This is a genomic window from Rufibacter ruber, from assembly GCF_001647275.1.
GTDB lineage: Bacteria > Bacteroidota > Bacteroidia > Cytophagales > Hymenobacteraceae > Nibribacter > Nibribacter ruber_C.
This window is the reverse complement of the sequence record NZ_LRMM01000008.1, coordinates 57,672-115,342: the sequence shown is the minus strand read 5'-3', so window position 1 is coordinate 115,342 and position 57,671 is coordinate 57,672. Positions and strand designations below refer to the sequence as shown.

Sequence of the window (57,671 nt, the reverse complement as noted above, 5' to 3'; positions counted from 1 at the left end):
TAGTCTGAAGGCAGGAAGTTCTGTACCCGAGTATTGTCCAAAATGGGCTCAAAATTAGAAGTGCCGGGACCGGTCCAGCGACCTAATCTTCTGGCTTCATAATTAAGAATTGCAAAATTTTGGGCAATGCGACTGTTGTAGATGTAGTTACCTGCCACTCCCTGTAGGTCAATGCCTAGCTCAAATCCTTTATAGTTGAAGTTAAGCGAAGCCCCATAGGTAAAATCTGGGGTGGGGGAACCAATGAAGGTACGGTCTTTTGCTTGATTAAAGACTCCGTCATTATCAACATCTTTATAGCGGATATCGCCTGGCTTGGCCGTGGCAGCTTGCAGAGAATTGGCTACTTCATCTGCAGTTTGGAAGATACCATCATGCACAAGACCGTAGAATGAGCCAATAGGGTTGCCTACAGAGGTCCTGGAATTGCCGTCAAAAAGTTCAAAGCCATTATTTTCCCCAATTGCAAGTACTTCATTATGGATAGTTGTGAAATTAGCACTGATGCTGTAGCCAAAATCGCCTTTTTTCTCGCTCCAAATACCTGTGAATTCAAAGCCTCTGTTTAAAACGGTACCTGCATTAACGTAAGTGGTGCCAACGCCCACCGTAGCCTGCCTTGGGACAAGAGTTAGAATGTCTCTAGTTTTACGGTTGTAGTAGTCAATCTCTAGGTTTAACTTATTATTGAGAGTGAAAATTTCCACACCGGCATCAAATCCTTCAATTTTCTCCCATCTAATACCAGGGTTTGGAACATATTCAGGCTGAGCGGCTGGGAAAATTCTGTCACCAAAAACCGCCGAGATACCCGTATTCAATCTAGGGTAGATTACATAATTGCCTACCTGCTGATTTCCCTGCTGTCCCCAAGACGCTTTCAGCTTCAAAAAGTTTACAATGCTTTGGTTCTGCATGAAGCTCTCCTCACTAATTACCCAACCTGCCCCAATAGAAGGGAAGAGGTCATATTGGTTCACCGGCCCAAATCTTGAAGTCCCGTCTCTGCGCAAAGAAGCATTCAGTAAATATCTGCCGGCAAAAGAATAATTGATCCGGGCAAACGTGGCCGCTAAAGCACTCTCTTCTGCTCGTCCTCCATTACGTTGCGTTTCTCGGTCATTGCTGATGCCTAAGTACCAGAAATCTGGGTTGTTAGGAATGTTGGCGGTAATGCCTTGCACAGAGCCATTGAGAAAGTCACTGCCGCTGTATTGCAAAGTGGCCCCTAATAACAATGTGACGTCATGCTTCTCATTGAAAGTGCGGCTATACGTAAGTAAATGATCTTGCTGCCAAGCAGTGTAGGTATCCTTAGATTGACTAACAGAGGTTACTTCATTTCTCTGCGCACGCTGGTCAAGGCTAGGGTCTGGGTTTGGCACCCCAATCACATAAAGTGGTGAATAACTTCTGCTCTGGTTGAAGCCCAAGTCTGTATAAAAGGTAGAACGGAGCGTGAAATTTTTCAGGAATTTCACCTCTCCGAAAGCAGAGGCCACCAGACGGTACCCGTTGCTAATGTTAGTGCCCTTGTTTATTTCCATAAAAGCTAGTGGATTACCCACCTGTGTTCTCTGGAACAGAGGCCCTGAATTATAGACTCCAGATGAATGAGTAGGTGTATAGACAGGGGCTGCCCATAATGCGCCGGTGATGCTGCCCGTTGCCGGGGTGCGGTCCCAACGGAATAAGTTAATGTCAGCACCTACCTTTATATTTTTATTAATAGTGAATTCATCCCGCAAGTGGGCAGTATATCTTTTATAAGAGTCATACTTCACTAGCCCCTCCTGGTTAAAGTAACTCAAACTTAAACTAGCCGAATTCCTCTCTGTAGCCGATGTGATGCTGACGCTATTGTTATTGATGAAGGCATTTTCTCTTAAAATGAGGTCTTGCCAATCTGTGTCTGCTGTATACCCATTGAAATCAAAATCAAAAGGAGATTGCCCTAGATTGTTTAGCTGTTCATTATATAACTGTCTAAACTGAGGCCCATTAGCAACCTCAATTTTATTACCTACCCGCTGCACACCAGCGTAAGAATTTACATTGATGTTTGTTTCACCTGTACGTGCTCTTTTAGTGGTCACAATAACCACCCCGTTGGCACCCTGTAGTCCGAAGATGGCTAGTGAAGAGGCATCTTTCAGGATCTCCATTGACGCAATATCATTAGGATTGATGAAATCAATGTTGTTGGTAATAATCCCATCTACCACAAAAATGGGAGAAACTCCATTGATGGACCCTACACCTCTAATTCTAATGCTAGGAGCTGAACCCGGAGATCCGTTGTTAGTAATCAAAACCCCTGCAGCTTTCCCTTGTAGAGCATTAAGCGGGTTAGGAACAGGAACGTCTTCAAACTCTTCGGCTTTCAGTGACACAATAGAACCCGTGACATCTCTTTTCTGCTGGGTGCCATAGCCTATCACTACCACTTGGTCCAGCTCACTAGAGGCACTTTGCAGTGCCACATTGATAGAGGTTCTGCCGTTCACTGCCACCTCCTGGGAAACATAGCCAATGTAAGTTATGACCAATGTAGCGTTGCTGGCCACATTAGAAAGTGAATATTCTCCGTTAAGGTCAGTCTGGGCGCCAAGGGTGGTTCCTTTTACTTGAACACTAGCACCAATGAGCGGATCATTGTTAGCTCCGGAGGTAATTTTCCCTCTTACGGTAAGAAGCCCCTGGGCATAGAGTGCCGGTAGCAGGAGCAAAGTGAAAAATAGTACTAGTAGTAGTCTCTTCATGGTAGAATAGAGTTTGAGCTTAAGTGATTCAGTTGTTAGAAATCGTTCTCAAATCTGCTTACTTCTTTGCTGATTTAATAAAAAATCACCTATACAATGCTACATCAAATGTTAAAATGTTAAAATTTGAGTAATGATTAACTGTTTTTGCTGCTTTAACACCTATTTAGGGAGGTCCATTTTTGAAAATGGAAACAGAGGGAATGTAGATGAAAGGCTGGTGTGTGTGGTAATGTTGAGGTGGTTTCTCTTAGATTGAAAGGAAATGTGAGGTGTTCATCTGCAAGATGTAAGGGGGATATACTCAAAAACTGCTCTTTTGAGTTGGCATGAGGCAATGTAGAGGGAGAATTACTATTGTAAAAAAGGAAGGTCTTCTTATTCCTGGAACTTCTTGTTCCTGCACAACACCTCTAGTGTTATGGCTTGCCTGCCTTTAGCGGCTGCCTATTCAGCCTGTCTTAGGAATGTTCAAAATTGTCAGGGAAAGGGTGGCATACCGGCTCCTGCTTTTCATGAGAAGTGGGAGGTGGAATGAGAGGAAGTAGCTATTTAGGACGGTCAAGATAAAACGACTGGTGGGTCCCCCTCATTTCCTGTTTTAGGGCTGTTTTTCTTAAAACAGCCCTAAAACAGGAAATGAGGGGGACAGGTTAGACCTCCATGAGAAACTCTACCAGATTCTTCTCATGATCCAGATTCAGTTTTTTCCGGAGGCGGTACCGGCTTATTTCAACACTGCGTACTGTAATGTTTAGCAACGAAGCTATTTCTTTGCTGTTCATGTTCAGGCGCAGGTAGGCGCAAAGCTTTAGGTCTTTAGGCGTAAGGTCAGGATGAAGGGTCTTAAGCTTTTTAAAGTAGTTTTCATGTGCCTCGTTAAAACTGGTTTCAAATAGGTTCCAGTCATAATCGCGGTCCATGCCTTCATCAATAACCCGCTGTAGTTTCTTTAACTGGTCTGCCGACAGCTTTTTGCCAGTAGCATCTTTTAGCTGGAGAATTTCTTCGCGTATGCCCTCCAGGAGTTCATTTTTAGAGACAATGCTCAGTGCAGAGTTAGCCAGTTCCCTGCTTTTAGATGCCAATTCGTTTTCAAGCTGCTCGTTTCTGAGCTTAACCAGCTTTTGCTCATTGATCAAAGCCTCCCGTTTCAGAACTTCCTCTTTCTCCTGCTCCATCTTCACCCGTATGCGTTCTTTATCTCTCTGCAGCTTCTGTAGATACAGGTGTCTGGACACATACAGCAGCAGGATTCCCAAAACCACATACCCTATATAGGCCCAATACGTGGCATACCACGGCGGCCCCACTGTAAAAGCAAATTGCGTAATAGGGGAAATGGCTTCATTTTCAATCTTTGCCCTCACCTTAAACCTATATTCGCCCTGGGCCAGGTTCAGGAACTCTTTTTGAGTGGTGGAAGACCAGTCTGACCACTCGCGCGAGTAGCCTTCTAAAAAGTACTGAAACTTGGGCTGGATCTGGCTATAGTACGGCAGGGAGAAGGCAATGCTTATACTGTTCTGCTTAAAAGGGATCTCAATTTTCTGAGATGCCAGCTCTGTAAGAACATGGGGGTCTTCTAACGTGTGCTGAACCCGCCTGATTAACACCGGCGGAATGGTTTTTCTGGCAGCAGGCCGTGCTGCCGCATTGTAAACAACAAAGCCTTCATCAATACTGATGAGGTAGATAGAGTTACTGATCCGGCTAATGTTTTCATAATGCTGCACCATTCGCCCGCTCAGCATGTTGAAGGGAGTGGCGTTTACCTGTAAGGTACCCGCTTGGGGCATACTTACCAAAGCCACGCGGCCTTGACTAATGAACCAGTAGTTGCTGCCGGCCGCTTTTATAATCCTGTTAGCCTTGGCAAATGAGCCAAGCTTTTTGTTCAGCTCAGTGTATTTTGAAAAAGAATCACTGATGGCGTCATACACATAAAAACCGTTGTCAGAGGTAAAGACAAGCCTGCCATCTAGCCTAAACGTGTTGATGTGGTAATCTTTGGGGAGGCCTTGCCGCTGGTCATACCGTTTTATTTTCTCTACATTCTGGAGATCTGGGCTTAAGGTGAGTTTAAATAGTCCTTTATAGGCGTGACTTACCCAGAGCTGCCCATTGTTGTCTTGTTCTACATACCTGGAGGGTTCTCCAAACCCCTCAATTTTATGAGAAAGGGCCCAGGAACCGTCTTGGGTTTTTCTGTAGAGCACTAACCCCGTATAAGTGCCCTGAATGAGCATGTCTTGCCGGGAAGAGAGCTTTTTAAGGGTCCAGCCTCCTTTGAAATCAGAAATTTTCCTGAACTGGGTACCCTGCACCAGAAAAGTACCTTCATTGTGGCCACAGAATAACTGGTCATCTACCAAAGCTAACTCCCACACCTGGCCTTGTGACCCTTCTATTATTTTAAAATCAAGTGATTGGTAATTTTGTGGGGAATTAGAGGGCCAGTCACTATAGAAAAGGCCTTGATTTGTTCCCAGGTATATTTTGCCCGCATGGATAATGCTGGAATAGACGGTGCCAAATTTACCGGTTTTGTCAAAGTAGAAGTAAAACGGGGAATTGATCTCAATTCTGTCAATGCCATTGTCTAAACCAGCCCACAGGTTCTGTTCCTGGTCTGTGAATAAGCTTAGCACCGTGTTATTTTGCAGGCCACTGGACTTGTTGATTCTGTTGATCACAGTTCCTTCCCGGTCTACTATGATAATGCCATTTAAGATAGTGCCGAAGGCAAAATAGTCTTTCTGCAAAACCACTCCGTTATTAAGCTGGTTTGCCTTCAAGAAATCATTGGCGGCATTGGGCCAGGGGGTGATGGTAGCGTCAGTCAATAAGAAAACCCCATTTTTGGCAGTGCCAATCAGGAAGGAATTCTCAGAGAAGGGGAGAACAGACAAAACCCCGCTCATGCCTAGAAACTCACTCCCCTTCACCAGCACCAGTTTGTTCTGTTTCAGCTCATAAAGCCCTTTGGCAATGACTTCTACAAAGTACCTGCCCTTTGCCTTTAAGAGGAAAAGCAAGGTGTGCTCGCCCTTGATGACGGTAATCTTGCCTTGTGCGTAGATGTAGATGGCAGAAAAGGACTGAAAAATTACCCGGTCTGGCTCCACGTAGATCTTCCAGATCTCGTCTTTAAGCGGACTGGCTTTAGGTAGAAGATGGGTTAAAGTCTGATAGACAAACTTGCCTTGGTGATTGTAATGCCAATAGCCTAATTCCCCAAAGCCCCCGGCATAGATGCGGTTAGCTGCCGTGTCTGCCGCCACAGCCCGCACAATGACTTTGTTAGGCATGCGGTTAAGCTGCCAGTATTGGCCATCAAAAGCCAGCAGGCCATCTGAATTGCCAAAATACATGACATTGTTGTGGCCTTTGGTAATTGCCCAATTCTGATTTCCTGCCTGGTAGTTCAGCTTTGGGTAATTCTGTACAAATGGAAAATGAAAGTCGTTAGACGGCTGTGCCAGCGCCTGAGGCAGTGACCACCACCACATTCCCAGATTCAAGAGCAAAAACAGCGTGAACTTTTTTGTCATGCTTTGATAACAGATAGACAAAATTGATGATTCAAACAAATGATGGGGAGCACCTGACCCAGCCTCAGTAAAATTGGCTAACGCAAACTGAACAGGAAAACCGCTCTGGCACTTTTAGAAGTAGGCATGGCATAGAGAAAACAAAAAGCCTGACTATAACTCAATAGTCAGGCTTTTTGTTTTGTGGAGATGCAGGGAGTCGAACCCTGGTCCAGACAAGGAAACTTGAGCGCTTTCTACATGTTTAGTCCTGATTAGATTGTCAGGTGGCTTCAGGCCCAGAACTCGCCTAAGAAGACACCGTAGGTGCTTTAGCTTCGCACAGACTCCACACCTTAGCCTCTGCTAGAACGGCATTACGATGCCCTGTGACCAGCTCCCACCGTTCAGAGGGGCTGCAGGACAATGGCATTTACCTAATACCTAGATTAGGCAGCCATGGCGTAGTTAGACTCGCCAGATAATTGTTCGGTCAGTTTTGATTTACGGGAAATTCTGCCAACGCCCGACATGCTTACACCCAGCTTGCTCAAGCTGTCAATTCCGGTCATCCCCAATTGTGAAAGAACTTCTCTGGCCTTTTACGGCCAACAGCCTGCAAAAGTAACCAAATACTAGACAAAAACCAGCAGAATTATGTTCCCTGTTTTGGGGCTGTTTTTGCCAAAACAGCCCCAAAACAGGTTTACAGAAACGTCTTGAGTTCACTCAGGCAGGTAACCGTGTAGGTGGGCCGCATACGCGGCTTTTTGCGCTCGGGGTTAAAAAAAACCGCATCTATGCCCGCATTCATGGCCCCCAGGATATCAGCCTCCAGGCTGTCGCCAATCATAAGGCTTTCCTGCGCGGTGATACCGGCCCGCTCCAGCGCATGCTGAAAAATTCGTTTGTCTGGTTTGGTGCAGTTGATGCATTCTGCGGTAATGATCTCTGAAAAATACGCATCTAACCCAGACGACCTCATTTTAATGTACTGTACGTCTTTGAACCCGTTGGTGATGATGTGCAGAATGTATTTCTCCTTCAGGTACCCCAGCACCTCATGCGTGAAGGGGAAAACGGCGGTTTTAGTAGGGCAGAGGCTGGTAAAGGCTTCACTGAGTCCTTCAGGCACCTCGGCTTCAGGCACCCCTAAGCCGGTGAGGCACTTCACAAACCGCTTCTCCCGCAGTTCCTGCTGCGTGATCTTGCCTTTGTGGTAGAGATCCCAGAGCCGCTGGTTAATGAAGCTGTACTTGCGGTAGAAAGAGTCACGGCTGAAGCTGCCCAGCTGGCCTAGGTTGAAATGGTCATACAGGTGGTGGAGCGTCTCTTCTGAATTCTTTTCAAAGTCCCACAGGGTGTGGTCCAGGTCAAAAAACAGGTGACGGTAAGTCTTTGGTTTTCTCATAAAGCTAATGCTGCGCCTAAGAGGAACGGCTGGCGGGTGGGCAAAGTTCTTCCTTTTATGGTCTAGCTGATAAATCCCGTGAAATGCCGCTGCTGCAGCCGGTTCACAGCCAACTCCCTGTTAGAATACAAGGTCTTGTACACGTCCTGGTCTTTCAGCAACTGCGGGTCGCGCTCTAAATACCCAAACATCTGCCCCAGAAAGTCCATCATCTCATCTTTGATATAATAAAACGCCCACTGATCCTGTTTACGGAAGGAGACCATGCCGGCGTTCTTCAGGTAAATCAGGTGGCGTGAGGTTTTGGTCTGGGTAAAGTCCAGCACCAGTTCCAGATCAGCAATGCAAAGTTCCTTGTTTTTGAGCAGCAGGTTCAGAATTCTGATTCTGGAAGAGTCTCCCATGGCCCTGAATACTTGTTCACCAAAACCAACGTTAAAATTTTTGAGCCTCATGGTGCGGTTCCCGTAAATAAAAAAGTCCTCTAGCGGCACAAAGTACCATAAAAAGCCTATACTTGTAAACGAACTTACCCATGACAACGCTATATACCAAACCCTCTTTTCTGCTTTCACGCTTTAAACCCGCCTTTTTAGTTTTTGGCGTACTCCTCTTCTTGTTTCTGGGCGGTAGCTGGAACCCGGTGTGCGCCCAGGGCGGAAAAAAAGTGATTCAATTAACCGGGGTAGTCACGGCGGGTGACAGCCTTTTGGGTTTGCCCGGGGCCAGTGTGGTGATACCCAAAGCCGGGCGTGGCACCAACACCAATGAGTATGGCTTTTTCTCTATTCCGGTGCTGGCCGGCGATAGTGTGGTCTTCAGTTCCTTGGGGTACGCCAAGCAGTCTATCATTGTGCCGCAGTCTTTTGAGCGCGACAGTTATTCTGTCATCATAGAGATGCTGGAAGACCCCAACGTGTTGCCAGAGGTACGGGTGTTCCCGTATGCCACTTTCCGGGAGTTTACCCAGGCGGTGCTTGCCATGGAACTGCCTGACAAAGGCATTGATGAGCAGAATGCCATGAGTGCCCAGATTCTGGAGCAGATGTTCCGGAACACCCCCATGGATGGAAACTCCAATCACCGCAACTATATTAATCTGCAGAACCAGCAGATGCTGCGGCGCGGCGGGTACAACCCTGCGGCCAATAACCCGCTTTTGAACCCGTTTGCCTGGTATCAGGTGATTAAGTCAATCAAGAATGGGGATTTTAAGAAGAAGGATTAAATAGGAATTTCTTTAATAAAAAGCAGCAGGCCGTTCTTTTGTAGAACGGCCTGCTGCTTTTTTATGCGGTGCAAAGGTTTAAGTTACGGTTGGTGTTGTTGCAGTTGTAATGTTATACTGTTCACTAATCTATACAAGTTGCTGTAATGCCTCACGAACTTTCTTTTTGAATTGCTTCTGCTGGAATGTGTAATTTATATATTCCCTTGGCTGGTCTGGTTGACGAAGTGCTGCTGTTGTGGGAATACGTGGTTTGCTGTTCCCATGGCTCTGCCGTTTGCTCCGGGGCCTCACTGACTGCTTTGTTTCATTGCTGCTGTTGGAATGCGTGGTTTGCTGTTCCCCTGGCTGTGCCGTTTGCTCCGGTGCGCAATCTCTTTGCTGTTCCATCTTTTCCGGTAAGCGCTCACGGCCGCGGGGCCCCGTCCTGGCGATTCGCACTGCTGCTTCTCTAAACCTTCGGTTTTGCTGCTAAAGCAGCACCGAGAACCAGAGGCGCTCATCCCCACGACTGGTCTCTGTCCCTTTCCTGATCAGTCTTTCCTGTTTATTGCTGCCTCTGCAGGTAACTATTGTAGATCCGCTAGCCTGAGACGAGCCCGTGCTGCGCACATCAGTCGGGGGGCAGAAGTGGTGGATTGGCTATGGCAGACTGATAGTGGCTGCTGCAGCAGCTACAGCAACTGCAGCAGGTCCTGCTGGCGCGAGTCTCCAGACTCGTGTCTAATGATGATGGGTAGTCTCTGACTACCCTCGCTGCCGGGCAGCGACCATGCGCAGTGCTGGTTTACCCGTGCTGGATTGCCAGAGCGGGATTAAATGACTTCAGAACTCAAGACTCAGGACTCCTTTCGTTACCTCCCTTTTGAAGGGCAGGGCTGTTAAGTTCTCGGCTGTTCGGGATTTGCAATTCCGAACTAGCGTATCCTGCGGATTTGTAATCCGCGGCTTGTGCAGGTCTGGAGGGCTGAGACGGGGATTGCAAATCCCCGCATTACCTGCTTCCGGATTGCAAATCAGGAAGAGCAACTTCATTTTAGTAGAACTTAACGGCACTGCCCTTTGAAGGGGGCGAAGGAGGATGTTGACACCTGCTGAACACGCATGCCAGAGGTATACGGGCATAGGGCATAGGTCCCACTCATTGCTGAAATTCCCTTCCCTGGAGGGGTAGGGGTGGGTTCCACGTATTCCTGAACGTCATACAGTTCCCGGCGAGTCTGGAGACTCGACCCAGCCCATGGCACAAGACAGGAGTCGCGCGCCAGTTCCTTTATTTAAATCAGCAATGAACAATCAGCAATTTCAAAAAGACCTTGTAGCGTGCGCAGCACCTGTGGGCGTCTGCACCATTTTCCGTTTCTGACCTGCTTTTTACAAAACACGCCAAAAACGTAATCTTGAAGTGAAGGCCCCCTGCTCCCAATGCAAATCAGCTCTTTGTTGCAGGTCTACGGGGTGGTACAATAGAGCAAAAGCCAGGAGATACCCTGCCGTTCCTGCAAGGGTGAAATGGCCAGAAAAACCGAAAGGCTCCCCACTAGAGGAGCCTTTCGGTTTGTTCCTTTCTGTTTTGGGCCTACTTTTCAGAAAACAGGCTGAAAACAGAAGCTATCTGCCGTTCCCTTGCTGGCGTTGCATCTGCTGCTGGAGCGGGTTTGGCGTAATACCCTGGGGCTGCTGCTTGAACAGTTCAAACCGTGAAGGCTGGGCCCGCTGCGGATAAGCGTTGTTGTCTAGGTTGATGTCTGCCGTTTCCTGGAAAGGGTCTAGCACAAAGCTGGCCACGGGTTTTTCAGTGACAAACACTTTGGTGATCTCCTGCTCATTGTAGCGCCAGATTTCAGCGGGGATGCGCACAACCTGGTTGGTGCCGTCTGTAAAGTTCATCTGTACCACCAGGGGCATCACCAGTCCGCCGTTGTTCCTAACCCCCACTTCATAGAAGTTGAAGCCTTTTTCCAGGAAGGCGCGCTCTTCTGGGGTGAGGCTCTGCAGGTACTTCTGGTACTGCGCTTTGCTTTCTTCGGTCACGGCCAGTGGGTCATAGGTGTTGTAGAAATCCTTCAGTTCCGGCTTCACGTCAACCAGCGTCTTGGGGATGTCCTGCAGGTTGCGCTGCTGGGAAAGGCTCTGCGGGGCCGCGTTAATCTCTGACCGGCGGCGGGCGTTCTCCACCTCTGGGTTTCTGGAGTCAACACTGAACCAACGCACCCCCGTCAGTTCCTGGTCTACGTGGTCTGTGGTGTAGAACCAGCCTCTCCAGAACCAGTCCAGATCAGTGCCAGAGGCGTCTTCCATGGTTCTGAAAAAGTCGGCCGGCATGGGGTGTTTGAAGGCCCAGCGGCGCGCGTATTCCTTGAAAGCATAGTCAAACAGCTTGCGGCCCATCACTGTCTCCCGCAGAATATTGAGGGCGGTGGCCGGTTTGCCATAGGCGTTGTTGCCCAGCTGGGTGATAGACTCAGAGTTGGTCATGATGGGCTGCTGCAGGCTCTTGTCCATCTTCATGTACTCCACAATGTTACGGGGCTCGCCGCGGCGCGACGGGTAATCCCGCTGCCACTCCTGCTCTGCGAGGTACTGTACAAATGTGTTGAGGCCTTCATCCATCCAGGTCCACTGGCGCTCGTCTGAGTTGATGATCATGGGGAAGAAGTTGTGCCCCACTTCGTGGATGATCACTGAGATCATGCCGTACTTGGTGCGCTCGGTATACGAGCCATCGGCCTCTGGCCGACCCCCGTTGAACGAGATCATAGGGTACTCCATTCCGCCCACGGCGCCGTGCACTGAGATAGCCACGGGGTACGGGTAGTCAATGGTGAACCTGGAGTAGACCTTTAGCGTGTGCGCCACCACCTCGGTGGAGTACTGTCCCCACAGCGGGTTGCCTTCTTTGGGGTAGTAGCTCATGGCCAAGGTGTTCTTGCCGGCTACGTTCACGTTCATGGCATCCCAGATGAACTTACGGGAGCTGGCCCAGGCAAAGTCACGCACGTTTTTAGCTGAATACACCCACGTCTTTTTGCCTTTGGCCTTGTTTTTTTCGGCTTGCTCCGCCTCAGCCTGGGTCACAATGAGTACGGGTTTGTTTGCCTTCTGCGCCTGTGCCATGCGGCTGCGCTGGGTGCTGGTCATGACCTGGTCTGGGTTCTGCAGTTCACCGGTAGAGGCCACCACATGGTCAGCTGGTACGGTAATGCTCACGCGGTAGTCCCCAAACGGAAGCGCAAACTCACCCGTGCCCAAAAACTGCTTGTGCTGCCAGCCGTTCACGTCATCATACACGGCCATGCGCGGGAACCACTGCGCCATCTGGTACTCGTAGTTCCCGTCTTTGGGGAAATACTCGTAGCCGCCGCGGCCGCCCTGTTTCTTCTGGTCATTGATGTTGTTGAACCAGTCAATACTGAACTTCACGCTCTGCTTGGGCTTCAATGGCGTTGGAAGGTCTATGCGCATCATGGTGAAGTTGATCACATAGGGCAAAGCTCTGCCGTTGGCGTCTTTTACCGCTTTGATTTTGTAACCGCCGTCAAACGTCTGCTCGGCCAGGGCCTCAGCGGCCTCAAAGGTGGGCTTGGCGGGAATGCGGCTGGTTTGGGTGAGGCTGTTCATGGAATTCTTCTCAAAGATATTCTGGTCCAGCTGCACCCAGAGGTACGTCAACACGTCTGGCGACAGGTTGGTGTAGGTGATGGTCTCAGAACCGGTCACCGACTGGTTGTCATCATTCAGCTCCACCTTGATGTTGTAGTCGGCGCGCTGCTGCCAGTACTCATGGCCGGGGGCCCCGGAGGCGGAGCGGTACACGTTGGGGGTGGGCAGTTCCTGTGCCAGCTGCCTGAATTTTGATTTATCTGTATTCTCTTGCGCCAAGGCGGAGCCTGCCAATGAAAGCAACAGGCCGGCGGCGAGCAAAGATATCTTCATTGAAACGGATGGGTTGTTTGTGGTTCGGGTGAAAGGGCAATTTCGCGATTTGCCGCCAAAGAAAAAAACGCCGGGGTGCCAGTTTCATTCTTCCGGCAGGTCTTCCCCAAAGTGGCGCCGGATGTCTTGCCGGAAGTTCTGCATGATGTTGACAATTCGCCAGCCAACGGGCACCAGAATGACCGCCAGAAACACCCGTTTGGGGTGGTCGCTCAGCAGAAAGAGAAACGGAATGATGGCAATGACAATTCCTGTCAGACTGCCGGCCAGGAGCAGGGCATAGCTGCTGGCCAAGGCAATGCCGTACCACCATTGCTTTTTCATCTCCAGCGTGCGCTGCACGTAGGCGGCATGGTCTTTCTCCTTCTGGCGGCGTACCCGCTCGCGCGCCACTTCGGCCCAGGCCGCAAACTCTCTGGGGTCTGCGGGCGGTTCATACAGGTGCTGGTACTTTTCCCAGTCGCGCTCAGCTTTGGTGGCAGCAGTTTGGGGGGCAGGGGGAAAAGCAGGGGCGGCAACGCCAACGGTGTGGTACTTTTGGAGGTACTCATACGCTGCCTGCACTTGCAGGAATACTTCATAGGCACCCGGTTGGCGGTTCCGGTCTGGGTGGTATTGGAGTACCAGCTGGCGGTAGGCCTGCCTGATCTGGGACATCTGCGCCCCGTACGGAAGTTGCAAGACTCTGTATGACTCCGCCAGCATGAGAGAAAATGTAAAAGGAACATGGGGTGTACGTTCCTGTTTTAAGGCTGTTCCCTAAAAAAAAGGCTGTTCCCTAAAAAACAGCCGATAAATCCTGGCCCAGAATCAGCATGAGCGCAATGGCCCCCGCGGCGCTGCTCACGCCAAGTATCCAGTCCCGTTTCTTTACGTGCAGGATGTGGGTGAGCAGGAGGTTGATCAGCAGCACCAGCGCCACAATGAGCAACTGCCCCAGTTCTATGCCCACGTTAAACGCAAACAGCTCCAGCACAATGTTCTGCCCTTTCCCCAGCAAAGACTTCAGGTAATTGGAGAACCCCATGCCGTGAATCAGCCCGAAGGCAATGGCGAATACATTGTTCCAGGACCAGAGCGCGCCGCCTTTTTTCTTGCCTTTGTTCAGTTGGGTGAAATTGTACAGGCAGGTGATTAAGATAGTGACGGGAATCAGGAGTTCAATCAGGGCCGTGTTGAATGTGAGCATCTCCAGCGTGGAAAGCGCCAGCGTGATAGAGTGGCCAACGGTAAAACTGGTGACCAGCGCCAGAATTCTACGCCACTCACTGCCGGAGTACACCGCGCACATGGCCAGCACAAACACCATGTGGTCATACGCCTGCAGGTTGAAAATATGGTGAAAGCCCAGTTGGAGGTACGTGTAGAAGACAGAAGACACAGAAAGAAGAATAAGGGGGTACACAGGAACAGTTGACAAAATTAGAAAATGCTGGGGCTCTGGCAAGGGTGCTGATGAGTTTCTGTTTTTGACTTGTTTTTGGAAAAACAGGCTAAAAACAGAAATATGTGTCTTTTTGCTGGATGGAGGTGCAGGAAAGAGTAGTGTGTGCTTTCACCGGAAGTTGTAGCTACAGTGGCAATATCTACTTTGCTGTTCCCCTTGACGGAATACAGATCGCTGTTCCCCTGGCTGCGGCTGGAAGGCGAAGTCTGCTGTTGCCTTGGCAGTGCAGTTGGGAGCAGGGCATCAAAAGCCCCTTCTGTTTCATTGTTGTTAGCAGGAGTGTATGCGTAGTTCGTTATTCCCTTGGCTTTGCCGCTTGCTGCAGTGCTGTTATTTTAGGAATACGTAGTCCGCTGCTCCCTTGGCTTTAGCGCTTGTCGCGGTGTTTAGTAGCTGCATTGTTTCATCTTTTCCGGTAAGCGCTCACGGCCGCGGGGCCCCGTCCTGGCGGCTCGCACTGCTGTTAAAACTACGCCTTTGGCGTTGCCTTGGGCACCGTATTAACAGAGGCGCTCCCCGCCAGGACTGGTCTGGGTTCCTCTCCTGTTACTTCCTTACTTGCTCTGTCTGTTTCAGTAGGTAACCGTTGTTGTCCCGCTAGCCTATGGCGAGCCCGTGCTGCGCACATCAGCCAAGGGCAGAAGTGTTGATTTAACAGAGGTGCCACTGGCAGAAGTGTTGATTGTTCATTGCTGCTTGTTTGCTTACTTATTGCTGCTTATTTGTCGCTTTCACTGGTTCAAGTTTCCAACTTGGACCTATAATGGCGGAAGCTTTCATCTTCCATGAGGCGGCCGCCTCACATTACCTCTGCCCTCTATAGCTCCTCTATGGCGCGGAAGTTACTTCCGTGCCTTCTAACGCCAGCTGATACTCACGCGCTGGCGCGAGTCCCCAGAATCGTGTCTACTGATGACGGGCGGTCTCTGGCTGCCCCCGCGGCGCGGCGGCGAAACCAGGCATTGCTGCTTCATTCCTGCTGAATTGCCTAAGGGGAAAAGAAAGGACTCTGGACTCAAGACTCATAACTCAGGACTCACTCCAATACTCCCCCTTTGGAAGGGGGCGAAGGGGGATGTTTGACTCAGGAGAGCACGCATTCCAGAAAACTCCCCTCCCGGGAAGGGTGGGTTCTATACACCTGCCCCCGCTGTACCGCCTGCTCAAAAGACCTCGTAGCGTCTTTCAGACCTGCGAGCGTCTGTGCCAGTTGCTTTTGCCATAACAACTGAAAAACCTTTTCCGCAGGGAGAAGAAAACCCGCTAAGTCTTTTTTGGGGCTGTTTTCAGAAAACAGCCCCAAAACGGAAGGCCGTAAAAAAAGCGCGGAGAAATTCTCCGGCCGCTTCACCACTTTTAATCACTCACTATCAATTACCTGTCAATGGGCAGGTCAATGTCCACGTTGATGAACTTGATCTGATCCCCTTCCAGTACGGCTTCTACCACGGCGTCTTTCCGGATGTCACCGGCCAAGATGGCTTTGGACAGCTCGTTCAGGATACGGCGTTGCAGCACACGCTTCAACGGACGGGCGCCGAACTGCGGATCGTAACCCTCGTGGCCCAGGAAGTCCAGTACCTCGTCGGTGGCTTCCAGACGGATGCCGGTGTCTTCCAGACGGTCCTGGATCTGACGGAACTGGATGTCCACAATCTTCCGGATCTCACGGGAGCTCAACGGCCGGAACATGATCAACTCATCAATTCGGTTCAGGAACTCAGGGCGCAGGGTCTTCTTCAAGAGCTCAAACACCTCGTCACGGGTCCGGTCAATGGTGGGCTCAGGGTTCAGTTCATCCAGATGCTGGAAGTTCTCCTGAATAATGTGCGCCCCAATGTTAGACGTCATGATGATGATGGTGTTCTTGAAGTTGGCCACGCGGCCTTTGTTATCAGTCAAACGACCATCATCCAGCACTTGCAGCAAGATGTTAAACACGTCTGGGTGCGCTTTCTCAATCTCGTCCAGCAAGATGACAGAGTACGGCTTCCGGCGAACGGCTTCGGTCAACTGACCGCCTTCGTCGTAGCCTACGTATCCCGGAGGCGCTCCCACCAGACGGCTCACGGCGTGGCGCTCCTGGTACTCACTCATGTCAATGCGCACCATGGCGTTCTCGTCGTTGAACAGGAAGTCGGCCAGCGCCTTGGCGAGCTCGGTTTTACCCACCCCGGTGGTACCCAGGAAGATAAATGAACCGATAGGGCGTTTGGGGTCTTGCAGGCCGGCCCGGCTGCGGCGCACGGCATCAGAAATAGCGGCAATGGCTTCTTCCTGACCGGCCACGCGACGGCCCAGTTCTTCTTCCAGGTGCAACAGTTTCTCGCGGTCACTTTGCAACATCTTATTCACTGGCACGCCAGTCCACTTAGCCACAACCTCGGCGATGTCTTCAGAGGTTACTTCCTCCTGTAGCATGCGGTCACCTTCCTGCTGCTGTTTCACCTGCTCCTGCAGTTCGCGCAGCTTGGCTTCGGCCTCCTGGATTTTACCGTAACGCAGCTCGGCTACTCTACCGTAATCCCCGGCGCGCTCGGCCTGCTCGGCTTCCAGTCGGTACTGCTCAATGGCTTCCTTCTGTTTCTGGATGCCTTCAATCACCTGTTTCTCACTCTGCCATTTGGCGCGCAGGGCGTCACGGGTTTCGCTTAAATCAGCAATCTCTTTGGAAAGCAGGTTCTCTTTCTCCTTATCATTCTCACGGCGGATGGCTTCGCGCTCAATCTCCAACTGCATGATCTTGCGCTGCACCTCGTCCAGCTCTACAGGCAAAGAGTCAATCTCGATGCGCAGTTTAGAAGCGGCCTCGTCTACCAGGTCAATGGCTTTGTCGGGCAAGAAACGGTCAGAGATGTAGCGGCTGGACAGTTCCACGGCAGCAATCACCGCATCGTCTTTGATGCGCACGCCGTGGTGCAACTCGTACTTCTCTTTAATACCACGCAGGATGGAAATGGCATCTGGAATGCTGGGTTCATCTACCGTCACCGCCTGGAACCGACGCTCCATGGCTTTGTCTTTCTCAAAGTACTTCTGGTACTCTTTCAAAGTGGTGGCACCAATGGCATGCAATTCCCCGCGGGCCAAAGCTGGTTTCAGAAGGTTCGCGGCATCCATGGCGCTGTCGCCACCGGCACCGGCTCCAATCAGGGTGTGGATCTCGTCAATGAAGAGCACAATCTCGCCCTCAGAGTCTACTACTTCTTTGATGACCGCTTTCAGACGCTCCTCAAACTCGCCTTTGTATTTGGCTCCTGCTACCAGTAAGCCCATATCCAGACTCATGATGGTTTTGGACTTGAGGTTCTCGGGCACGTCACCAGACACAATGCGCTGGGCCAGACCTTCTACGATGGCGGTTTTACCTACGCCCGGCTCACCCAGCAGAATCGGGTTGTTTTTGGTACGGCGGCTCAGAATCTGCAACACGCGCCTGATTTCCTCGTCACGGCCAATCACCGGGTCAATCTTGCCTAGGCGAGCCTGCTCGTTCAGGTCAATGGCGTAACGCTTGAGCGAGTTGTATTTCGCCTCGGCGTTTTGGTCAGTCACTTTAGAGTCACCGCGCAGTTCTTTGATGGCTGCTTTCAGGCCTTTCTCCGTGATACCGCTGTCTTTTAAGAGCGTAGCGGTTTTGTCACGGCCGGCCAGCAAGCCCAGCAATAAGTGCTCAATGGCCACGTACTCATCCCCAAATTCTTTCAAATACGAGTTGGCTTTCTGTAACGCCGCCGCGGCATCATTGCCCAGGTACGGACTGCCGCCGCTCACTTTAGGGTAGGCGTTCACAATCTCGTCCAGGCGGGTGTTGAATTGGTTCACGTTCACGCCCAGCTTCTTCAGGTAGAAACCGGTCACGTTCTCGTCGGTCTGCAGGATACCCTTCAGCAAGTGCCCCGTCTCAATGGCCTGCTGCTGGTTGCCGCCGGCAATCTCGGTTGCCTTCTGCACGGCCTCCTGGCTTTTGATGGTATAGTTGTTAAAGTTCATATGTTTTGTTTTTCCGTAGTTTCTAGTTTTTTACTCTACGACGGTTAAAGCAAAGCAGGTGCCGAGGCGTTTTGGGGCTGTTTTTCGGAAATAATGTCAGAGTTGGATGGGCTGTTTGAATAGTTGTAAGACAGAATGGCTGGGTGTGGTTGGTGTAGACACTCGTAGGAGCTTCGCACACTACGAGGTCATTTGAGCCAGCGCTATAGGTCGTCTTCTAAGAGTGGGGTAATGAATTTGAAGTCTGCAGCGTTTTCTTGATGAAAGCTTTTAAACCAGTCTTTGCCGCCAAACCATTGCAGCACTTCCTCCCGTAGCAGGTTGGTTTTCTTAAGGGAGAGAAGGCTGTGGTACGAGGAATATGGCCATTCCTGAAAATCCTCTACTATCCCATGATGTTGTGGGTTGAAGTGGAGGTAGTACACCAGGCGTGTAAAATAGGCTTCTGAGGTAACTTCTTTTCTGCCAAACCTGTTTTGAAACAAGCTTCCAACTCTTTTATTCACTGCGTTGAATGCTTTCGTGTATGCGTTTAGCAAGTGTGAAAATTGCTGAGAGATATTCACCAGCTTTTCCTCTATCTGACCATCTGCGCTCTTCCATCTTAGTGCCTCCTCCTCTTTTACCTGAACAAGCAAATGAAAATGATTTGGCAATAAGCAGTACGCATAGGTGTATACATAAGGAGTCAAATACTTCCTGTACAACTGCAAAAAGTAATTATAGTTTTCCTTACTTATGAAGACAGTCTCTTTGTTGTTCCCGCGCGTGTAGACGTGGTAAAACTTGCCCGCTTCTAAAGGAACACTTTTCTGCATCTTTTAAAGTTTCTAAACTTAACGCCGCCTGCTCAACAGACCTCGTAGTGTGCGAAGCTCCTACGAGTGTCTACGCCTGTTACACCAACTGCCGCAGCTGCTGTAACAGCCTGTACAGCATGTCATAGATTTCGCGCAGTTCGGCTATGTTTAAGATAGCTTCATCTTTAGAAAAGGTAAGCACGGTCTCATGGCCAGAATCATCAGCGTCATCATGCAGTTTGAGTTCGCAGCTTTTGTGTTTGAGGAGCAGCTGGTGCACCGTAGGGTCAGAGAGCAGCTGTTTGAGTGTATCAGGTTGGTTGGTTTTGATAATGAAGGCCTCGTCTATGTCTGGGTAACCCAGTTCCACATCTTCCATCCCGAAGAATTTGCCTACCTCGTCCATCCACCCTTGCTCATGCAGGGAAAAACGCAGCGACACATTTTCTGGGACCGGCGCCATGAAGTTGGTAGATGAGATGCCACCCTCAAAGCCGCCGCCTAAATCAAGGTCGGTATCAAAATAGATTTGGGTATCATTTAACTGCACCAGAGCCGAGTAGCTGAGAAGTTCTTTCTGGCTGGCCATGTCATAGGCTACTTTTTGCCAAATTTCATCTTGGGTAGAGCCGGTAAAGGTGTGCAAAGTTTCCATAAGGGTTAGGTGTATTGGTGAGGGATGGTATTACGTTCGTCTTCTTATAACGCATTCCCCGCGGGGCAGGTTAACTTAGGATGAGCCCCAAGGCGCTCAACTGGAAGCAAATGGCTTGCTTTGCGTTCCAGCCTCTGGGATTTCAGGTAAAAGGAGCCAGTGCAGAATCTGAAAAGCGTTGCTGGAGGCGAACCTGCCTTAACACCCGGGCAGCAGCACGTGCTTTGCTCTGTTTTTAGTGGTAGAACGCTAAATGGTACCGGTAGTTACCCAACTTCGGCTTTGAAGACTTCGGCGTAATGGTCGGCCAGGCGGGTGGGCTCCGGCAGTTTGTGCTTGAGGGACGTCTGCAGCGCCAGGGCGGTGGCGGTTTCAAGGTCCATCAAATGCCCCGGCGAGACGAACACCGGCTTTACCTTGTCTTTGGTGCGAATGACGTTGCCAATGTGCTCCTGGCGGTGGGTGAGGGGCGTGATGCTGCCTTTAACGGAAGCCGGTTCCTCAAACTTGCCCGTGAGTACTTTCTTGGCCACGCCCATGGTGGGTTTGTTCAGCAGCACGCCCAATTGGCTGGCAATTCCCAGGCGGCGCGGGTGCGCAATGCCGTGGCCGTCTACCATGATCAAATCGGGGGTGCGCTCCAGCTTGCCGTACGCCTGCACCAGGTTGGGCGCTTCTCTGAAGGCCAGGAAACCCGGAATGTACGGCATCTCCACCGGCCCGTAGTGCCACACTTTCTCCACCAGCTCCAGTTCCGGGTACGTGAGCACCACAAACACCGACAAGATATTCTCCCTAATAAACGACGAGTCACAGCCCGCCAGCAGTTTCAGGTCAAAGTCCGGTTTCTGGAGCACCACCTGCTGGCGCAGTTTCTCCTGCTGCTCCGTGAGGGTTCTCACCAGTTGCGGGTCGGGCGGCGGAAGGTGGGGAGGCCAGGCCATATTTGTAGTTCTGAGTCTTGAGTTCTAAGTCCTGAGTGCTTTCTGTTTTCGGGCCGTTTTTCTGAAAACAGCCCGAAAACAGAAAACGCATTCCCCTTTACGGCGCTCCACCCCAAGAAGATTTCACGTGCCATTGCTACCTGCCTGCCTTATCAGATTTGCGGCGGTTTTACCATTGGCAGTTAACCACCCCTACCCCTCCCAGGAGGGGAATTATCTGCAATGCGTGAGCCTGCAGTTCTTCTTTTGCGGGAGTTGTTTGGCACCTGCCACTTTAGTAGATATTCCCCCTTTGAAGGGGGGCGAAGGGGGGATGTTGACACCTGCTGAATACGGGTTGCAGCAAATCCTGATGTAGAGACCAGGTACCGCCTTGTCTCCCACGCATTCCAGATAACTCCCCTCCTGGGGTAAGGCTGGGTTATATGCAACCAGCCTACATAACAGAATTGCCTCCCAAATCTTGCTACTTGCTGCGCGTTACCAATTATGCACTGCACGGCGTCATCAAGTCTATAAACAGCACCCGCCACTGGCCCTTGATCTGCCCAAAATGGAATTTAAAGCCGCTGCCAGTGTGCAGCACGGTCTTGTTGACCAGTAACTGGGTCTGGGCCACTTTTCTTTCCTCTTCTTTGGGTAGGCTGGCGTATTGGTAGGCGTTGTATTTCCGGAACGCCGAACCGTCTGCCACAAAGCACCCTTTTTTCTCATACGGGGCTGCATCTCCCTCGCAGGTCACCTTGGGCAGCGTTTTGACTTCCTCTAACCGGCAGTTTCTGAAGGTTTCCCTGATGGTGAAGAAGGGGCGCTGTTCTATGTCTGCCCGCTTAAAAGTGCTGATATCTGTGACGTGGGTGAACTGGGGCAGGGCACCGGGCGTGTCAATGAGGTAGAGCCCGTGCTCGGGGTCAATCAGTTGGTTGAAAGCCGCCGCGTCTTGCTTTTTGATGATGGCCTCAAAGTTCTGGAAGAAAGCGGTAAAGTTTTCCTGCGCTTTGGGCGTGGGCTTTTTCACCACTTCCTCCTGCACCGCATTGAGGGTGTCTTGCTGAAGGACCGTCTCTTGTTGCCGGGTCTCTGCAGTAGTGGGGGCCGCCGGGGCAGGCGAGGCGGTTTCTGCGGTAGAAGTCTCTGCGTTCCGGGAAGCTGTATTTGGTTGGCAACCAAACCCGAAAAGCAGGGTAGAGGCAAGAATAGGGGCAAATATCTTCATGCTGCTATATACGGAACGTGGTTTGAAAAGTAAAGCCAGGTGGGGCTTAGGTGAAAAGTTCTATAAGCTAAACGGTTGCTGTTACTCTTGCTATGCGCTGCTCCTCCAGATTTGATGCGTGTTTCTCTTTCTAATTTGTCATCTGGAACAGGTCTTAAGCAGATGTGCGGTTCCCGTTGCGGCACCATGCAGCCGGCAGGCACCGCGCTTTATAAATTTGCAGGGGCTGAAGTTCTGGGTTCATAACCCCGAACAGCCTAGGAGCCGTATGTTTAGCCTGCCTGCCTACCAGTTTGAAAGTCATTGCCCGGTACTGGTTGAGCTGCTCCCGCCAGCTTAGAGCTTGTTTACATTTTGATTTTGCAAGCGAAAACGGGGAGCGAAAGGTTCTTCTATAGCGTTTTTTGAGCAGCATACGCCCCGCTATGGTGCGAGAAAAAAGCAAAGTCAGGTTCTTTTGATACCCGTTTGCAGCGCAAAAGACAAATTTAAACATGCTCTTACCTGAATTCCTGTTTTCGGCCTGTTTTTCAGAAAATAGCCCGAAAACATGAATGCTGTCTCTAAAAACAGTGCTTAGAAAGCGCTGGCGCAGCCCCTGCGAAAAGCGGGGCAGGAATGTGCCTTCGGGCTAGCCCGTATTGAAAAGACACGTATATTTGCCCTTGTCTGCCTGGTAGAAGCCTGCCAAGCAGATAGGGGCTTACGTTAGACGCCCCGGCGTATCATCTTTAACCCAAAAGAACAGCATGAGCAAAGCAAACAAGATTATCTATACCATCACCGACGAGGCCCCGGCCCTGGCCACCCAGTCGTTCCTGCCCATTGTCAAGGCGTTCACCAAGGCCGCCGGCATTGACGTGGAAACCCGAGACATCTCCCTGGCGGGCCGTATTCTGGCTACGTTCCCAGAGAACCTGACCGCTGAGCAGCGGCAAGCCGATGACCTGGCCGAGCTGGGCGAACTGGCCAAAACCCCAGAGGCGAACATCATTAAATTGCCTAACATCTCTGCTTCTATTCCGCAGTTGACCGCGGCTATCAAAGAGCTGCAGGAGCAGGGCTATAACATTCCAGATTATCCGGCTACGCCGAAAGATGACGCCGAGCAGGAGATCAAAGCCCGCTACGGCAAAGTATTGGGTAGCGCCGTAAACCCGGTGCTGCGCGAAGGAAACTCAGACCGCCGCGTGGCCGATGCCGTGAAGCAGTACGCCCGCAAGAACCCGCACTCCATGGGTGCCTGGTCTTCTGACTCCAAATCACACGTGGCCCACATGGACGGCGGCGATTTCTACGGCACCGAGCAGTCTGTAGTGGTAGACAACGCCACCAGCGTGAAGATTGAGTTTGTAGGCGCTGACGGTGCTGCCAAAACGTTAAAAGAAAACATCGCGCTGAAAGCAGGGGAGGTGATTGACTCTTCGGTGATGAGCAAAAAGGCGTTGCGTGCGTTCTTTGAGAAAGAGATTGCCGAGGCCAAAGCATCGGGCATTCTGTTGTCTCTGCACCTGAAAGCCACCATGATGAAGGTGTCTGACCCTATCATGTTCGGCCACGCCGTGACGGTGTTCTTCAAAGATGTGTTTGAAAAGCATGCTGAGGCGCTGAAAGAAGCCGGTGTGGACGCGAACAACGGTCTGGGCGATGTGTACAACAAAATCCAGAAACTGTCGGCTGATAAGCGCGAGGCCATTGAAGCTGATTTGAAAGCGGCTATTGAGAACGGACCGGCCCTGGCCATGGTAGATTCTGACAAAGGCATCACCAACCTGCACTTCCCCAATGATGTGATTATTGACGCGTCTATGCCGGCGGCTATCCGGACTTCGGGCAAGATGTGGGGCGCCGATGGCAAGCCGCACGACACCAAGTTCATGATTCCGGACCGTTCTTACGCGGGTATCTACAAAGAAGTCATCAATTTCTGCAAAGAGAACGGCGCGTTTGACCCTAAAACCATGGGCACCGTGCCGAATATTGGTTTAATGGCCCAGAAGGCCGAAGAATACGGTTCGCATGATAAGACGTTCCAGATGACTGAGGCCGGAACCGTGCGCGTGGTAGACACCAACGGCAACGCTTTGATGGAACAAAAAGTAGAGGAAGGCGATATCTTCAGAATGTGCCAGACCAAAGATCTGCCTATTCAGGACTGGGTGAAGCTGGCCGTAACAAGAGCCCGCATTACCGGTGCCCCCGCCATTTTCTGGCTAGACCCGCAGCGCGCGCATGACGCCAACCTCATCAAGAAAGTAGAGAAGTATTTGCAAGACCATGACACCAACGGCCTTGAGGTGAAAATTATGTCTCCGGTAGAAGCCATGCGGTATTCTTGCGAGCGCGCCAAAGCCGGGAAAGACACCATCTCAGTGACCGGTAACGTGCTGCGTGACTACCTGACGGATTTGTTCCCGATTCTGGAACTGGGCACCAGCGCCAAAATGCTTTCTATTGTGCCGTTGTTAGACGGCGGTGGACTGTTTGAAACCGGTGCCGGCGGGTCTGCGCCTAAGCACGTGCAGCAGTTCCAGGAAGAAAACTACCTGCGTTGGGATTCGCTGGGCGAGTTCCTGGCCCTGGCCGTATCGCTGGAAGACCTGGCCTACAAAACCAAAAACGACAAAGCCGCCGTGCTTGCCGAAGCCCTGAACCAAGCCAACGCCGAGTTCCTGGAGAAAGACAAGTCGCCGGCCCGTAAAGTAGGCGGCATTGACAACCGCGGCAGCCACTTCTACCTGGCGCTCTACTGGGCCCAGGCCCTGGCCGAGCAAACCAAGAACGAGGAATTGAAAGCCCGCTTCTCTGACCTGGCCAAGGCGTTGACCGAGAACGAAGAGAAGATTGTACAGGAGCAGATTGCCGAGCAAGGCAAACCCGTAGACATGGGCGGTTATTTCCACCCAGACTTCACTAAAGTTGCTGAAGCTATGCGGCCTAGTGCTACGTTGAATTCTTACATTGATCAGTTCTAGGAGGAGCTGAGGTTAAAGAATAAAGGCCGCTTGGGAGAAATCTCAAGCGGCCTTTTTATTCGTCAATAATCTCTTGTTTTTAAAACAGGGAGACACCAAATTCTTTTGACAGCAGCGTATCTAGTTGCTGGAGGTCTGATAGTAAATCTAGATGAGTTTGTGTTGATGGTCCTTCAGGCTTGTCTTTCTGCAACAGCTTTTTCAATTCCATCATTTTAAAATAAAAGGAGGGGGACTGAAGATCAAAGGGGAGTAGCGCTACCTTTTTTTCAATGGCGATTCTTTTTTGTCTCAACACGTTGACTATTTCAACAGCCGAATCAAAATCTAATTCCTTTTGTTCAACAGACTTTAAAAGTCCGCACTCAAAATTGGCACATTGTTTCGGTCTCTTAGCATAAATGGTGCAACCATCACAATAGTTGCGACAGGGTTGGAGGAAAAAACCATCACCATTTGTATTCTCAACGTCCATGAACTCTCTCATGACAGGTAACTCTTCACGGCTAAGCTGTACAAAACCAATCATGGTGCCGTCACAACAGGACCCACAAGACAAACAGATATTTGTTGAATCACTCATGTTCTCTAAAAGTAGACCAAAAACGGGGAAGGAGCAACCATTAGCTGCTCCTTCCCCGTTTTACAAAATATGATAGAATAGTTTTACGGGATTAAACGGTCTTTGCGCAACTGCTCAAACAATATAATAGGTGTGGCATTGACAACCGCGGAAGCCACTTCTACCTGGCGCTTTACTGGGCCCAGGCCTTGGCCGAGCAAACCAAGAACGAGGAGCTGAAAGCCCGTTTCTCAGACCTGGCCAAAGCGCTGACTGAAAACGAGGAGAAGATTGTGCAGGAGCAGATTGCCGAGCAAGGCAAACCGGTGGATATGGGCGGTTACTTCCACCCAGACCTGGCGAAGGTGTCTACCGCTATGCGACCTAGTGCAACGTTGAATACTTATATTGATCAGTTCTAATAGGAGAGTTGGTTTGAAAAGGAAAGGCCGCTTGGGAGAAATCTCAAGCGGCCTTTTGTTTTAACAGTTTATGTCCATCCAATAAGGGTAGTTAGTTTACTAGCTAATAAAATTAAATTTGAACCAATTAAATTGCCTTACCACCTTATGCTTTATATCCTATGGTAGCAGTTTGAATGATCTTTTACTTATAATTCAATTCTATTTTAATAATCTTCCTCCTGAAATATCCCAGAATTTATTAAAAAAAGCACTGAGTTTTTCAATTACAGTTTCACGTTTTTTAGTGCGGTCGCCGGTTGGCGTAAACCTTGACACTGGTGGCAAAACCTTAGTAATAGCCGTACCGGTTATTTGTACATAGCCATCCTGGAAAGCGTTGTTCATAAAATTGAAGGTTTCATCTTTATTCAAACCTTCATCGGTAATAATGTTGTTTATTTCCTCAACCTTTTTTGCATCTACAAACGCATGCCAATCATCATCAACTTTGGAAGAAGGACTTAGAGAATGGATAAAGTTTTCAATCAAGTCTTTTTTATTCCGGAGTTCAACACTCGCATCAATGGCTTTCTTAATAGTTATTTCAATTTCCTTGTCTTTCAGGTGTCCTTCGTGGTATTTTTTAATAAGCGCCAAAATATAATCGATATTGATCTCCACCTGCTTTATCAGCTCCATTTCAAAGACAATATCATCGTTTACATTTTCGCTGTCGCCTTTGGTTTTGCCCCTGAACTCGTTGTACAGGTTTATATACATGCTATGATAATCCTGCACATCTCTTTCTGACAGAATCTCGTTACCGGCAAATTCGTCGAAGGTGGTTAGTATGTTTTTAACCTTTAAAATGGCGCTGTACAGCTTAATAAAATCTTTTTGGTTTTGTTCACCAATGATTTGTTCGCCAATCGGGAAGTTTTCCTGCAGGTCAGTTACCAGATCATAATAACCAGAAACATCCTTCTCACCATCGGTATAACCGTTGTAGTATTCGGTATAGGTTTTAAGCAATACCACGCCGCCTGCTTCTTTATTCCCGAATAAGGCAATACTTTCGTTCGTAGCTTTTTCGAGGTTGCGGAAGCAGATGATGTTGCCGAAGGTTTTTACGGAGTTAAGAATGCGGTTTGTGCGCGAATAGGCTTGCAAAAGGCCGTGCAGGCGTAGGTTCTTATCTACCCAAAGGGTATTCAACGTGGTGGCATCAAACCCGGTCAGGAACATGTTTACCACAATCAACAGATCAATTTCGCGGTCTTTTACCCGTTGCGATAAGTCTTTATAATAGTTCTGAAATTTATCGCTGGAGGTGTCCCAGTTTGTTTTAAATAACTTATTGTAATCCTGAATGGCGCTTTCCAGGAAATCCCTAGAGCTTTGGTCTAACTGGCTTGTATCTTCCAGGTTTTCGTCTTCTATAATACCAGCGTCTTCGTCATCGGGTTCGTTCACGCCAAAGCTGTAGATGGTAGCAATTTTAAGTTGTTTATCGCTGGGCAAGTCTGCCATTTGCCTCTGAAACTCGGTATAGTATCTTTTTGCGGCATCTATTGAGGCTACAGCAAATATGGAATTAAACCCGGCTAAACGGCGGTCTTTTAACTGATAAAATGTGTTGCGCTTGGTTTTCTGGTCAAAATGTTCGCGGATGTATTTTACTACATTGCTAATGCGCTCGGGCGCTGCTAAGGCTTTTTCGCGGTCAATGTCCCACACTTTGGCATCGGCAATATTTTCCTGTTCCTTCATGGTTCTGATGTAATCAATCCGGAAGGGAAGCACGTTTTTATCAGTGATGGCATCAACAATGGTGTAGGTATGCAGTTTTTTGCCAAATGCTTGCTCAGTGGTGCGTAAATTAGGTTTGCTGCCACTGCTGGAGTTTACTGGGAAGATTGGCGTACCGGTAAATCCGAAAAGGTGGTATTTTTTAAAGGCTTTGGTAATGGCCGTGTGCATATCGCCGAACTGCGACCGGTGGCATTCGTCGAAAATGATGACAAGGTGCTGGTTAAACGCCGGGTGGCTTTTGTGCTTTTTAATAAGTACAGAAAGCTTTTGGATAGTGGTGATGATGATCCGAGCGTTAGGGTCTTCGAGCTGCTTTTTAAGTATGGCGGTATTGGTATTGCTGTTGGCTGCCCCTTTCTCAAACTTATCGTACTCTTTCATCGTCTGGTAATCAAGGTCTTTGCGGTCTACCACAAAAAGTACCTTGCTTACAAACGGAAGTTTACTGGCTACTGAGCCGATTTAAAAGAGGTAAGCGTTTTACCGCTACCGGTGGTGTGCCAGACATAACCGCCGCCCTCTACAGAACCATAGGTTTTATAGTTGTTTGAAACATTTATTCTGCTCAGAATCCGTTCAGTGGCAACGATTTGGTAAGGCCGCATGACAAGCAGCAGCTTATCGGAGGTAAAAACGCAATACTTTGTAAGAATTTGAAGCAGGGTGTGTTTGGCAAAGAACGTGCGGCCAAAGTCCATCAGGTCGGTGATGGGGCGGTTGCTGGCATCGGCCCACCATGAGGTAAACTCGAAGCTGTTGCTGGTGCGTTTTCCTTTTTTTACCGTGCCGTCGGTGAGGTCTTTTAAGTGCGTAAAGCGGGTGGTGTTGCTGTAATACTTGGTATAGGTGCCGTTCGAGATAACAAACAGCTGCACGTACTCGAACAGGCCGCTGCCAGACCAGAACGATTCGCGGTTGTAGCGGTTTATCTGGTTAAAGGCTTCTTTTATATCTACACCGCGTTTTTTAAGTTCTACGTGCACCATGGGCAGACCATTTATTAAAATGGTAACATCGTAGCGGTTGGCACGCTGGCCGTCCTCAACAGTGTACTGGTTTATTACCTGCAGGCGGTTGTTATGGATGTTGGTTTTATCAAGCAGGTAAATGTTTTTTACGGTGCCGTCGGGGCGGGTAAGCAGCTGTATGTGATCTTCCTGAACTATAGTTGTTTTTTCAACGATGCCGTTGTTCTGGTTGGCGATCTTGCTTTTAAAGAACTGGTCCCATTCGGCATCTGTGAACTGATAATTGTTTAGCAACTCCAATTGTGTACGCAAGTTGGCAACTAGTGCTGCTTCAGAAGTGATGGGTAAATACTCGTATGCCTGGTTCTGAAGCTGTTCTATAAAAGCTTTTTCAAGATCGGCCTCACTTTGGTAAGAAGTGTCTTTGCGGTATAGTGGTTGATATTCGGCTACAACTGTGCTTTCCGGGCTTTCAGCAACAAGGGCGTATTTATCCATTACTTAGTTTTAAAATTCAATAATTGTTCTCTATAAAATTCATACTGCTTTCTTCTTGCCAGTATCTCGGCAGGTAAGCCCACCGAAATATCATTTACCAACGCATCGAATTTATCTAAAATACCTACTATCCGCTCCTGCTCTTCCAGAGATGGAATAGGAATACGGAATTGCTTTAACTTTTCGCCATGAACGCGGATTACTTTTGTGCCTGTAATATTTTGCTTTTTGAAAGCGATGAAAGGTGGCGTTTTTAAGTAATAGGCAATAAATTTAGCATTTTGATTATGTTTATAGATGTAAGTTTCTCCACTTATAGCTATTTCTTCATCACCTAGCCAAACTACAGTCTTGCATACATCATCAATATTTTCGCTGGTGGTTGCAAATACTATATCTCCTTTTTTAGCTTTCCTTAATCTGTTTGCCAATTCAGGAGAAATAAAGGTTTTCGTTTTATTTGCCGAAAAACCAAAATGGGTATAAATCTGACCATAGTGAATACAACCTACACCACTTTCAATAAAATCACTTTTCTGCAAGCCAGTTCCCCTAACAAATTCACCAATTTCCCCCAGCGCTTTCCATTCTACTTCTTTATCAGCAAAATTTAGGAGTTGATCGCGGTAGTATTTATATTGAAGCGTACGCGCCTCCAATTCCGCCTCCAATTCCGCCTCCAATTCCGTAAACTTATCGAGAATAGAAACTATTTCCTGTTGGATGGGAAGCGGGGGAAAGGGGATTTGAATTTTAGCAGTAACATTACTCATTAATTTAGGGTTACCCATACCAGAACTAACATAACTCTTCATTACTATACTTAGAACATAGTAAGCATATTTTGGTAAAATATTTTTAGATTTAGCTTTTAGCAGACCACAAACATTAGTTATGCTAAACTTCTCATTTCTGTAAAAAATTGTACCTGCATTAGCGCCATCAGTTGTCCAAGTTAAGTATTCGCCATCATAATCATAGGTTGTTATCCTGCCAATTTGACCATTATTAGCTGTTTGAGATGAATATACTGGATACTCTCCTTTATTTTGAGTTAAGTATTCCTTAGACATCACTCTTCCGCGAGTGATTTTAAAAACTTCTTCAAGTTTTACAAAATCCACCCCTTCAGGGCATAGCTCCTGTATAAGTTCTACTAACTTACTCATACATTACTCCTTCCAGTTCGCCAACAATCTCATCGATAGCGGTGCGCAGTTTGTTCTGGCGTATTACGATTTCGGCAATGTGGGCATTCAGCTTTTCGATGTCAACGGCTATCGTTGTGTTTTCCTGCTCCACGTAGCTGCTAACAGCAATATTGTAATCGTTTTCAGCAATTACGCTGTTGGGTATCAGCTGGCAGAAATGGCCGTCGCTTTCCCGCGCCATAAAAGCGTTCAGTATGCGTTTGCGGTTGGCTTCAGCCAGTTTATTTTTATTTCCACCCCGTACAAACTCACCTGATGCATCAATAAACAGTGTGGCGTTGTCTTTTTTGCTCTTTTTAATAACTATAATGCAGGTGGCAATAGTGGTACCAAAAAACAGGTCGGGCGGCAACTGTATAACGGTATCAATGTAGTTATTATCTATCAGGTATTTCCGTATCTTCTGTTCGGCACCTCCGCGATACAACACCCCCGGAAACTCAACGATAGCAGCCGTACCCGACGTAGCCAGCCACGAAAGAATATGCATGGTAAAGGCCAGATCTGCTTTGCTTTTAGGCGCCAGCACACCGGCAGGCGAAAAGCGTGGGTCGTTAATTAAAAGCGGGTTCGCGTCGCCGTCCCATTTGATGGAATACGGCGGGTTAGATACGATAGCATCAAACGGTTCATCGTCCCAGTGCTTGGGTTCAGTAAGTGTATCACCGTGGGCAATATCAAATTTCTCGTAATTGATGTCGTGCAAAAACATGTTAATGCGGCACAGGTTGTAGGTGGTAATGTTTACTTCCTGTCCGTAAAAACCCTGCCGTACGTTTTCCTTGCCCAACACTTTGGCAAACTTCAGCAGCAGTGAGCCCGAACCGCAAGCCGGGTCATATACTTTGTTTACCTGCGTTTTGCCTGCCACCGTAATTTCGGCCAATAACTCTGACACTTCCTGCGGGGTAAAAAACTCCCCTCCCGATTTCCCGGCATTGCCCGCGTACATGGTCATCAAAAACTCATAGGCATCGCCAAAGGCATCTATGGTATTATCCTGGAACTCGCCTAATTTCAGGCCGCCAATAGATTCCAGTATCTTCACTAACTTTTCGTTACGCTTCTGCACCGATGCGCCCAGCTTGTTGCTGTTCACGTCTATGTCGTCAAACAGGCCTTTCAAATCGTCTTCGCTGTCCATTCCCTTTGCCGAGTTCTCAATATTTTTAAAAACCCTACGTAACGTTTCGTTCAGATTCTCGTCGGTCTTGGCTTTCTTCTGTACATTCACAAACAGCTCCGACGGCAGAATATAAAAGCCTTTTTCCTTTACAGTATCTTCGCGGCCAAACTCGGCATCTGCATCAGATATTTTTGCATAATCAAAATTAGTGTTGCCGGCACGTTGCTCTTCCTTGTTTATAAAAGATGTCAGGTTTTCGGAAATAAACCTGTAAAATAACATGTCCAGCACATATGATTTAAAATCCCAGCCATCTACACTACCTCGCAGGTCATTTGCGATTTGCCAAATTGCGCGGTGGAGTTCGTCGCGTTCTTGCTCTTTTGCCATTTAATTATATCGCTTTATTATTTGTTTGATTTTCAGCTTATGCTAGATACTAACTTTAGAATAAACGCAGCTACTCTGGTCAAGCAACCTAGGTGAGATGCCAAAAATACATTATTAGATCAATGGTAACTGAGTAAGCATTACTAAAACACAGAATATATTTTGTAGCAACAAATGAATGGGCATTTCATCTGCGTTACTATTCACTCATAACTTTTTCGCCTATTCAGAGTTCTTGAGACAAAACATCTCAATTACTATGACCACTTCCACCTCTCCCAACATCCCAACCATCATCCTCGCGGGAGCCATCGGCCACTTAGGTGGCCTCATCACCGAAGAGTTGCGCAAATGAGGCGCGCACGTGCGGGCCTTGGTGCGGGTGGAAACCGAGGCAGGCAAACGTGCTGCCTTGCAAGCCCTGTACGCAGAGGTAAATATCTAAAATACTGTGGCGTTGAAATATATAGCAAGTTGATGTAGTTCTATTTTATTAAACTACATCTCCCTCCCTTTCAAAAACAATTCCGGCGTTTGCACCTGTATCTCTGCCTTTTTATAATCTTTCAAATTTCTAGTCAACAGCAACTTTATCCCAGATTCAATGGCGGTGAAATACTGAATGGCGTCTTCAAAATCTTTAAAGTTTGAATGGAGGGCCAACTCAATGACTTTGTCATCTACGGGTAATACCTTCACCAACACCTTGAACTTGCTTAAAATGCGCCGGGCTTCGGGCATGGAGTATTGCCTGGACAGAAGGTAATTCAAGTTGGAGAAAGAAAGGGAAGACACGTACAGTTTTATTTCTCCTTTGTCAGCGAGGGTAAACAAAGAAGCGGCGTAGGTATAGTGCGGTTCTCGTTGGGCTAAAAGGTCCAGACACACATTGGTGTCAATGAAGATTTCAGTCATGGAGGTACTTATCTGCTAAATGGTCTCCATATTCCTTTTTATGGTCCAGTTCTGCTGGGAGCGTAAGCACTCCAGAAAGGCTTTTCACCAAAGGCGAAATCTCTGCGGTTTCATTCTCATCTACCGTGATTTTTTCCAGATACGCTTCTACCAATTTAGAGACACTCGTCTTCTTGTGGGAAGCATAAGACTTGGCCCTCGCAATAATTTTCTGGTCTAGAACTAAAGTGAGTTTGGTTTCCATACGTGTAAGATATAAAATATTATACGTGTATGCAAGGAGTGGGTTGATGAAATGCCGTTCTCTGATTGCCCACTTCTGCCCTTACCTGTTTTCGGCCTCTTTTCGCCAAAACAGGCCGAAAACGAGAAGGAGCAACCTCACGGCTGCTCCTTCTGCTAACAACAAATAATTACCAACGAACAACTAACTCAATTCTCCAACAGCCTCTTCAACGTCAGCAGACCTGCGTACCAGTCTTTGTAGAATACTTTGCCCCGTCTCATTAGCTAAGTTCTTTCCTGTTCACCGATGCCAGCTCATGCCCAAACATGTTTAGCACCAGGTTTACTTTGTCCAAGTTCAGATTGGTTTTTCCCTGTTCAATTTTCCTGATGACGGTTAGCGCTACCCCCGACCGTTCCGCAAACTCCTCCTGGGTAAGGTTCACCTCCCGCCTGCGGGCTTTTACGAACTCTGCTAAACGCTTCATTATATGCTTTGAGATATACTATGCTGTAAAAGTGATGATTTATATGTAATTAAATATAGTTGAGAGTTTGTTCTTTGCTTTATCTGCATAAGAATATAATTTAAGAGGGTTCATAAGTAAGCCATACTCTTTTAGCTTTCCTGAAACCATTCGTTTCAAAGCTGTAATTCAGTTTAGCTATTGCTTTTCAAGTTCGCCCACAAGATCCTTTCAGGATGACAGGAGGGTGGTTTTTAATATGTTTGGTGAATAGAACTAGCAACCTGTTTTTGGCCTCTTTTCGCCAAAACAGGCCAAAAACGCAAGAAGGAGCAACCTCACGGCTGCTCCTTCTGCTAATAACGAATAACTACCAACGAACAACTAACCTAATACCCAAACAGCTCCTTCAACGTGAGTTGTTTGACGGTGCCGTACTTGGCCAGTTCTTTGAAGTTGAGCCTGTCTTTGGAGCCAATCACCAGAATGGTCTGGTTTTGGCCCTTCACGAACTGCTGCTGGAAGGCTTTGATTTGGTCCAGGGTGAGGGCGTCCAGGCTTTCGTAGATGTCTTTTCTGATGTCATGGTCCACGCCCAGTTTGCGGGCCTGCTCATAGTTCATCAAGATGCCCACCTTGTTCACCCGCTCCGTAGCGATACTGTTGCGCACCGAGGCTTTGGCGTTCTCAAAGTTGGTGGCGGCCAGCGGCATGTCGTTCAGGAGTTCCTGCATACCGGCCATGGCCTCGGGTAGTTTATCGGCTTGCGTGCCTATGTACGACATGATGTAATTGGCGCGGTCTTTCCGGCTGGCGTTGTTGAACCTGGAGCTGGCGCTATACGCCAACGCCCGTGACTCGCGCAGTTCCTGAAATACAATCGCGCCCATGCCGCCGTCAAAATACTCATTGTACAGCCTGATGGTAGGCACCATCTTGGGGTCATAGTTCAGCGATTTGGTCAGGAACAACAGTTCGGCCTGCACCATGTTGTAGTCGGTCCAGAGCACCTGGCGCTTGATAATGTCCAGCTCCTTGAACTCTTTGGCCGCCGGAATAGGTTTGAGCGAAGCCGGTGCGTTATGCCCCGTATTCAGCGTAGCGGTCACGTCCTGCATCGGCCGAGGACCGTAGTACAACACGTGGTGCTGATACGTGGGAATGCTCTTGATGATGGACAGCAGCTCCTCGGGCTTCACCTTCTTAAGCTGCGGCTCAGACAGAATGTTGGTGAACGGGTTCTTGGGGCCGTACTTGGCGTAGTTCACCATGGCCACGCTGTGAATCACGTTCTTGTTCAGCTTGGCGTCTTTGCGGTCTTTCAAGATGCCGGCCACCAAATCTTCCAGCGCTTTTTTATCGGCTTTGGGATTTTGCAGCAGGCTTTCAAAGAGCGTGAGGCCCTGCTCCAGGTTTTCGTCCAGCCCGCTCAACGACACGTAGATTTGGTCCTGCCCCGAGGACACGCTGAACGAACAGCCAATCTTGAAAAACTCCTTCTGCAACTCCTCGGCGGTGTATTTATCGGTGCCCAGGTACTGCAGGTAGTCCACGGCCAAGCCGATTTTAGGGTCGTTGTTGGTGCCCATCTCCAGCACGTAGTACAGGTTGAACAGGCCGTTTTCCGCATTGCGGGTGTAGTAAATGGGAATCCCTGATTTAAGCTTGCCTTCCTGCAAATCTTTCTGGTAATCTACAAACTGCGGCTGCAGGTCTGAGGCCGGTTTGCTAGCCACCAGCTTGTAGTACTCAGACTGCGCCTCGCGGTTGGCGGGCACGGGTGTGATGGCGGGTTTCTCTACTTTCTGGGCGGTAGGGTCCTGGCCGGTGCGCTTGTAAATGGCTACATAGTTGTTGCCGTAGTAGCGATTGGCCACGTCCATCACGTCTTGTTTGGTGATTTTCTCAAACGCCTCTTCCTGCTGCAGGTACTCGGCCCAGTCCATGTGTGCCAGGAACGCGTCTACGAAAGCCGTGGCGCGCGCGGCGTTGCTCTCGTAGCTCTTCATCTTGCTAATCTTGTTCTTGTTCACAATAGCCGGAATAAGCCAATCTTCAAACTGCCCTTTCTTGACCAGTTCCACCTGCTGCAATAGCAAATCGCGCACCTGGTCTAACGTTTGCCCCTGGCGCGGGTTCCCCGAAAGGAAATGCGCGCTGTAGTCATTGTAAATCTCGGCGAACGAGCCCGCGCCCAACGCCGCTTGTTTCTGGTTGATGTTCAGGTCAATCAAACCTGCCTGGCCGTTGCTCAGAATCTGGTTAATCATGCGCAGCACAATGGCGTCTTTGCTCTTCACCCCCGGGAAACGGTAGGCCAGCAGCAGGCTTTCGGCCTCTGGGCCGAACACTTCTTTCACCACCGGCGCGGCAATGGGTTTCTCCTGCGGCGCGCGGTACACGGGGTCATTCTTCTTCTGCCACCGCCCAAAATGTTCCTGAATGACCTTGATGGTCTCATCAAACTCCAGGTCGCCGCTCATGGCGATGGCCATGTTGTTGGGCACGTAGTACTGGTCAAAGTACTTCTTAATCTCGGTGATAGACGGGTTCTTGAGGTGCTCCACGGTGCCAATGGTGGTCTGGGTGCCGTACTGGTGCGTAGGGAACAGCGCCGCAAAGGCCGCCTCAAACGCCTTGTTGTTGTCTGAGTCCAGCGACCGGTTTTTCTCCTCGTACACGGCCTCCAACTCAGTATGGAACAGCCTCGGAATCATCACACCCAACCGCTCGGCCTCCAGCATGGCCCACTTGTCCAGTTGGTTGCTGGGGATGTCGCCGTAGTAAATGGTCTGTTCTACCCACGTGCTGGCGTTGGAGTTCTTCATGCCCATGGCCGCCACCAGTTTGTCATACTCATTGGGCACGGCGTATTTGGCCGCTACCCCCGAGATAGAGTCAATCTGGTGGTAGGTTTTCTGACGCAGCGCCGGATCTTTCTGGGTGCGGTACAGTTCATACAGCGCCTCAATCTTGGCCAGTTCTACTTTCTCCTTTTCCCAGTCTATAGTGCCCAGGCGGGTGGAGCCTTTGAACGCCATGTGCTCCAGGTAATGGGCCAGACCGGTGGCATTGGCCGGGTCGTTCTTGCTGCCCGCGCGCACCGCAATGTACGTCTGAATGCGCGGTGCCGCCTTGTACTGTGAGAGGTAGACTTTCAGCCCGTTGTCCAGCGTGTAGATGCGGGTCTTGAGCGGGTCGTTGGGGACGGTGGTGTAGGTGAGCTCTTTTTTAGCAGGGGCTTCCGTGGCCGGTTGCGGGGCCGTAGAAGCGGTCTGGGGCGGCGTGCTGGTTTTGCATTGGGCAAACAGCAAAGTGCCTATCAATGAAAAAGCAAGGGTTCTTTTTTTCATTTAAGAATTGGGTTGTGGGTGTAGTAAGTCAAATATAACGAATGCCCCGGTTTTGTCTTGTTCTTTTCTTTTCAGGAATATCGAGGAGTGCGTTTTGGGGCTGATTTTCTAAAAACAGGCCAAAAACAGGATCGTGGTGTTTGGTTATCACTTATCCTGGGCTTATAGTGGGAGCTATCACCTTAATCTTGTTGATTTAAAGCCATTTGTAGTCAGCTGTTCGTTTGCTTTGACCGTTTGCTCCGGGGCAGCGTAGGAATGCGTAGTCTGCTGTTCCCTTGGCGGTGGCGCTTGATGCTGTATTTGGTGACTGCCAGTTGCTGCTGCTGGACTGCTACCGTAGTTCGCTATTCCCCTGGCTTTGGCGCTTGACGGGGTGCCTCACTCACTGAGTTGTTTCATCTTTTCCGGTAAGCGCTCACGGCCGCGGGGCCCCGTCCTGGGGGTGAGCACTGCTGTTAAAACTAGGCCCTCCGGCCTTGCCGCTGGAGCGGCACCGTATTAACAGAGGCGCTCCCCGCCAGGACTGGTTCAGGTTCCTCTCCTGTAGCTGCTTGTGCTGTTTTGTCTGCCTCTGTAGGTAACCGTTGCTGTTCCGCTAGCCTGAGCCGGGCCCGTGCTGCGCACATCAGTCAAGGGCAGAAGTGTTGGTTGTTCATTGCTGCTTGCCAGTGGTCTGGTTCAGGCGTTTCGGAGAATGGTAGAGACCAGGCACCGCCTTGTCTCCCACGCATATTTGATACTCCCCCTTTGAAGGGGCGAAGGGGGATGTTTACACAGGAGGGCACACATTGCAGGTGTAGGAGCGTATTACATACACCTGCACGCGTTCCCGGTAATTCCCCTCCTCAGAGGGGTAGGGGTGGGTTTCACGCATGGCTGATCTTATCATGGCTCCCGGCGAGTCTGGAGACTCGCACCATCCCAGGTCACGAGTCAGAGACTCGCGCCAGTGATCGATCTCCTAAGCAATTTACCATACACCATCAGCCATTCTCCCAAGACCTCGTAGCGTCCGGAGGACCTGCGAGCGTCTGCGCCAATTACCGCTGCAACCGCCTCGCCCCTCATCCTAACCTTCTCCCAGGGGGAGAAGGGGCAACGCCTTTCCGTTTTCGGCCTGTTTTGGCCAAAACAGGTCCAAACGGAAATCAGCGGGCTGCGGTGGTTCTGTCTTCTGCGGGGACTCCTAATTTGGCAGCCAGCAGATGCAGCGTTTTCAAGGCGTCTTGCTGGTGGCCGGTACGCAATTCAAAATCCGCCTCGGGCGAAGTGGAGTACAGGCCAACGGTGTACCAGGTGACCAGCGGCGCAGGTTGATCATCGTGATGGTGGTCGTGCGCGTGGTCATGGTCATCGGCGGGAGCCAGGTTAGAGCTTAGTACCACCTTTTGGAATTGCGGCAGCGGCACCCAATTCCCACTTTTCACCCCGAACATGGTCAGGTATTCACGCACGCGGCGGTTCTTGAAATCTATCTGGAACCCGTGGTGCGTAGTCTGGAAAAGGAGCCCCAGCAAAAACAACAGCCCGCCCACCGAAACTAACTGAACCGCATCTGCCTCCAACCACAACGCCGTCCCGGCCACAATAATACCCGCCGGAAGCAGCAGGTAGCCCAGGTAACGGAGGGAGCCAAAATACGGGTCGGTTTTACGGTCGAAGAGGTCTTGCATGGGCGGGGTAAACCTGGGCGGCTATTGAAAGCTGGGCAGGTTGGTATGAAATTAAAAATCGGTGTCCAGCCCCAGGCGGGTTTTCAGGTCTTTCAGGGCGGGGTAGAGCTCAGACAGGTAATTGTACTTGTCTTGGGTGGTGTAAAGTTTGCGGCCGGTTTCCTGGTGCTGCACGTCAATGACCACCTGCAGGCGGTTGTGGCCCAGACCCTGGCGCAGATACGCCATAAAATCTGGTTTGAAACTGTTAAACTCGGCTACTTGTACGTCATTCTCCACGTGCAGATGCACCTCGGCTTTTTCGGCGTCAAAGTGCCACTCGCGGTTCAGGATAGTGTATTCCAGGGTGCGGTCGGTTTGCTTGACCTGGTTCACGTAGGCTTGCCAGAGTTGCTGCAGCCTTAGTTCGTTGATGGCGGGCAGCGAGCCGGGCACGTAGTCTTCGGCTTCTTCCTCTACGGGCGCGGCCACGGTTGTGGCTTTGGCGGCCATCTGTTCCTCAATGTTCTTGAGGCTGGGCAGCTTGGAGAGTTTGCGGTTGGCCAGCGGCGAGGCCACGGCTCTGGTCGGCGGAGCAGGGGCGGCGGGCGCTGCCACGGCAGGAGCCGGTTTCACGGCCACGGCCGAAGGCACCAGAGAAGGCGCTTCCTCGGGGTAGGTGTCAAAGATGGGGTCTTCGCCCGAATCCATGTCAGCAGGAGCCGTGTTATGGTGCGTTTCCGGGCTGTTTTTCTCAAATGAGGCCGAAACTGGCTGCGCCGATGAAGTATCAGTAGAAGCAGGCGTGGGCATTTTCGGCGTAGCCGAAGCAGCCGTGGTTGCCGGAGCAGACGGGGCAGTACCCACACCTGGAACCGAACCTGTAGGAGCGGCAGCTGTTACGCCGGATTGGCCATTAGTTTTTTTTTTGACGTCCCCGGTGAGAGAGACGTCTGAGGCCAGCTGCAGGGCGTGCGGCAGGTGCGCCAGCTTCATGAGCAGGAGCTCCACGTGCAGCCGCTGGTTCTTCGCCGACTTAAAGTTCTGGTCACAGGTACCCACCAAGTTCAACCCAGACAACAGGAAACTCAAACTTGCCTCCTGTGACTGCTTCGCGTACTGCGCCTTGATGTTTTCTGATACTTGCAGTAGCTGCACGGTCACGGTGTCTTTGCATACCAGCAGACTCCGGAAGTGTTCGCCAATGCCCAACACGAAGTTGTGGCTGTCAAACCCGTTTTTCAGGATTTCATCATACAGCAGCAACGCGCCGCTCAGGTTCTGGGTGAGCAGGAAATCGGTGAGCCTAAAGTAATAGTCATAATCCAGAATGTGCAGGTTCTGCACGGTGGCCTTGTAGGTGAGGTGGTTGCCCGAAAAGGTCACCATCTGGTCAAAGATAGACAAGGCATCGCGCAGGGCGCCGTCGGCTTTCTGGGCAATCAGGTGCAGGGCATCATCATCGGCTTTGATTTCCTCTTTAGAGGCAATGCGGCCCAGGTGCTGCACCATGTCTTCAATGCGTATGCGGTTGAAGTCGAAAATCTGGCAGCGCGAGAGAATGGTGGGGATAATCTTGTGCCGCTCCGTGGTGGCCAGAATGAAAATGGCGTACGACGGCGGCTCCTCCAGGGTCTTCAGGAACGCGTTGAATGCCGAGGTGGAGAGCATGTGCACCTCATCTATGATGTAGATTTTGTACTTGCCCGTCTGCGGCGCGTAGCGCACCTGCTCCACTAGGCTCCGGATATCATCTACCGAGTTGTTAGACGCCGCGTCCAGCTCATGCACGTTGAACGAGCTGTTGTTGTTGAAGCTCTTGCAGTTGTCGCACTCGTTGCAGGCCTCAACCTCCGGGGTAATGTTCTGGCAGTTGATGGTCTTGGCCAGAATACGCGCGCACGTGGTCTTGCCCACACCCCTCGGTCCGCAGAACAAAAAGGCCTGCGCCAGGTGGTTGCTGCTGATTGCGTTCTTGAGGGTAGTGGTAATATGGTGCTGCCCCACCACGCTGTCAAAGGTAGTAGGACGGTATTTACGGGCCGATACAACAAAATTCTCCATCGCTCTACAAAGTTACTCTATTCTGGTTTGTTTGCGCAACGGAAAAAGTAGGCGGTGTGCAGGTTCTTGGTTTAGTGCAATGGCGGGTGCGTTTCCGGCCTGTTTTGGCGAAAACAGGCCGGAAACGGTTGAGTGAGTTTTTACCTATCAGGATAAATATGTTGTGTCCACTCTTATGCCATTCTGGAAGAATCTTGTGGGCAAGCTGTAAGAACGCTTTCCCAGTGGTATAGCCGCTCGCCGCCAAGATCCTTTCAGGATGACAGGAGAAGAGAGAATTTAAGTTGACTCTCCTTACTACTTAAACGGCCACTTCACCAAACGCATCTGCCCCATAGCATCCTTCTCATACACGGCCAGGCAATTCTTCTGAAACTGCGCGTCAAAATTCTGCTCCCCCGGGAAAACTTTGTCCGGTGCCGACTCCCCTTTCAGGAAAAAGTACACTTTGGTGCTGCCGTATTTGGTGTGGGGCATGTAATCGCCGTATTGCTGCAATTGGGCACGCTGGGTGTCGGCCACGGTCACGGCGTAGATGCGCTGAATGGGGCCGGTGTTGTTCTCGTTGCGGTAGAGGGCCACTTCCTCAAAGCCACCTTGCAGGTCTTGCACGCCGGGTTGGGTGAAGGCGTCTTTGAGGAACCAGAGCACCAGCCCAATAAAAACTGCCCCCAATACATATTTCAACTTCTTCCCAGACATAGCCTTGCTTGAATAGTGAAGACAAAGCTATTCATTTCCGGGGGAAACTCATGGGCCAATTGCTTTTGCGTTTTCGCTGTTTTCTGGAAACAGGCCGAAAACGCAAAAGCTTTAAACAGAACAGCCGCCCTGTTGTCTGGGGCGGCTGTTCTGTTTAAAGGTTGGTGATGCTATTTTACTTCAAAAATCCAGCTGTCTTTAAAGCCTTTACTCCTTAGCTGGTTTCTTGCTTTGAGTGCCTCTCTGTAGTTTTTGTAGTTGTTGTAATACACCCTGAACTTTTTAGCCCCTCCGTGGTACAGCACTTTGGGGGTGAAACCGGCTTTTCTGTTTTGGTCCATGAAAGCAGCTACCCCGCTCATGGTGTCAAACGCGGCAATGGCTACATAGAAACCACCCATAACTGATGGAGTCTTAGGTGATGGCTTTACATTTTCATTTGCTAATGGTGGAGCTGGTTCTGGCGTTGGGTTGGGTTTGGACGTGATGAAGGTATCCGGTTGTGGCTGGAGGGCTTTTTGGGCAGCTTCTTCAGATTGGGCCAGCATTTTTTTGTAATCTTCAATCAGCTGCGCCGATTCTTTGATGATGGTCTCCAATTCCTGCTTTTCCTGTTCTTCCTGGTCCCGGCGCTTTTTGCGCTTCTCAAACACATCCCCAAAGGTATAGCCCAGATAAATTCTATGCCCCGCCTGGCTGGAAGATCCCTCGTTGGCAGATTTGCCGGCGTTGTAGCCGTAGCCCACCGTAAAGGCGCTGTAGTTTACGCTGGCCTTGGCCCTAATGGCATGTTCAGAGGTGTACCCCACTTCTACCGCTACCCGGTCTTTGAATGAAGTGTAAAGGTTGGCCTCAAACCATCCGCCCAGGGCGGCCAACTGCTCATAGTACACGTTGGGCCTAATCTGCCAGTTGTCCAGCAGGAAAGAATAGTCTGTGTAGGCGCTGAAGTGCTTCTTGGCGTAACGCCCGCCTTCCAGCGGAACCAGCTCCGGGGCGTTGACGGCCAATCTGAACAGTCCCCATTCATACAGAATGCCGGTAGAAAGCAATAAGCTGTTCTGCTGGAACATGTCGCCGTACAGGATAGGGTCGGCTACGTCTGCGTGGGTCACGGCGGCCCGGTCCAGGCTGTACCGGAAATAACTGAATCGGCCCCCGGCCGAAAGGGTCTGGTTCTGGGCCAACTGCACGCGGTACGCGTACCCGGCGCCAATGTTGCTGCTCCGCAGAATGCCCGAGCGGGTGCTTTGCATGGTTACGCCCACGCCGTGGTTGCGGCCCACGTTGGTGTGCAACTGCAGCAGGCCGCCCTCATTGCTGTTCACGCTGCCCACGCGGTCTTGTTGGTAGTAGAGATTTCCTTTTAGCCCGCCTTCCTGCGTGAGTGCGGCCGCACTTACGTAAGAAAGGTCCCAGCTCTTAAAAAAGTAATCCTGTACAGACTGTGCTTGTGCCGCACCCGCCATTGCCAGAAAAACCAGTGACCATATATACCTCTTCATATTTGTATTGTATTAGGAGCGCCAGGCGCTTGTCTGTCTTTTTGTGTGGAAATTATCAATGCAAAATGTTCAGCGTGCCTTTGTACACTTTGCGTTTGTTCTCAGACTGAACCGTGTAGATGTAGGTACCGGTAGGGAGTTTCTTGCCCTGGAAAGTGCCGTCCCAGAAGTTTTCACGGTAGCCTTTGCTGAAGAACACTTCCTGCCCGCGGGTGTCAAATACCCGGAAGATGTAGTTGGGGTACAGGTACCCGCGCTTAATCTCCCAGAAGTCATTGTACCCGTCATTGTTGGGTGTGAGCACGTTGGCAATTTCCATGTCAAACTCACCTTCATCTATCACGTTCACCGTGAACTCCTGCACGTGGGTATTCACCTGATCAGTAATGCCCACTTGTAACACGTAGCGGTTCTGGTCTGTCAAGGCCAGGGCTTGGGTGATGGTGAACTTACCGTCTGGGGTAAGGGCAAACGGGGTATTGGTGGTGATGAGGGAATAGGTGATAGTGCTCCCGTCATTGTCTGGGTCAGTGGCCTGCAGCTGGGCAAACTGGGTGCCCGGTGCGGCAGTGTTCATCACGTCTGCGGTGGTAAAGCTGAGTTCAGGCTTTTCATCATTCTCATTGATTACCTGTATCGGGAACGTGTAGGTCACTTTGTTCAGGCCGTCACTTAGCTCAATTTTGAGGTCGTACTTCTTTATCTTCTCATAATCAAGGGCGGCGGCCACCGTTACAATACCGTCTGCGTCTACGGCAAACGGAGTAGTAGCCGGGTTCAAGACGCGGTAGGTAAAGGTAGTGGCATCGTCCTGGTCGGTGGGCTCTAAGCGGTGCAGGAGGGTACCTATAGGCGAGGTTTCCTGCACGGTCAGCGCTTTCTCGGCCACGAAAGGCTTGTTGTCATTCAGGTTCTCTATTTGAATGCTGATGGTGGCAAAGCTTTCATTGATGCCATCAGACACCAGAATTTCCAGTTCATAGCTGCGCTTGTCAAATTCATAGTCTATGGGTTGGAGAATCCGGAGTTCGCCCTTCTGCTGGTGAATGGTGAATTTGCCTTCCAGGTTGCCGTCATAGATGCGGTAGCTGTAACTAGTGCTGCCGTCTGGATCGGTTACTTCCATGGTGTGCACCAAGGTGCCCGTTGGCTGGTTCTCTGGGATAGTGATGGATTTGCTGAGCGGAAGCGGCTTTTCATCATTCTCATTGAGCACCTGTACCTGATAGGTAGCCGTAGTCTGCTGCACGCCGTCACTTACCGCTACCGTAAGGGTATAGGCTGTCACTTTTTCATAGTCCAGCAGGCTTTGCAGTTTCAGTTCGCCGGTCTGTGCTTCCAGGGCAAAGCGGTTGTCTGCGTTGCCGCCCGTGATGGTGTAAGTAAACGCCGTGGCTCCATCTGGGTCAGTAGCTTCTACTTTGTGCACCAAGTGCCCGATGGGGGAATTCTCTGAAACCGTGAGGTTCCGGCTAATGGCCACCGGTTTTTCATCGTTCTCATTCCGTACTTCCACCGGGAAGGTGAATTGGCCTTCATTGACCCCGTCACTAATGCCTATGCGCAGCGAGTACGTTTTTACTTTCTCATAGTCTAATGGGGTCGCAACGGTAATGCTACCGGTGGCATCTACTGCAAACGGGGTAACCTGGGTATTGAGAATGCGGTAGGTGAAGGTGCTAGCCCCATCGACATCTTCTGGATGCAGTTGATGGATAGAAGTGGCCAACGCGGCTGTTTCACTCACAGAGATGGTTTCTACCGCCACCGTAGGCGCTACATCATTTATGTTCTGAATTTTGAAGGTGATGATGGCTTCATTGGTGTTTACCCCGTCAGAAACCTGTACTTCTAGGTTAAACTGTTTCTTGTCGGTTTCAAAGTCAATCAGTCGGGCAATTCTCAGTTCGCCCCTTTGCTCATTGATGGTGAACTTGGCGTCATCATTCCCCGCCAAAATTTTGAAGGTAAACGCGCTAGTTCCGTCTGGGTCAGTAACGGCTAAAGTATGTACCAGGGTGCCGGTTGGCTGGTTTTCTGGGATGTCTACGGACGCACTCACCGGTACCGGTTTCTCGTCGTTTTCATTCAGCACCTGTATGGCTACGTTGGCCAAGGTTTCCCGCAGGCCATCATTCACGGCTACTTGTAATTGGTAGGCCGTTACTTTCTCGTAGTCTACCAGGTTCTGGAGGGTGATTCTGCCAGTATTCGCTTCTAAGCTGAATTTGTTGTCGGCGTTGCCGCTTGTGATTCGGTAAGAGAAAGTGGTAGGGCCATCTGGGTCAGTAGCTTCTACCGTGGTTACCAGGGCGCCTATTGCCGCTTTTTCTGACAACGTTACAGACTTACCGGCCACCACGGGGGCTTCATCATTTTCATTGACTACTTCCACCGGAAACGTGAAGGTGCCCTCATTGACCCCATCACTAATGCCAATCTGCAAGGAGTAAGTTTTCACTTTTTCATAATCTAACACCCCCGTCACCGAAATGGCCCCGGCCGCATTCACTGCGAACGGAACGGGCAAGGTGTTTATCACCCGGTAGGTGAACGTGCTGGCACCGTCTGCGTCTGAAGGCGTGAGGGTATGGAAAACGGTTCCCGTAGCGGCGGTTTCAGAGATACGCAGGGTTTCAATGGCAACGGTAGGAGCTACATCATTCAGATTTAGGAGGTTGAAGGTGATGGTTGCCTGGTTCTCATTGATGCCGTCTGATACGGTGATATCCAGTTCATAAACCCGGTTGTCTGTCTCGTAGTCAATAAGCCGCAGTATTCTTATTTCGCCTTTCTGCTCGTGCAGGGAAAACTTCCCTTCGCCGTTCCCGGCGAGAATTCTGAAACTGAACGTGCTAAGGCCATCTGGGTCTGTGACGGCCAAGGTATGCACCAAGGTGCCGTTTGGCTGGTTCTCGGGGATAGTTACCGTGGTGCTGACTGGCAGCGGCTTCTCATCGTTTTCATTGATAATCTGTACCGGAAAATTAGCAGAGGTTTCCTGTACACCGTCGCTTACGGCTATCTTTAATGCGTAGGAAGTGACTTTTTCATAGTCTACCACGTTCTGCAGGGTAAGCTTACCGGTAGTGGCGTCTATAGCGAATTTGCCATCTGCGTTGCCTTCTGTAATCCGGAACGCAAACGTGGTGGGGCCGTCTGGGTCAGTAGCTTCTACGGTGGTGACCAACGTGCCAACAGCGGCTTTTTCAGAAAGGGTTAACGCTTTGCCAATAACTACCGGTGCCTCGTCATTGCGGTTCACTACCTGTACCGGAAACTGGAAGCTGCCTTCATTCACTCCGTCACTAATGCCTACTTTGAGGGTGTAGCTCTGGTTCTTTTCAAAGTCAATGGCGCCGGCTACCGTAATGGCACCGTTGGGTTCTACCTGCAACGGGGTTTGGCTGTCTAATAACCGGTAGGTAAACGTAGAAGGGCCGTCTGGGTCAGTTGGGCTTAACGTATGGATGATGGTGCCCACGGCGGCATTTTCCTGTACGCTCAAGGTTTCTACGGTCACCGTGGGTGCGTTGTCATTTACGTTCAAAATCTGGAAGGTGAGGCTGGCGTGGTTCTCATTGATGCCGTCAGAAACCAGAATATCCAGCTCGTAGATTCTTTTCTCCAGCTCAAAGTCCATCAGCTTGGCAACCCGTATCTCGCCTTTTTGGGCATGGATTGAGAATTTACCGTCTATGTTGCCGTCATAAATGCTGTAGGTGAAATTAGAAGGACCGTCTGGGTCTGTTACCTGCATGGTGTGCACCAAGGTGCTGGTAGGTTGGTTCTCGGGGATTGGGACAGTTGCGCTGACGGGTAAAGGCTTTTCATCGTTTTCATTGAGGGCCGTTACCTGCAGGACCGTTTCAATGGAATTATTGTTCTCGTCTATGGCCTTTACCCGCAAGGAGTGGGTAATCTGCGTCTCATAGTCCATTTTCTTCCGAAGGACTAATTGGTCATTGGTGATCTCAAAAAAGGAATTGTCTTTGTCTCCGGTACCGTTGACCAGGTGGTAGGTAAACGTGCCTTCGCCGTCTGGGTCAATGGCCCGCAACGTGCCTACCGTAGTGCCAGGAGCAGATGATTCGCTCAGCTGGGTCCGGCTTAATACTACTCCTTCTAGCGGCGCCGATGCAAATTTTACGGTAACGGTGTAGTTTTTCTCAGAGGTAGCGTCTGCGGCTATGACCCGGTAATACACAGGGTTCGTGAAATTATGGCTTGAAAAACCGCTGCTCTGCACCAAGTTGTTGACCAAAACTTTGGCTAACGCCGATGTGGTGTAGACCGGGGCAATGTTTCTCACGTCATAGCCGTAAGGCATGGTGACCGTAATGTTGGAACCGTTGATGACTGAAGTTTCCTGGCCGGGCAAAGTAAACGTGAGAAAGTTAGCCTCACTGCTCAGCCTGGGGTGGGAGTAAACCACCGGGGCGGTGGTGGTGCCCCTGACTGCCTGAATCTCAAACGCCTCTTTCTGTTCCAGGTCTACCGTTTTGTTTTCACTGGCATCATAGATCTTGAAGCTTACTTCCCCGCTGCCGTCATGGTGGTAGATGTTCATATACACCAAGTACCGGTTCGCTGATGCAATGTACACCGGACGGCCCACCCCGCGTAACTCTCCGTTGATGAAGGCTCCCAAGAGGTCATTGGTGTCTGTTGATTCTATTCCGTTCAGGTTTAAAGCGCCTACCGTTACCATTTGGTACTGGTAATTCTGCGCGCTTACCTGCCAGTTGGGTGCCTGGGCGCTGGCTTCAAAAGTCCAGAGCCAAAGCACGAATGCTATGATTCCGCTAATTCTATTCCGCATGATGTTATAAAGGGTATGAAACCTGTCCCACAGTAGACAATAGGCTACTGGGGGACAGGTGGTTGGTATATCAATTGAGCTTGTTGGAGGCAGGTTGCGTTACCACTTCACTACTTTAATGATCTCTTGTTTAGACCCGTGGGTAACGCGAAGCAGATACATGCCGGCTGCTACAGGTTGGGTTTGCTGTTCCCAGACAAATGTGCCGGTCTCTGCAGATTGGCTGCCTTTCCAGAGGGTGGCTACTTTGTGGCCGGCCAAGTCATAGAGTTCCAGAGTAGTTTCCTGGTCAGGCGTGTTAGCCCAAACAATGGTTACTTTTTCTGAGAATGGGTTAGGGAACACCTGGGCGAAAGACGTAAGACGTACTTGGGTTTTGAGCTCTCCGGAAGTGCTGAACTTAAACGGAGCGGCTAAGGAACCTTGTGTCTGGTCAGGCCTGAACGTTACTTTCTCCTGTAACCCTATCAGCTGTTTGCCTTGGGCATCATAGTAAGCAAAAGAAAGCTCTTGCTGCGGCTGGTCTCCAAATAAGGTAATAAAGAAAACCACCTTGTCACCCAACTCCTGGCCTATGCCCCAGCCTACCTGCTGCCCATTGGCGTTGGTGGCCATGATCACAGAACCGGGTAGTATTTGGTCTGAGTCAATTTGTGCCAGCAGAGACATATTGTGCCGGAACTGGGTAGGCTGCACCAGGATACTGAAGAACTGATTGGTAGCTGCAAACGCTTTTTCCTGCTCGGTCTGGCCCGTTCTGCCGCCAGAGTTGACAGAGGCTTTCGGGTAAGTGAAGGTGATGTTTTGGGTTTTAGAAGATTTTACCCGGTAGCCTTCCCCGCTCTTCAGGTAAGACAAACTGCCTACCCACCCCATGTAGGTGTCATAAATGGCAAAACCGGTTTGCCCTTTAATAATATCGCCAGGGTTTAGAATAGCACTGGCCAAGGCATCTTTCACCGGCATACTGGCCTGTGGCGTATAGCCTACCCAGTTCCAGCCTTCTTTTAGGGTGATAGGTTCATTGGCCGTGTTCAGCAATCCGCCTTTCATGGTAAGTTGGGCGGCGGCATCGGCTCGCAGTAAGTAACTGGTTGCGTTGCTGAGGGTTTTACCCGGCGGAGACCACATGCCTGCCGAGTACTCTGCAAACCAATTTTCGGCCATTAAAACGCTGTTCCGGTTCAGGAGGGCAGGGTCAAAGGCGGTTTCAATGGGCTTTTGGTTAACGTTCACGTTGAAGGAAATCCAGTTCCAGCCTTTCTTGAGGGCGATGTCTTGGTACACTTCATTGGAAGCCGTCAAGATTTGGGGCTGTGCCGGGGTCCCGTACACTTCGCCATCCCGGAACGTGAGTTGGGCAGGGGTGACGTCTGTGTGTACTACGCCCAGGCTGGCGTTCCAGATATTGAATTTCACCTTCTCGGTTTCGTTCACGTTGCCATACACATCCATGAAGAACATGTAGCGGTCATAGCCCGCCACGTACCGGAGTTGCGCCACGCCCCGTACTTCGCCGTTTGCCAAGGCTACAACTTTGTCATCTGCGTTGGTAGAGAAGCGGTCGTTTATTTTCACCATCCCTGTCACGCTCATAGACTTGTCAAAGTTAGACGGGTTGACCACCCACTTCGGCGGAACGGCGAATACTTTCAGATCCAGGGCCAGTTTTTCATCATACCCAAAACCCGTGCGCAAGTACAGGTCTTTGCTGTAGTTGCCAATGTTCAGGCTTTCTTCTACCGTGATCTTGATGGTTTTGCGGCTGTTGGGTTCAATAATGCCAGAGGCAGGCACGGCCGTAAGCCAGCCAGGCAGTCCTTCAATGCTGAAGTTCTGCTGAGAGCCGCCCTGGTTGACAATGTCTACCTCAAAGGTGAGCCCTTTGTAGAGTTCTTTCTCAAACTGGCGGCGCGAATCTGCCCACTTCACCTGGTTCTTGTCTATAAACACCGACCACGTTTTAGACCCCTGCATGGCATTGCTGTTCTTGTCCATGATTCCGTTCACGGTAATGTCCAGAATGGTCTTCTCTACCAACGGTGCAGGTTCATTGAGCGTGATCAGAATCTTGTCCTGGTTAATCACGTAGGTGAAATCAACTTTCTGCTGCGGCTGTGGCCGGTCAATCAACGGTGATTCTGAGGTGAAAGAAGCGCTGGTAAAAGTAGCAGACACGTCTTTGGTTTTACCACTTTGTTCCTTGGCAGAAGTCGTAGACAACATGACCCCGCTGTTATTCTGGTAAGCCTCAAACGGAAGGTAAATTTGCAAATCAGGCAGATTGTCTGGCTGCTTTTTATGGATAGACCTGTTGAGCTGCTCTGCGCTTCTGGCGGAATTCCATAGCCTTATCTCGTCCAGGTTGCCTTTAAAGTGGCGGGTGAGTGTAGTCTGTGGCGTGCCGTTGGCGTCTGAGAAGGCATCATAGCGCACCCCAAAGTACAGTTTGTCAGCAGTTAATCTGGTGAGAGCATCTGCTCTTCTGGAGTTTTTGAGTTCACCGTCTAAGTAGAAAGACAAGTTGCCTCTGCGGTCTGCCACCATGGCAATATGGTGCCATTTGTCATCCAACACATCATTGTCAATTCCTTTGAATAACAGTTCATGGTTTCTCAGGAATAGGCTGCCTTTGTTGTCAAGGTCTAAAGACCATTTCATATCCGTGTTAGGGAGGGCAGCAGAAAACAAAGAAGTCTCACGGGCGCTAGCCCCGGCTTTCAACCAGAATTCCAGGGTAAAGTCTGCGTTTTTGGTAATAGGAGTATGGCCGCTGGGTACGGTTAGATAGCCGTTGCCAGTAAGCTGAACGGCATGGGAGGCAGGCTCGGCTACCCATTGTGCGGTAGAGATACCGTGCAGCGCCCGGGCCAGGTCTCTCACCCCGGTTCCTTTCAGGTCATCCATGGGCCAGCAGCCGGTAAGGCCCCGTTCGGTCCCGTTTAGGTTCTTTGACTGTAGGGCATATACTTCGTCACGGCTCTTATAGATGTCCCAGGTACGCAGGGCATACAGGTCACCTGCATAGAGTTTGGCGCCAGCGGCTGTTTTCCCGATTAACATAGAACCCGATCCTTCAAATTTGCTGGCTTGGTTTTGTTCTGCCAGGCTCTCATCATTGCCATAGAGGTTCAAGCGGCTACTGGCCAAGTCAAAACTGATGGCGTAATGGTGCCAGGTGTTGGCGGCAAGGGCTCTGTTAGCGGTTACCCTTGGCAGGCCGTTCCATTCTGTGTACAGTCTGCCGGCGGCGTCAAACCCGATGTGTAGCATTTGGTCTCCTTCGCCCTGCGCAATCACTACCCGATCTCCGGTGGCCGGGGCATTTCTGGCCCAGAACTCTACCGTGAAAGACCGGTCATCTAAGCGCACACCATCTGGAATACGCACCGAGGCTTGCTGCCCGTCAAATTTCAGGAAGCTGCCATGTGCCCGGTTAGAACCATTCAATACGCCCGTTACGTTGATGTTGGCTTTGGTGATCAGACCGGCCTCAAGGGGCTCAGCAAACTGGATCATGATCTCGTCATTGGGAGAAAGAATACCGTCTGCGGGCTGCGGTGTGCCGAAAACCAAAGGCGGGGTAGCATCTTTCAAGCCCAACTTCACCTCAGAGTATGCCACCGAACCATCGGCGCAGGTAGACTTGGCTCTGAGTTCATAGTTCCGGTCTGGTAAGTCTGCTATGTTCCAGGAGTACGTAAGGGTGGTTTTACCGTCTATCAAAGCAGCGGGCTCCCCTTTATCAAGGGCCGCGTTATAATCATCTATGTGGTTGTAATAAGACTGTATAGTGGCCCACGTGTTAGAGGCGGAAGATTTGTATTGTAACTCTACGCTTACAAACGTACCCATGTTAATGTCATACCCGCTTACCTGAATAGGCACCACCCCCTTAGAGTCTACATTTGCCAACCAATTGTTTAAAGGAGATAGCATGGTTACCGGTGTACAGGCGGGCTCAAAATAAGCCGAAACCCTGACGGTGTCCGCGATTTCCTCTGGCTGACACAAAGAGGCCAGGATAATACCCAGGTCTTTGTATTCATACACGGCGCCAGGCCCTTTTCTCACGGTGAGTATTTTCTCAACAGTTTTACCGTAAGGCACATTGAATGCTCTGTTAGGGGACGAACCATCAATTTGTAAGATAGCCCCATCTTTATTGGAGGCTTCATCTAGCTGAATGCCATACCACATGTCTTCTTCAGACTCGCTGTTGTTCTGCAATTTCAGGCGGAAAACAGCCGCGTTGGTTTCCGGTACGCCAGATACGCTGGCATTCTCTACCAAGAGCTGCGGTTTCTCGCGCTGCATGGTAGCGGCGTTTAAGGTTTTGCCTGGCTGGTAATACTTAGTCACTTCTTCTCCTTCATAAGGGCAAGAAGTAACACCACCGCGGGTATAGAACATGGGGGAGTAGAAGCCATTTTTATGGTCTTTCTGTCCTTTTTCCAGGTCATAATAATCTTCCCAGTTTACTTGGCCTTCCGTATTCGTAGTAAAGGTTATTTTGGAAGGATCTATGACATCTACACTGTAGTAATCGCCTTTGTCGCCGTCAGACAAGACATACCCAAACTTCAGGTTCCTGCCCTCAAAATCTCCGGTAGTACTTGTGGATGAATGGTTATATTCTGCCTTTACCCGCATCTCTATCCCAAATTTGTTGAACTGGTACCCAGTTACCAGTTCTAAAGAGGCATCAGCGGTTACTTCAAACGTATTAGCAATTCCCCATTCTGAACTCAGGCTTTTTTCCCATGTGTAATTGGTACCTCCGTCATAAGAGACGTTATCTGCCTTTGAACCAATGGTCTTGGCATCAAGCTTGTTTTTCTCATTGTCCCGCAAGGTTTTCTCCCAAAGCTTGATCTGCTGATTAATTAAATAGACAGAGTCCGGGTCGGTGCTTTTTTTGGGGTTAAAGGTGTAGCTTGGGCCTGTATATTGGCCCCGGGAAGCTACACCCTCAGATGATTTTGCAAGAAAGGAAGAAGGGAATGCTTGTTCATCGTAATTATCAGCACCGTAGTTCTCTGATTCCTTGGGTTGTTTAGAGACATATACCCCATCGCCACGGGTGAACAGGTTGTTCCTGAATTTCTTCAATTCTGGGATAAGCGTGTTCTCTATGTGGTGCTGCGTGTACATGAACCGCGTACTGAAATTGTCCTGGGCGGCGGCAATTCCTTGTCTTCTCACCAAGGCGTATTCTTTGCCTTGATAGGTAAAGGTGTTTTGGGAACGAGGCAGTTGGGCAAAAGCACCCTCTAACGGTAAAAGTTCCAGGTTCTCTGTCTTGCCTATAATGAAGTTCATGGCCTTGCCCACAAACAAGTCTGCCATGCTGCCCACCATGTCTGGGCTGGAACTGGTTTCCCAGCCTTCGCCTATCTCAATGGTTTCAACGAACTCCCCTTCCTTGTTATGGGATTCACTTATGATTTCCTCATTAGATACCTGGGCTTTGGCTTCACTCTCTGTAACCAAAAATACTCCCAAACCTGTGCCTAAAGTTGCTTTCGTTCCTAAATGGAGGGTAGGGTTTATTTCCTGAGTACTGCCATTTGTTCTGCTAACAGACATTTTCTTAGTGGTAGAAGAGCCTTTGCTTAAGAAGGCGTAACTGCCGGTTCCAGGTGGGTCACGCAATACAAACTCTACTACATCTGGGCCTTTGGTTAGGAAACCGGCACCAGAGGTAATTTCACCTAAAATATAGGCAGATACTGCAGGGAAGGTGATAGGGGCTTGGTCACTAATCTTAATGGTGGCAGATAAATTATGAGTGAATGAACCCGTTAAGTTAGGGGCACCCGCCCTGAAGGTATAATTTAGAATGCCTTGTTGGTTGTTCAAAACCAGGTCTTCCCGGGCTGGCCCGGCCTTCCAGTTATTATTCAAGCTGATGGTAGCATTGGTAATGGCTACTTTAGAAATGCTTTTGTCATCGGCGTTTTCATACTCTTCAAAGAAACTGAGCGGGAAAGCGTACTGCGTGTTCATTCTGAGGATAGGCGCGCCAAAAGGCTTGGAAGAAAGGTCAATCTCAGGGCCAGTCTCACTCAGTTTCATAGACGTCTCTCCAATTAAATCCCCATTGTTGATAGCCCATTGGGCAGGCGTATGCAGCGTGATTTTTTTGGCGAAATGGTACTTGGCAGAGTCTACTTTTACCCCTTTGTCATTGAGGCGGTAATCCCAGGTGAAACTCTGTACCGGTAAGCTTAAATCCAGGACGGCCTGTTCTGGGAACGTGTATCTGGAACCGTCAGTTTTGGCTTTAACAGTTTCTACTTTCTTAATGATAAAACGTTCTGGAATCACCCAGCCTTCAAATTCGCCGGTAGCCAGATTGGTGGTGAATTCTAACACCCTGTGATTAGCGGTTTTTGTTGAGTCATAATAGCCGCCTTTCTCTGGCTCAAGCGTGATCAAAGCTTGCCCTATGTTGTTAACCGATAAACCCATGCCCAACGGTTTGGCTTCTTCTACCTGTCCGCCGGCCACTCTGCCTTTCAGCAAGACTTTGGTGGTATCTATGATTTCTAATTGGCCTCTCAGGTGTTCCTGGAAATCATGGGTTACATTTTTAGCGGGCCAGTACCCGTTCTCAAAAATGTGGCCGTTTTTAACGAAAGAGAGCGTGTGCTTGCCAATAGGTACCTGGGCTTCAAATTCTCCCAAGGCATTGGTCATGACCGGGGTATTCTCAGAACTGATAATGGCTTTGCCGTCTACCAGAACCTGCACACCCTGTACCGGGAAAGAATTGTCTTTATAGTAAACGGTGCCTTTGGCGATGAAGGAAGACACATCTTTAAAGTCTTTGCCATTGTGGCTCAGGGAACCCTCTCCAATAAAGATTTGCATGGAGGTTGGGTCAAACTTATGCACGCCCAGCATTGGGGTAATCTCAAAGGCTTCGCCTGAACCCCTGAACTGGATCCCGGTCATTTTGTAATCACCTTTGGCATCTGTGTAGGCTACGTTGGCCAGTTGGTTCTCAGAAGGGATAATGGTAGACCACTCGTAACTGCCCTTTATTTGGGCGTGGTTTTCATTGTATTTTTTGTCTACCCTTGAACCGTCAAAAGCATAGTTCCCAAATCCTTCATCGGCTTTCCAGTAAGCCATCAAGCCCGTCTCGTTGCCTACCAGGAATCTGTTGTGGTTGCGCTTGAACTGGGCTCCGGTATGCGGGATAGACCAAAGCCTGATCTCATCTATCACGCCTTTAAACCCTTGGTCTTTGGTGCGGCTGTTCCCCACAAAAAGCGGAAGGTTGTTATTGGAGTGCCGTATAAGCCCATTCACTAATTTCTGTTCAGCAAATACAGAGTCATTGATAGCCCATACCACATCTAGGGTGGTGGCGTCAATACTCACTGACACATGGCTGAACTCATTTGATTTGAACAGGGTGCCCGGCGTGATCTTCCGTTCCTCGGTGCCAGAGGTTAACACAAACTCCCTGTTGACATACGCCAGTTTAATGCCTTTCCCGTCTGCCAGATGGTCCCAAAGCACAAAATTCGCATTGGCGTCATCTGGGCGCAGCCAAGCCTCAAAACTCCAGCCTTTCTGGCTGGGGACAAAAACAGCCGAGGCCGCAATGTCAATACTGGAGGTAGTGTTTGTAAACCGGATGGACTTGCCTGATTGGCCATCACTGCTCCGCACCCTTACCTGCACGTTTTCTACGCCTTGGCCCCCTTCAAAGGAAACCTTACCGTTGATGGTGCCAAATGGTGCTCTAAACCCTAAGGCATACGCCGGTGCCGTATTGATGATTTGCCCGTCACAGGGCGCGTTGCCCACTATTTTATATTCATAAATAGTGTTTGATTCAGTGAACTCATCGGTCCAGATAGTGGCGCTGCCTCCTTCAATTACTTTTACCAACTCAAAGGCGGTGCCGTTGTCAGCAATGCGGCGGTAAATGTCATAGCTCTGGATCGTACTTTTGTAGAGAGCGTCCCACTGCAACTGAATGTAATTGGTGTAAAAACCCTTAGAGGCTTTGAACTTGTAATCATGGTTGTAGAAGGCGTGGCTCTGGTCTTGCCTGTCTGTCGTGCTCAGGGCGAAGGCATTTTCTATGGTTTCTGAAATGGTGATAGAAACCAGGTTGCTGACGGTCTTTTGCTGGTACCTGTTAAGCGCATATACCTTCACTTTGTACGTATGGCAAGAACGAAGTCCCTCTAGCGTGTAGCTGCTAATGTTAGCGGCCAAAGTAACCCGTTTCTCTACCCCTTCCAGATTGCCTTGAAAGGTAGTATATACCAATTCAAAACCAGAAACATTAGAGCAGTTGTAGTTTGGCCAGGAAACGGTGTACTTGTCTGCACTCACCTTTACCGGCGTAGCAAGCACTGGTGCGGCGGGGGTAAGCACTGTGGTAAGGTTTATGGCCGCAGAAGTTAAAGCGGTGATTTCCGTTCTGTCTGAGCGTATAACTAATATCTTATAATAGTAACTCTTGTTATGCTCAAGGTCTGTGTTGTCTTTGTAGGTTTCCTGGTTGATGTCCCGCACTGAGAATTCGGTGGCATCATCTAAGAAGTTGGCACTACTACTACGTTTAATAATGTAACTATAGGTGGCGTCTAAGTTGGGCTTGGTCCAGGTTAAGGTAACCCCAGCCTCACAGGGGTTTTGGGTTCTGTTCAACACCATTCTGGGGTTTTTCCAGACTTGCTTTTCCGGACCGTCTATAGTATTTGATCTAGAGCCTACCGTATAGTGTACCCTAACCCGTATCTTGTAGTTGTATTTGGTTCTATCAGCGGCAGTATTGTCTACATAGCTGGTGGTGCCATGGTTCACAGTTGCCAGGTATGCTCCGTTACGAATGATCTCATATTTAATCTGCCCAGAACCGTACCCGTTGTCTGAAATATTGTTCCAGTTGAGGCTTAAAGTGGTTTGTTCACCGTTGGAGCTAGAGGCGGCAATGGTGGGCGTGGCCAGGCCATCAATGGTAAAGTCATTATATTTGTCGCCAGATACATCATCTTTATCACCCCAGTAATAATGGGATCTTATTTTTACTGTTTTACCTAACCATGAATCTGGCACGTTGATGTAATAATGTTGAAAAGAATAATCATCATTTCCGCTAGTGCCATTGTTGACAATCCAGCCATTATTAGAGGCGCCCATCCGCCGATTATCTTTTTGGGCATCGCGTAAAATGTTGGAATAGGTGGCGCCTCCATCCAGGCTGTAATCAATATCCAGGTCACTTAACCAGTTGTCATCACAGACCAGACAATCATATTCTTGTACTGCCACTTTTAGGTAAATTCTGCCCTCGGCTTTATTGTGATAGATCTCATAAAACCAATTGTACGCAAGCGCTGGCACGCTACCTAACAACAGGAAAGCGAACAGAAATAAGCAAAGGAAACGGGGGTAGAGCTGTTTCATAAAGGGTAGGGGTTGGTGGTGTTGAAGAATAAGGGTGGTCATGCAATGCCGGCCAACACTCGAAAGTCAAAACCACGAGGTTGGGCCAACGGTAATAGATGTATATTAGAAAACTGAAAAGGTAGTTCCTCGCGGAGTTACCGGTCCAGATGGTAAAGTTTTAGGGCGCGCAGACAGTACACAGTTCTGTGCGCCAAGGGTAATCTGCCGAGGTGGGGGAGTGACGGCGAAAGAAAGTTAAAGTTGCTTATTTCTGAATAAGAGAAGGCTTAATAATTTTATAATCAATAACTTATGATAGTGGTAGTGCAGTAAGTTAAACCGTATTTATACGTATAATTACAGCAAATAAAAAGAAAATATCCTTCCGCTGAAAGCGATTAAGGGAGTTTTTGACATGTTTCTATAAATAAAATTTACTGCCCAACTAATTGAGAATTATATAGAAAAGGATATTTCTTAGCTGTATAGTAAGTCTGTTTGCCAACTGGTGAACAGAAGATTAGGCAGATGCAGGAAAAAAGAAAGTTGTGCCAGAGCACGCTTGCCCCTGACAAACACACAGAAATTGCAATTGAGAAAAACAATTGTCAGAAAATAAGTTCGTTTTAAACACATAGATCCCAGCGCAACTAGAGTCTGTAAGCCAGATTC

General features: G+C 49.7%; 31 protein-coding genes and 1 other RNA gene (1 of these 32 only partly in view). 3 read left to right on the top strand and 29 right to left on the bottom strand.

Going from position 1 to position 57,671, the window contains the following annotated elements; translation table 11 throughout:
- From A8O25_RS05210 to A8O25_RS05190, 5 genes are all read right to left on the bottom strand, one after another.
- A protein-coding gene (locus A8O25_RS05210) for a SusC/RagA family TonB-linked outer membrane protein (RefSeq protein ID WP_066831777.1) crosses the window boundary here: on the bottom strand, window positions 1-2,762 show its 5' portion. Its footprint begins 253 nt before the window's first position; 2,762 of the gene's 3,015 nt are visible here — the first part of the coding sequence; the start codon lies at window positions 2,760-2,762; the stop codon falls past the left edge of the window.
- Window positions 2,763-3,415: 653 nt separating this feature from the next.
- Entirely contained in the window at window positions 3,416-6,316 is a 2,901-nt protein-coding gene (locus A8O25_RS05205; protein WP_066831775.1) for a ligand-binding sensor domain-containing protein, read from the bottom strand.
- A gap of 181 nt (window positions 6,317-6,497) precedes the next feature.
- Window positions 6,498-6,871: a transfer-messenger RNA gene (gene ssrA / locus A8O25_RS05200) on the bottom strand.
- A gap of 130 nt (window positions 6,872-7,001) precedes the next feature.
- The gene (locus A8O25_RS05195; RefSeq protein ID WP_066831773.1) at window positions 7,002-7,706 is read right to left on the bottom strand and encodes a YjjG family noncanonical pyrimidine nucleotidase; all 705 of its coding nucleotides are present in this window, start codon (window positions 7,704-7,706) and stop codon (window positions 7,002-7,004) included.
- Between the two features lie 62 nt (window positions 7,707-7,768).
- On the bottom strand, window positions 7,769-8,161 hold the full coding sequence (locus A8O25_RS05190) for an ArsR/SmtB family transcription factor (RefSeq protein ID WP_066831815.1): 393 nt from the start codon (window positions 8,159-8,161) through the stop codon (window positions 7,769-7,771).
- Between the two features lie 80 nt (window positions 8,162-8,241).
- On the opposite strand from A8O25_RS05190, the gene A8O25_RS05185 reads away from it, so the two are divergent.
- Window positions 8,242-8,934, top strand: coding sequence for a carboxypeptidase-like regulatory domain-containing protein (locus A8O25_RS05185; protein WP_066831770.1), 693 nt, complete (start codon window positions 8,242-8,244; stop codon window positions 8,932-8,934).
- A 1,611-nt stretch (window positions 8,935-10,545) separates the two neighbouring features.
- On the opposite strand, the gene A8O25_RS05175 is transcribed toward A8O25_RS05185, so the two are convergent.
- From A8O25_RS05175 to A8O25_RS05130, 9 genes are all read right to left on the bottom strand, one after another.
- Window positions 10,546-12,870 carry a M1 family metallopeptidase gene (locus A8O25_RS05175; RefSeq protein ID WP_066831766.1) on the bottom strand — a complete coding sequence of 775 codons (2,325 nt, stop codon included), beginning with the start codon at window positions 12,868-12,870 and terminating at the stop codon, window positions 10,546-10,548.
- 84 nt (window positions 12,871-12,954) lie between these two features.
- Window positions 12,955-13,575, bottom strand: coding sequence for a J domain-containing protein (locus A8O25_RS05170; protein ID WP_066831764.1), 621 nt, complete (start codon window positions 13,573-13,575; stop codon window positions 12,955-12,957).
- A 73-nt stretch (window positions 13,576-13,648) separates the two neighbouring features.
- A complete protein-coding gene (locus tag A8O25_RS05165) occupies window positions 13,649-14,290 on the bottom strand; it encodes a HupE/UreJ family protein (RefSeq protein WP_220483120.1) in 642 nt (213 codons plus the stop codon).
- Window positions 14,291-15,691: 1,401 nt separating this feature from the next.
- The gene (gene clpB / locus A8O25_RS05155; protein ID WP_066831759.1) at window positions 15,692-18,310 is read right to left on the bottom strand and encodes an ATP-dependent chaperone ClpB; all 2,619 of its coding nucleotides are present in this window, start codon (window positions 18,308-18,310) and stop codon (window positions 15,692-15,694) included.
- Between the two features lie 203 nt (window positions 18,311-18,513).
- Entirely contained in the window at window positions 18,514-19,128 is a 615-nt protein-coding gene (locus tag A8O25_RS05150; protein WP_066831758.1) for a hypothetical protein, read from the bottom strand.
- A gap of 79 nt (window positions 19,129-19,207) precedes the next feature.
- Window positions 19,208-19,765 (bottom strand): hypothetical protein, encoded by a 558-nt coding sequence (locus A8O25_RS05145; RefSeq protein ID WP_066831756.1) that lies wholly within the window; start codon window positions 19,763-19,765, stop codon window positions 19,208-19,210.
- A gap of 266 nt (window positions 19,766-20,031) precedes the next feature.
- Window positions 20,032-20,709, bottom strand: coding sequence for a deoxyribonuclease V (gene nfi, locus A8O25_RS05140; RefSeq protein WP_082893457.1), 678 nt, complete (start codon window positions 20,707-20,709; stop codon window positions 20,032-20,034).
- 487 nt (window positions 20,710-21,196) lie between these two features.
- Window positions 21,197-21,925, bottom strand: a complete 729-nt coding sequence (locus A8O25_RS05135; protein WP_066831754.1) for a hypothetical protein — start codon at window positions 21,923-21,925, stop codon at window positions 21,197-21,199.
- 154 nt (window positions 21,926-22,079) lie between these two features.
- Complete coding sequence (locus A8O25_RS05130) at window positions 22,080-22,421, bottom strand: hypothetical protein (protein ID WP_066831753.1); 342 nt, start codon at window positions 22,419-22,421, stop codon at window positions 22,080-22,082.
- A 253-nt stretch (window positions 22,422-22,674) separates the two neighbouring features.
- Here A8O25_RS05130 and A8O25_RS05125 point away from each other — a divergent pair, with 253 nt between their 5' ends.
- Complete coding sequence (locus tag A8O25_RS05125; RefSeq protein WP_066831752.1) at window positions 22,675-24,900, top strand: NADP-dependent isocitrate dehydrogenase; 2,226 nt, start codon at window positions 22,675-22,677, stop codon at window positions 24,898-24,900.
- 79 nt (window positions 24,901-24,979) lie between these two features.
- On the opposite strand, the gene A8O25_RS05120 is transcribed toward A8O25_RS05125, so the two are convergent.
- Complete coding sequence (locus A8O25_RS05120) at window positions 24,980-25,429, bottom strand: hypothetical protein (protein WP_066831751.1); 450 nt, start codon at window positions 25,427-25,429, stop codon at window positions 24,980-24,982.
- Window positions 25,430-25,593: 164 nt separating this feature from the next.
- On the opposite strand from A8O25_RS05120, the gene A8O25_RS05115 reads away from it, so the two are divergent.
- Window positions 25,594-25,884 (top strand): NADP-dependent isocitrate dehydrogenase, encoded by a 291-nt coding sequence (locus A8O25_RS05115; protein WP_082893456.1) that lies wholly within the window; start codon window positions 25,594-25,596, stop codon window positions 25,882-25,884.
- A 201-nt stretch (window positions 25,885-26,085) separates the two neighbouring features.
- On the opposite strand, the gene A8O25_RS24055 is transcribed toward A8O25_RS05115, so the two are convergent.
- From A8O25_RS24055 to A8O25_RS05050, 14 genes are all read right to left on the bottom strand, one after another.
- The gene (locus A8O25_RS24055) at window positions 26,086-28,140 is read right to left on the bottom strand and encodes a type I restriction endonuclease subunit R, EcoR124 family (RefSeq protein ID WP_277620007.1); all 2,055 of its coding nucleotides are present in this window, start codon (window positions 28,138-28,140) and stop codon (window positions 26,086-26,088) included.
- Entirely contained in the window at window positions 28,128-29,144 is a 1,017-nt protein-coding gene (locus tag A8O25_RS24050; protein ID WP_206598649.1) for a type I restriction endonuclease, read from the bottom strand. The genes A8O25_RS24055 and A8O25_RS24050 overlap by 13 nt, the downstream gene beginning before the upstream one ends.
- Window positions 29,144-30,313, bottom strand: coding sequence for a restriction endonuclease subunit S (locus A8O25_RS05105; protein ID WP_066831748.1), 1,170 nt, complete (start codon window positions 30,311-30,313; stop codon window positions 29,144-29,146). Before A8O25_RS05105 ends, A8O25_RS24050 begins: the two co-directional genes overlap by 1 nt.
- Window positions 30,306-31,871, bottom strand: a complete 1,566-nt coding sequence (locus A8O25_RS05100; protein WP_066831742.1) for a type I restriction-modification system subunit M — start codon at window positions 31,869-31,871, stop codon at window positions 30,306-30,308. The genes A8O25_RS05105 and A8O25_RS05100 overlap by 8 nt, the downstream gene beginning before the upstream one ends.
- A 498-nt stretch (window positions 31,872-32,369) precedes the next feature.
- Window positions 32,370-32,786: a type II toxin-antitoxin system VapC family toxin gene (locus A8O25_RS05095; RefSeq protein WP_066831740.1), complete on the bottom strand. Its 417-nt coding sequence runs from the start codon at window positions 32,784-32,786 to the stop codon at window positions 32,370-32,372.
- Complete coding sequence (locus tag A8O25_RS05090; protein WP_066831737.1) at window positions 32,779-33,030, bottom strand: DUF6364 family protein; 252 nt, start codon at window positions 33,028-33,030, stop codon at window positions 32,779-32,781. Before A8O25_RS05090 ends, A8O25_RS05095 begins: the two co-directional genes overlap by 8 nt.
- Window positions 33,031-33,292: 262 nt before the next feature.
- On the bottom strand, window positions 33,293-33,499 hold the full coding sequence (locus A8O25_RS05085; protein ID WP_066831735.1) for a helix-turn-helix domain-containing protein: 207 nt from the start codon (window positions 33,497-33,499) through the stop codon (window positions 33,293-33,295).
- Window positions 33,500-33,867: 368 nt separating this feature from the next.
- A complete protein-coding gene (locus A8O25_RS05080; protein ID WP_066831732.1) occupies window positions 33,868-36,831 on the bottom strand; it encodes a M16 family metallopeptidase in 2,964 nt (987 codons plus the stop codon).
- Window positions 36,832-37,982: 1,151 nt separating this feature from the next.
- On the bottom strand, window positions 37,983-38,507 hold the full coding sequence (locus tag A8O25_RS05075; protein WP_066831730.1) for a hypothetical protein: 525 nt from the start codon (window positions 38,505-38,507) through the stop codon (window positions 37,983-37,985).
- 51 nt (window positions 38,508-38,558) lie between these two features.
- On the bottom strand, window positions 38,559-40,550 hold the full coding sequence (locus A8O25_RS05070; protein ID WP_066831726.1) for a DNA polymerase III subunit gamma/tau: 1,992 nt from the start codon (window positions 40,548-40,550) through the stop codon (window positions 38,559-38,561).
- Between the two features lie 297 nt (window positions 40,551-40,847).
- Window positions 40,848-41,252 carry a hypothetical protein gene (locus A8O25_RS05065; RefSeq protein ID WP_066831724.1) on the bottom strand — a complete coding sequence of 135 codons (405 nt, stop codon included), beginning with the start codon at window positions 41,250-41,252 and terminating at the stop codon, window positions 40,848-40,850.
- Window positions 41,253-41,422: 170 nt separating this feature from the next.
- Entirely contained in the window at window positions 41,423-42,757 is a 1,335-nt protein-coding gene (locus A8O25_RS05060; RefSeq protein WP_066831721.1) for a PorP/SprF family type IX secretion system membrane protein, read from the bottom strand.
- 55 nt (window positions 42,758-42,812) lie between these two features.
- The gene (locus A8O25_RS05055) at window positions 42,813-47,579 is read right to left on the bottom strand and encodes a cadherin domain-containing protein (RefSeq protein ID WP_082893455.1); all 4,767 of its coding nucleotides are present in this window, start codon (window positions 47,577-47,579) and stop codon (window positions 42,813-42,815) included.
- 99 nt (window positions 47,580-47,678) lie between these two features.
- Complete coding sequence (locus tag A8O25_RS05050) at window positions 47,679-56,882, bottom strand: LamG-like jellyroll fold domain-containing protein (protein WP_161947699.1); 9,204 nt, start codon at window positions 56,880-56,882, stop codon at window positions 47,679-47,681.
- Window positions 56,883-57,671 lie beyond the last annotated feature (789 nt).

Bases quoted from the DNA above. Each gene is read 5' to 3' on its own strand.
- nfi (WP_082893457.1), bottom strand. From the start codon at position 20,709: ATGGCCTGGCCTCCCCACCTTCCGCCGCCCGACCCGCAACTGGTGAGA.
- A8O25_RS05120 (WP_066831751.1), bottom strand. From the start codon at position 25,429: ATGATTGGTTTTGTACAGCTTAGCCGTGAAGAGTTACCTGTCATGAGA.
- A8O25_RS05055 (WP_082893455.1), bottom strand. From the start codon at position 47,579: ATGCGGAATAGAATTAGCGGAATCATAGCATTCGTGCTTTGGCTCTGG.
- clpB (WP_066831759.1), bottom strand. From the start codon at position 18,310: ATGAACTTTAACAACTATACCATCAAAAGCCAGGAGGCCGTGCAGAAG.
- A8O25_RS05065 (WP_066831724.1), bottom strand. From the start codon at position 41,252: ATGTCTGGGAAGAAGTTGAAATATGTATTGGGGGCAGTTTTTATTGGG.
- A8O25_RS05135 (WP_066831754.1), bottom strand. From the start codon at position 21,925: ATGAAGATATTTGCCCCTATTCTTGCCTCTACCCTGCTTTTCGGGTTT.
- A8O25_RS05085 (WP_066831735.1), bottom strand. From the start codon at position 33,499: ATGAAGCGTTTAGCAGAGTTCGTAAAAGCCCGCAGGCGGGAGGTGAAC.
- A8O25_RS05145 (WP_066831756.1), bottom strand. From the start codon at position 19,765: ATGGAAACTTTGCACACCTTTACCGGCTCTACCCAAGATGAAATTTGG.
- A8O25_RS05090 (WP_066831737.1), bottom strand. From the start codon at position 33,030: ATGGAAACCAAACTCACTTTAGTTCTAGACCAGAAAATTATTGCGAGG.
- A8O25_RS05170 (WP_066831764.1), bottom strand. From the start codon at position 13,575: ATGCTGGCGGAGTCATACAGAGTCTTGCAACTTCCGTACGGGGCGCAG.
- A8O25_RS05130 (WP_066831753.1), bottom strand. From the start codon at position 22,421: ATGTTTAAATTTGTCTTTTGCGCTGCAAACGGGTATCAAAAGAACCTG.
- A8O25_RS05060 (WP_066831721.1), bottom strand. From the start codon at position 42,757: ATGAAGAGGTATATATGGTCACTGGTTTTTCTGGCAATGGCGGGTGCG.
- A8O25_RS05125 (WP_066831752.1), top strand. From the start codon at position 22,675: ATGAGCAAAGCAAACAAGATTATCTATACCATCACCGACGAGGCCCCG.
- A8O25_RS05185 (WP_066831770.1), top strand. From the start codon at position 8,242: ATGACAACGCTATATACCAAACCCTCTTTTCTGCTTTCACGCTTTAAA.
- A8O25_RS05150 (WP_066831758.1), bottom strand. From the start codon at position 19,128: ATGCAGAAAAGTGTTCCTTTAGAAGCGGGCAAGTTTTACCACGTCTAC.
- A8O25_RS05080 (WP_066831732.1), bottom strand. From the start codon at position 36,831: ATGAAAAAAAGAACCCTTGCTTTTTCATTGATAGGCACTTTGCTGTTT.
- A8O25_RS05190 (WP_066831815.1), bottom strand. From the start codon at position 8,161: ATGAGGCTCAAAAATTTTAACGTTGGTTTTGGTGAACAAGTATTCAGG.
- A8O25_RS05070 (WP_066831726.1), bottom strand. From the start codon at position 40,550: ATGGAGAATTTTGTTGTATCGGCCCGTAAATACCGTCCTACTACCTTT.
- A8O25_RS05205 (WP_066831775.1), bottom strand. From the start codon at position 6,316: ATGACAAAAAAGTTCACGCTGTTTTTGCTCTTGAATCTGGGAATGTGG.
- A8O25_RS05095 (WP_066831740.1), bottom strand. From the start codon at position 32,786: ATGACTGAAATCTTCATTGACACCAATGTGTGTCTGGACCTTTTAGCC.
- A8O25_RS05195 (WP_066831773.1), bottom strand. From the start codon at position 7,706: ATGAGAAAACCAAAGACTTACCGTCACCTGTTTTTTGACCTGGACCAC.
- A8O25_RS05105 (WP_066831748.1), bottom strand. From the start codon at position 30,313: ATGAGTAAGTTAGTAGAACTTATACAGGAGCTATGCCCTGAAGGGGTG.
- A8O25_RS05175 (WP_066831766.1), bottom strand. From the start codon at position 12,870: ATGAAGATATCTTTGCTCGCCGCCGGCCTGTTGCTTTCATTGGCAGGC.
- A8O25_RS24050 (WP_206598649.1), bottom strand. From the start codon at position 29,144: ATGGATAAATACGCCCTTGTTGCTGAAAGCCCGGAAAGCACAGTTGTA.
- A8O25_RS05075 (WP_066831730.1), bottom strand. From the start codon at position 38,507: ATGCAAGACCTCTTCGACCGTAAAACCGACCCGTATTTTGGCTCCCTC.
- A8O25_RS05100 (WP_066831742.1), bottom strand. From the start codon at position 31,871: ATGGCAAAAGAGCAAGAACGCGACGAACTCCACCGCGCAATTTGGCAA.